This window comes from Solimicrobium silvestre (assembly GCF_002976435.1).
In the GTDB taxonomy this organism is placed as follows: Bacteria; Pseudomonadota; Gammaproteobacteria; order Burkholderiales; family Burkholderiaceae_D; genus Solimicrobium; species Solimicrobium silvestre.
The window spans coordinates 1-57,671 of record NZ_PUGF01000014.1; the positions used below are offsets into that span (position 1 = coordinate 1).

Consider the following 57,671-nt stretch of genomic DNA (forward strand, 5'->3'; position numbering starts at 1 on the left):
TCCAAACCAATCATTTTTACGGTAGTATCCATTTCGGACTCCTTCTCTTGATTGTCGCTTGCCAGCCCACCTGGCTCGCTAGGCACATTATGATGCCGTTTTCAGGAGGGTGGAGTCCATTTCATTAACGTGGTTCAAGCGGCTGATCATTCGCAAGACTATCGATGATAGAGAACAACTCATCATCAAGCATGGCGCGGTACTGGCCTTTACTCTCGCGCTTATAGTCACGCTTGAACTGCCCGGTCCATTCAATCGTCCGCATGCAGTGATTTTTTCAGCTCATCAATACTGCTGGCGCGCGGCAGGTTCCCTGCCCGCGCTTCTCGCATCGCTGCGACGGTGGTGGCATTCGGAATTAACGGATCAAATGGCAGCGCATGTTCATACGCAATCTTAGTCAATAAAAGCCTGACCGCATCCGATATGGTCAGTCCCATTGCAGCCAGGACCGCGGCGGCTTCTTCTTTAATAGCTCCGTCAATCCGAGCCTGTACCAGCTGATTTGCCGCCATGATTGCTACTCCCTTAATTTATGTGAATTACATTGTAATGCACATAAATTGAAGCAGCAATGTCACAATCTAAAAAGCCAATCGACAAAGATTGGCTTTTTACTTGATAGTCTAATCGCATGAATGTAATGAGCCCCCACCCCTGTAGATCCTAAGCCACCGCTCTCATATAATACGAAGCGCGCTTACCTGGCGCTAAAAACTCAAAAATCTCTGGTGACAATTGATGAGGGCTAATGGTTTTGGTAATGCTCACGTCCACTTCCTGCTCAAGATCAATCAGAATAGCTTCGTTTTTTGCCGTGGCAGGGTCATAAACCAGCACTGTAGGCTTTAATGGCCGCTTGGTATTGACTGCAACCACCATCCCGATAATCCCGTTGGAAAGCAGCACAATAGTCCCTGGCGGATAAACTCCCAAACAATGCACCAGCGCGGTAAGCGCCTTGCCATCAAACCGGGTGCGCTGTTGCGCATAAATCAATGACAATGATTCGTGCGGAGTGCGCGCTTGCGCTGAATTAATGGGGTTACATATTTCATCATAAGCGTCAGCAACTGCAACAATGCTCGCCAGCGGTGAAAGCTGCTTATCACGTAATTTAGCTGGATAACCAGATCCGTCGATGCGTTCATGGTGCTGCCACACAATCAATACCGCCTCATAAGGCAATTGCAATCTATTGCAAATATCGACGCCTTGTTTGCAATGTTGATGCATCGTCGCAGCTTCCATTGTTGTTAATGGCTCACTTTTTTCTTTAATCCGGCGCGGCGCATCGGTGCAACCTACGTCATGGAACAAGGCACCTAAGCCAATTAATTTAATATCCTCAAGTGAGCGCCCCATTTCTTTCGCCAAAATCATCGACAACACCGCCACATTCAACGCATGTGTGTAGATATCACTGCCATTTTTATGATCGATCATTAAATGGATCGCAATTTCCGATTCCATCAGCGTCGATTCGGCCATTTTGCCCACCATGCTGCCCGCTTGCTCTGCAACTGCGGCCGGATTCGCAAACATGTTTTGCCACATTAGTTTTAATGCCCGCAAAGCGGCGGCAAACTCACGCTCACAAGCAAGAATTTTTTCACCTTGCTGCGCCATGCGGTCGATCAATTGATGTTTTTCTTTGAAGATGGTGCCATCTGGCGCTTCAATAACAGCTTCAGCATAAATAACTGGATCGGCTGCGTTTTTGGCAGCAACAGGAGCCGTCACATTAGGGTCGTTGGCCACCTCAACTGGATAACAATCACTTTTATTTGGTGTATAGCGTATCCGCTGCAAACCCAAGCCGCGAATGGTGTCAATTTGATCTGTTTTTTCTATTTTAAAACTGGAAAATGAAAAAGGATGTTTGGTCCAATTTAAATCCAGATGCACATAGAGCCCAACACAAAGCTGGTCAGGCATGATGTAGCTGTCTCGACGTGGTAAGTTTTGCATTTATTCCTCGCATTTAATGGAATAGCGATTCATTTTTTGCACGAAAACCAAGTTCTATTTTCGTCATGCGCTTCGTCAATATCAGCCATCCTGCGCAGGCAGCTAAGTTTGTATCGCAGAACTTAGTGCATGAAGGTATTTTGCATGGTAGTTCGCCATACTGCTATGCCCTAAATAGGGCATTTTTAAGGGAATTTACAAAATAAAATGGTCGCTTTTACACAATAAATAAAGAAAGAATAAGTAAACAATTATCCAAAAAACCAAGAACGTAACTAAGCGACAAACTTTATTTTTTGGGGTACAAAATTAACTGAGTGCAACGGAACAGAGCAATGGTTTGATCGGTCGCCTTATTTTTGACTATCGCATCCCAAACCTGAGTGGTTTTACCTAAATGCACCGGCTTGGCAACGCAATAAATCACACCTTCGCGCGCGGTTCCTAAATGGTTCGATTTCAATTCAATCGTAGTAAAACCTGTGGCTCCTTCAGGCAAATTCGCCATACAACCATAACCGGACGCGGTATCGGCCAAAGTCACCACACTACCGGCGTGTAAATAGCCATTCGGTGCCAGCAAAAAAGGCTGGATCGGCAACTCAGCGCTAACTTCACCATTTTCTACCGAGGTAATTGAAATTCCCAGATGGGCGGTTAAGGTGCCAACACCAAATTGATTCAGGCTCTCTGAAGTAATATTTATTGACTTGCTCATGATGAAGATCTCTTTCTATTTCGTGAAAAATTTGTACTTATTTACACATTTAAATAAGCTAAAATATGTGCGCATAAAGTCGTTGACGGTTCTTTGGCGAGGCTGTTTTTTTTACTGAGTTTGCTACTTCAGCTGCAGTAAAACACCTCTAAAACGCAGTGACTTTGACAGCGCGGTAATTTTGCCGTGATTTTACCTTAGCAGAAGTTTGTTGGTTATGACAAACTGCCCGCACGTTGAACCTTTATATAAAAAATACCGAGAAAAGTATGTACAAGACCACTAAATTGCTCGCGTTGATATTGTCGTTATCCTTGCTGGTTGCCGGCAATGCTTATAGCAGCCCGACTACCTCATCCAAGCATTCTTCAACCAGCCATTCCACTTCATTTGGTTCATTTGGTTCCAGCAAAAAAGCGCAAACCACGCCTGCAGCAAGTACAGAAAGCACCACAAGCACTTCGAGCACACCTAGCACGCCTAGTGCCGATAAAAGCGTCGGCTTTGGCTCATTTGGTTCTGGTAGTGCAGCGACCGGCACGGGGAAATCAACCTCTGTCCTTTCAAAAAATTTAGATCAGAATCAAGCCCAACAAAATGCATTAACCACATTAGATGCACGCAATGCTCAGCACGCTGGAGTGGCTGGCACAACTACAGGAACAACTGCGCCGCTGGCCAATGGCACTACGCTGCCACCTGCCCAAGGTTATCCAACTCAACCGGTACAAACTGTGGTGTACCGGGACAGCCCAGTTTCCAGCAGTTGGTATTGGTTTGGAATGGGTTCGATGTTTGGACATCATTCCGACACTAATGTGTATGTGAATGGCGCAAATCAGCAAAACGGCCAAGCCGGTTATCCGACCAATACCAATGACCCGAATGGCGTCGCTTATCAAGGACAGCCGCCAAAAAAATCAGGCACATCATGGTTGGTTGTGGCTATCTGGTTAATTATTGGCGCCGCACTAATTGGCTTGGCGTGGTCGTATTTTACGCGCGCCAAAGCACCTGCTAAACCAAGTAACTATTCGTTGTAGAGCTTCACTAAGCTTAGGGTCTATTAACATTCAAGAAGGATTTTTATGAGTTGGAAAGACGCTTTTCAATACGGCAAAGCTGTACTGGCAAATCACGGCGTTGAAGCAGCCAAAGATGCGCCTCGTGCGGATGATGCATTGCCACTCGGTGCTCGCATCGGCGCTTTAATCAAGCTGCAGCAGTCGCCTTTTATTCGTGCTAACGCGAATGGCTCGTTAATTGCCATGCCGGATCAAGCTGAAGCGACAATACGTGCTATCAGCCACGTTAAACTTAACCTGTCCGGACAGCTGTATCGCTACTATTTGTCGCTGGGCGATTCAGACGATGAAGCAGAAATTTTTCTGCAGTTATTTCAAGATGAGCACGGTGCGATTAGTGAGCTCATGTACTGCACTCGGCTGACCCGTTTAATTCCGCAAACGGCCGAAGAGCAAGAAGCGTATACCGGCGAAAGTGGTTTTGGTTTAGGTGAAAAAACTTACGCCATCTGGAAGGAACAATTAGCGGATTTAGGTTATAGCGAAGCGGAACTCAGCGCGGTTTTTGGAGATGCAGAGAACGTGGAATACCGTCGTGATGTAGGTGCCGCTAATGTGGATTTTGTGACGCCATTTAATGGCATCGAAACGCGTATTGATGACACCGCAGGCGAGCACGGATTAAAGCAGGAAATTTATTTTATGCCTTACGTACGGAATTTAGCGGATGGCCTTGAATATTTATTAATTAGTACCGAGATAGTGGAAAGCCAAAACGGCGATTCGGATAAACGCGCCATTCATGTCAACTTTATGATTGGCTTAGCATTAGAAGCAGAACGTGTTGTGATTCAATAAAATTTTTATTTAAAAACTATTTACCACTAAGGGAATATCATGAGCAATACCAGCGGATGGAGTTTGACAGCACGTTTAATTTCTAAACATTTTGGCGTGTTAGGCGATAAATTATCAGAAACCATCGCCAATTTTGACCCGGAAACAGCAACCGAAGCGGACCGTGATCGCTTGCAGGGCACATTGCGTGAAACAGCGCAAAAATTAGCCGCGGCACGCGCTTCTTTTGATAAAGAACATTCCGATGTTGTGAATCTGCAAAACCTGATCGCCACCGATTCAAAAGCCACTGAAACATTAATGGCGCGCCTGCAAGCCGGCACCATTAGCGAAGCTACCGTGACTTTGTTTTGCGATGAATTGGAAGCCAATAAAGCTAAATTACCGACTGAACAGCAACAAGAAATCGACGCTAAATCTTACGCTGACGAGCTGCAACAAATCGTTGACGGCTTATCCAAGCAATTAGCCGACTTCGACAGCGCCGCTAAAAAAGCCATGCAAACATTGGCCTCGGCGCAGGCGCAAAAAGATTTGCAATCGATGCGCATGGAACGTCAAAGCGAGTTGGATGGTTTAAAAGGTTTAGGCGGACAATCGACTGCATTGAGTGCATTAACAAAACGCGCACAAAGTGTTAGCAATGAAGCTGCCGGGTTAAAAATTGTGGCAGATATTGGTCAAAAACCACTCGACCAAGCCGCCGAAATTGATGCTATTCGTAAATCCGTTGCGCAAGCTGATACCAGTGGAGAATCAGCATTGGATCGTTTGAAACGCTTGTCGGCGCACTAATCGCTTCTACCTGATGTTGAAATAAAGTGGGCACAGTGTGCCCACTTTCCGTATGTGCAGCATATCCACCATAAAATAAAATGAATAAAATTGAGACAAATCCTGTAGTCGCATCAGCGCATGTTGGTCGCGCCTTTGGTGCCATGATATTTAGCATTTTCGGCGCAGTCTGGCTTGCCGCCTGGAGCCTGCAAGCACTCCCAAACAATTATTTTCCGCTCGGGTTAATTGCTATTTGTGCTTTGCTTATTTTCACGCTGGCATATCGGCGTTATCAGCAGTATCTTCCAGAGTCAAAAGCGCTCGCCGAATCACCTGCCAGAAAAAGAATAATGCGCCAATTTAATATTATTAACGCAGCTCAGTGGGTCGCGATCCTCATTATTGTTAATGTACTCAACAACATGGGCTTATCTTCTTGGGCAATTCCAACGGCGATATTTATTATCGGCTTGCATTTTTTACCGCTAACCCACATTTTCCGCAATCCAGCCCATTACGTCACCGGTATGGCAATGTTATTGCTTGCGGTGTTTTATCCGTTATTAATGGTAAATGGTGGGAACAATCCGGCAGGTTGTCTTGGTGCTGGGCTTATTTTATGGGTTAGTGCAGTTTGGGCAGTAACAGCTAACTCAACTATTGCACAAGTCAGATCGGTGCAGTAATACCGACCTGATTTACCTTCAATAATTAAAGTACCCGTTATTTTCTTTGTGCGTCAATATCAGCCAGACATTCCAAACCGCGCTGGCTGATTTGCGTGCCTTCCGGACTACTGCTGATATAGCTTTTTTTACCGAGAAAAGCGGCAACATCAGCGGATAACTGCGCTTGCGGATTACTCTGCACGGCGCGCAAGCCGTCAATACATTGCTTAGCAAACAGTGCTGCATTGCCCTGCTCGGTCAACTCTAACTGACCGTCTTTGCGATAGCTGGCTAATTTAATGCCACATAAACGTTTGGCGTTTCTGTTCACACAGGCAGTTGGCTTAACATTTTTTGATAAACGGCTAATCTGTTCTAGCGCGTCAAATTCATCAATACTTAAATCTTTATTCATGGCAGTTCCTGGTGTTGTGTTGCTGTCTGCATGATGGATTTTTGCATGACAAGAAGCGGGATTATAACTGAACGTGGTTCAATCATTGGTTTGGTTATGACGTGCAAAACTTAAATATTCTGTTTTTGCATGCCGCAATATAAATATTGCAAAATATGAGGGAATATATGAAAAAAGTGTTTTGCTCGAAAAAAGCAGGCTGAACTAGCGAGTTGCCAGCCCATCCTGCCGATTTTCAATCAAACCCTAAAGCCTGATACTTACTTAACAGCCGTAACCACAGAAACGGGAGTGCTTCCCACGGACAGAACTGTAACGGTGGCAGGCAAAGCGCCTGTGGCGGTAAGTTGATATACCGAAATGTTGTTATCGGTACTATTGACCACATAAACGAAAGCGCCGGAAGGATCTACGCTGACTGAAGAAGGGGTATTACCTGTGGTAGCAGTTCCAATGCTGCTTAAGGCACCAGCAGCGCTAATACTGAAAGCTGCGACATTATTACTAGTTGAATTGGCTACATAAGCAATTTTTCCGGATGCAGAAACAGCAATCGATACCGGTGCATTACCGCCACTCGCCACTGTCGTCGCCACGCCTAAAGTGCCAGTTGCCGTAACTGGGTAGCTTGAAATAGTGCCATCAGTTGAATTGGTCACATACACATAAGCACCATTCGGTGCAGCGCTGATAGCGGAAGGCTTATTCCCAGTTGCAGCAACTACGCCAAGACTGGTTAAAACACCGGCGGCATTCACTGAATAACCTGAAATAGTGTTGTCAGTGCCATTCGTTACATACGCATATTCGTTACTAGAATTAGAGATCACAGCAATGCCAGATGGCGCATTTCCGGTGGTAGCTGTACCAGCACTACTTAAAACGCCATTAGCATTAAAGGTGTAACTAACAATGGAATTGCCCGCAGTCACCAAGAGAAACTTACTCAGAGGGTCAACTGCTAGCGCATTTGGCGCATTACTCAACAACACGGCAGGGCCTGCGCTCACCAGTAAGCCCGTAGTCAGGTTGCCTAAGTAAGAAGAAATGCTTTTGTCAGTGGAATTAGCAACAAAGGCAAATCGACCAGTTGGGTCCATCGCAAAAGCAACTGGCGAATTTCCAGTTGTAACTGAAGGGCCTGCGCTGCTTAATGCGCCGTTAGTTGCGTTAATTATGTAAGTTGCCACCGAACTTCCACCGGAACTGGCCACATAAGCAAATTCAGGCGCTACACAAGTCAAGGTAATATTAGTTACATCCGATGAAGCGACCGTTCCGGTTGCATTGGCTAAGGTGCAGCTTTGCGCCGGCAAACTTGGGGAAGTTAACATCGTGACCGAGTAAGTCGAATTACTCGACAATTGGCTAGCGAACGTAAACACGCCATTACCGGTTATTGCCAAATTATCAGCAAGGTTGTCTTGCAAAACAACGCCGCCGCCAACTAGGCCGCTGACAGTCACTTTGATGTTGTAGTTGTTCGTCGTCGACTTGCCTTTACATCCTGCCAATAATAATGTGCCGCAACAAGCCAGTAAAACCAGCAAATTCTTTATGCTTAAATTCATCTTCAACCTTTGGGCTATTGAGTTTCGTTGTGGACAAGAATTTTAGCTGATATTTATGCTGAGCAAACTCTTTTCCTTGTATTTTCCTTGCAATTAAGATGAATTTTTAGCTAGCTACTAAAAATGCTGCTCAACTAACATTTATTGAAATTTAGCACTAGACTGTAAAAAACAACTTGTTCAACTAGCTAGACTGGGCTTATCACCCACCAGTCCTATATTCTCAAACCACCAAATAGCACACAAACTATGGGCTTACGCGGAAAAATGTTTGGTTTGTTCTTGATTGGCTTCGGTCTGATGACGATCATCGTCATGACATTACTTTACAGCAATCTCCTGCACGGCTTCATGGCAATTGAACGCACGCAAGCAACGGAGCAAATGACCCAATTGGCGCGCAATTTGGATAGTGAGCTAGATCGCCTCAATCAAATCAATGGTGATTGGGCCAACTGGGATGACATGGTTAGCTACACACAACAGCCCACCCATGGTTTTATTGAGCATCAGCTCAACTCTGCGGAACTGCAAACGGTAGGGCTAAAATTTATCTTTATTCTAGACAAACAGGACAACATCTTATTTTCGAATGCCACCAACCTGGTGACTGGCGCGATGGAAAGCGCGTCCACCTTTGATCCGATATTAGCCAATATAAAAGTGCGACTTCATCCTGAATCCGCCCCTGATAATGGCCGGACTTGCGGACTAGATAACTCCACGGCAGGCCCGGTGTTAGTTTGCTGGCAGCAAATTCATCAAACCGATCATAGCGGTAAACCAATGGGCTGCCTCGTCGTGGGGCAACTGCTAAACAGTACTATTTTGAAACGGATACAGGATCAAAGCGGCCTTAAGTTTGAATTAATGCCACAAACTATCCGCGCCACTGAACCGCCACATAGTATAAAAGCCAGCATAGAACCAGAAATGCTCGAATTTAGCCAGAGCGCGCCGAACATTTTAAGCGCGCACCTTTATAACATCGTCGGCCAACCTATCCTAATAGCTCGCCTGCAATTTTCCAGAGAGGTCGGCCAGTTAGGTAATGACATCATTTGGAAAGTAATGCGAGTAGTACTGTTGGTGACCGCATTAACTGGCTTAACCTTACTGGCAGGAATACATTTTTTAGTGATACGCCGGTTACGAAAAATGAAAATTGAATTGAACAGTATTTGGCGTAACGGGCGCTGGGCTGGGCGTTTGGATACGCCAAAAAATAAGGATGAATTAAATGAGCTAGCCCATTCCATTAACCGGATGCTAGCGCTGATACGCAAACAAATGGGCATACTGGAATCAATCGCTCACACTGATGCGCTCACCCAAATAGCCAATCGGCGCGCCTTTGATCAACGCATGGCGATTGAAATGTCGCTGCATAAGCGTAACCAGACTCCGCTGTCCCTGCTTTTGATTGATGTCGATTATTTCAAACGTTATAACGACTATTACGGACATCCGGCTGGCGATGAAGTTTTAAAAGAAATCGGCAAACTACTCATCCAGGTAGCATGTCGCCCTTCTGATCTGCCAGCCAGAATCGGCGGCGAAGAATTTGCGGTGATACTCCCAGCCACCGACTTAGCCGGTGCAGGTCATGTCGCAGAAAAAATACGTGTCCATCTGGCTGAGTTAAAACTGGCGCATGCGGACTCCCCTGCATCCGACTACGTCACTATATCCATCGGAGCGACCATTGCTGGCGAAGAAGATCTGGCAAGCTTCATCCAGCGCGCTGATAAAGCTACTTATCAGGCTAAACAGTCGGGGCGGAATAAGATCAATGTATTGCCGGCGGTTTAAGCGAATATAAGCATCTGGTACTTCATTCGCCAGCATCACCCAATGCACGCCACAAATTCCACAACATAAAAAAGCAGCAAGCCATCAACATCCAACACAGCACATACAGCCAACCACCCAGCAGACGGTCGTAGTCCAACAGATTCCAGCGACCTAGAATTTCATTCCAGTCATGTATCCGGTCACCGTTACCAACCAATGGAAGTTCTTGGGCGCGCGCATCGGCCACATAACGGCCTAAGGCATGCAACGATGAGGCTTCCCAGGAAATAGCAAAGCAATAGCCTAACGCCTGATCTTGACGCGCAAAATGCCAAACAAAAACAAGGGGAAAAATAAGCTGGAACAGGCTGCCGCCGTACACCATCATCCGATTACCCAGCAGCATGCCAATAATCGGATGCCCTGCTTCGTGGATGGTGAGCGTAGCCCAGTCTAATAACGGCACCCAACCGGTGTGCATCATTTTGTAGCTCATGAAGACAAGCAGCAGCGCCAAGACAATAATTTCGTGCGACTCTGGCCGCTTTTTCCAATACTTGGCGGTCAGAGTGCTATACAAAACATTAAGAATGGAAGGTGCATTCTTCATGAGTTTCATTCAAAGGTTTAGCTCAATTGCTCCAGACGAATTTTAGTCACACGTCCAAACACCGAGTTCAGCAACTCTATTTTTTCAATCGCCGCCAGCACATTTTTTTCCTGTGTCTGATGCGTCAACATAATGATGTCAGTTTGCTTTTCATTGGCGGTCGGTTCTTTTTGCAGCATCGCATCAATGGAAATTGAGCAATCGGCCAGAATACGTGTTACGTCCGCCAACACCCCAGTCTGATCTGCTACCCGCAAGCGTAAATAATAACTGGTGGTGATTTCCGACATCGGCAAAATCACTTCCTGGCTAATGGAATTGGGCTGAAAAGCTAAATGCGGAACGCGGTGCTCCGGGTCGGCAGTTGCCAGGCGGGTGATGTCAACTAAATCGGCAATCACCGCAGAAGCGGTTGGTTCTGCACCAGCACCTTTGCCGTAATACATGGTGGCGCCAACCGCGTCAGCCTGCACCAAGATCGCATTCATAGCACCTTCTACGTTGGCGATTAAACGTGTGTTAGGAATTAAAGTTGGATGTACGCGCAGCTCAATACCTTTGGCGGTGCGCTTAGCAATACCGAGCAATTTAATACGGTAACCGAGTTGCTCAGCGTAGTTAATATCAATCGCCTGTAACTGGCTAATACCTTCCACATAGGCTTTATCAAACTGCATGGGAATACCAAATGCAATTGCGGCCATGATGGTCGCTTTGTGCGCAGCATCAACGCCTTCAATATCAAAAGTAGGATCAGCTTCGGCATAACCCAATGCTTGCGCCTGTTTGAGTACGGTCGCAAAGTCCAGGCCTTTATCGCGCATTTCAGACAAAATAAAATTGGTCGTGCCATTAATAATGCCAGCCACCCATTCAATCCGGTTGGCAGTTAAGCCTTCGCGCAGCGATTTAATAATAGGAATACCACCCGCCACAGCCGCCTCAAACGCCACCATCACGCCTTTATCTTGCGCCGCTTTAAAAATCTCATTACCGTGAATTGCCAATAACGCTTTATTAGCAGTAACCACATGCTTGCCATTCGCAATCGCCGTCATAACGAGTTGTTTGGTCAGTTCGGTGCCACCGATCACTTCCACCACAATATCAATCTCAGGATTAGTCACCACCAACATACTATCGGTGACAATTTCACACGCGTTACCTATAACCCCACCAATCAAGGCCTGCGCTTTTTCAAGATTGCGCACCGCGACCATGCTAATTTCAATGCCACGACCAGCACGACGCGTAATTTCTTCCTGATTACGCCGCAAAACATTGAAAGTGCCGGCACCAACGGTGCCCAATCCTAATAAGCCTACTTTGATTGGTTTCATAGTGTGATTTGAATCTGTTGTAAAAATGATCTAGCTTTATAACACGAGAAAGACAGCTATCGCCGATACCCTCTTATGCAAAATACTTATTAGCTTATGTAATGTGCCGCACTGATTGAAATCTGTATGTGTTGAAGTTGGGGTTGAAGTTGAAGTTGAATTTGCTTTTGACCTACCCCCACTTCTAGTTCGGCCGGTTTTTCTAAGGAAAAAAGGATCAGAAAGGTTCGTTGTTTGAGCGTAGCGAGTTTCGAACTTTTCCCTTTTTTCCTTAGAAAAACCGGGGTTTCCGAAATAGCGTGGTCGCCTTTTTTGGCCTACCTTTTTTGGCGACGCAAAAAAGGCAGGTAGCTGTCGGGCTACCCCCGACCAACAGGCCTAAAATTCGCCGAGCTAGCAACGAATAAACAACGCCTACTCAATACTATGCCGCCTACGATACCCATCCAAAAACCTCGCAATCCTCCCAATAGCATCCGTCAAATCATCCGAATTAGGCAAAAACACCGCCCGGAAATGATCATGCGAACCCCAATTAAACCCCGTCCCCTGCACAATCAACACTTTTTCCTGATCCAGCAATTGATAAGCAAATTCCTGATCATTAGCAATCGGATACATCAACGGATCAAGTTTAGGAAACATATACAAGGCCGCTTTAGGTTTAACGCAAGTCACCCCAGGAATAGCCGTCAACAACTTATAAGCCAAATCGCGCTGCTTCAATAAGCGCCCGCCATGTCCAACCAACTCCTGAATACTTTGATACCCGCCCAACGCCGTCTGAATCGCAAACTGCCCCGGCGTATTCGCACAAAGACGCATCGACGCCAGCATATTCAGACCTTCAATATAGTCCTTAGCGTGACGTTTTTCACCTGAAACCACCATCCAACCAGCTCTATAACCACATGAACGGTAATTTTTAGATAAACCATTCAACGTCACAAACAACACATCATCCGCTAACGAGGCAATGGAAGTATGACTAGCTTCGTCGTACAACATTTTGTCGTAAATTTCATCGGCAAAAATAATCAGCTGATGAACACGAGCCAGCTCAACAATCTGCTGCAACAACTCGACCGGATAAATCGTACCGGTTGGATTATTAGGATTAATGACAACAATCGCGCGCGTTTGCGGTGTAATTTTACGTTTGATATCCTCGATATCCGGCATCCACTCGGCAGTTTCATCACACAAATAATGCACTGGCGTGCCGCCGGACAAGCTCACCGCAGCCGTCCATAAGGGATAATCCGGCGCAGGCACTAACACTTCATCACCGTCATTAAGCAAGGCACTCATGCCCATGACGATCAATTCTGATGCGCCATTACCAATATAAATATCTTCTATCGTTACGCCTTGAATATGCTTGCTTTGGGCGTAATGCATGATGGCTTTGCGCGGAGCAAACATACCTTTAGAGTCGGTATAACCGGCAGCATGCGGCATATTAAGTATCATGTCGCGCACAATTTCATCGGGCGGATCAAAGTTAAACGCCGCCAAATTACCAATATTCAATTTGATAATTTTATGGCCATCTTCTTCCAATTGGCGGGCGCGCTCAGGTACCGGGCCTCGAATTTCGTAGCAAATATTGTCTAATTTTTTAGATTTTTGTATCAGGCGCACAGCGGTATCCTTTGAAAACTAATGAACTACAGCAATAGTGAAAACAAGCAGCGTAGCACAAAAATGCTGCACGGCATCTATTCAACGAAGCGGTCAATTGTGAACGTGTGATGCCACTAAATCAAGCTTTGTGTCATCGCAAATACCATCTTTCTCTAGAAAAAACGCTACAATGCGTTTTTCTTTGACATCTGCATTGATTCCCCCGTGCAAACCCGAGATGAAGCTACATAATACCCAAAACCAACAATACCAAACCGTTACCGCCTACGATGACCATAGTGTAGAAATTAACGCGATCACGTTTAAACACAGCCTGCTGGTTTTACCCGAATTGCCACCAATCACTTGGCCAGTCAGCAATTTTGCGGCGCTCACTGAAGAGCATTTTCAAACCATTGCGGCACTTCGCCCTGACGTAGTCATTTTGGGCACGGGCATAAAACAGCGCTTTGCGCATCCCAAACTGACTGCCTGCTTAATCAATCAACGCATCGGCGTGGAATCCATGGATAGCCAGGCAGCCTGTCGCACTTACAACATACTGATGACTGAAGGGCGCAAAGTGGCGCTTGCTTTAATCATCGAAGCCAAAGAGGAAAATCCGGCGTAATGAATAACAACACGAACAACAACTCCATTAGATTTCCGATCTGGCTTTGGATTAGCCTGTTTTTATTTTTAGTAATCTGGTTTTACATGCTCGGCGCACGTACTTTAGTGCCAACCGACGAAGGCCGCTACGCAGAAATGGCGCGTGAAATGGTCGCAACCGGCGATTGGATTACCCCACGCTTAAACGCCATCAAGTATTTTGAAAAACCGCCGCTGCAAACTTGGATGAACGCCCTCACCTTTTCCGCCTTCGGTTTGGGTGAATGGCAAGCACGTTTATGGACTGGTTTGTCAGCTTTATTCGGCATATTTTTAGTTGGCTATACCGGCACTCGCATCGCGAATAAGCCGGTAGGTATTACCGCAGCAGCAGTGTTAGGGTCGTCCTTTTGGTGGGCAGGCTTAGGTCACGTGAATTCGCTCGACATGGGCTTGTCCGGGATGATGACCTTAGCGCTATGTGGTCTGCTATTGGCACAACGCGACCAGGCGACTAAAACCGAACAACGCAACGGCATGCTGCTATGTTGGCTAGGGATGGCATTAGCTACGATGTCTAAAGGACCAATGGGTATTATTTTGCCCGGCGCAGTCTTGTTTTTATATACCTTTGCAGCACGCGACTGGCGCATCTGGCAGCGACTGCATTTAGTCAAAGGCTTATTGCTATTTTTTGCCATTACCACGCCTTGGTTTGTACTGGTGTCACGCGACAATCCAGAATTTTTACACTTCTTCTTTATTCACGAACACTGGGAACGCTTCACCAGCAAAGTCCACCACCGTGACGGCCCGTTGTATTACTTTATTCCTCTACTGATTGTCGGCATTTTCCCGTGGCTAGGCCTATTAGTGCAAAGCATGTGGAACGGAACAAAACAGCAAGCAGCGACTTTTCAAGCCGGTAAATTACTGCTGATTTGGGCGCTCTTTATTTTCTTCTTTTTCAGTATTTCCAGCTCAAAACTGCCATCGTATATATTGCCGATCTTCCCGGCCTTGGCATTATTAATCGCCATGCATTTAGAGCGCCCAGCTTATCGCGGCATTGTCATCACCAGCGCCATGCTCAGTTTATTTGGCTTAATCGGCTTAGGTTTCTGGCTCTTTTTTGGACAAATTCCATCGTTAAACAAAAATACTTACGATTTGCCTCTATATATTGCCTACCTGCCTTACATTGCCATTGCTTCCGGGTTAATGCTAATCGGCGGCATCAAAGCCTGGTATTTGGCACGCACTAAACAGCAAGTCGCCATCTGGGTGTTGGCCTGGGCGGGCTTTTTAAGCGGCCAAATTTTAATGATGGGGCACGAACCTTGGGGCCGTTACATTGCAGGCACTGAACATCTGGCTGCAATTCAGGCTGAATTAAAACCGGAAACCAGCATTTATGCGGTTGGCCGCTATGAACAATCTCTGCCATTTTATTTACGTCACACCACTATTTTGGTTGAGCATCCAGACGAAATGGAATTCGGCCTGCAATATGAGCCGCAATTATGGATACCAAAACGTGAAGACTTCGTAAAACAATGGCTGGATCATCAAGCAAATGGCGTTGCTGCACTGGCAATTATCCGTCCGGATATTTACGATGCATTCGTTCAGCAAGGAATACCGATGCGCGTCATTGCGCAAGATCCTCGTCGCGTGATTGTTTCATCAAAACTAAACTAACTCAAAGCGTACAACGCTTTCAAGAATAAATTATTTTTCACAAGGAAATTCCATGAATACCGCAACTACCGCGCCATTTCTTCCATTTTCTCGCCCTAGCATAGATGAAGCCACCATCGCCGAAGTAGCGAACGTGTTGCGCTCCGGCTGGCTCACTTCCGGCCCTAAAGTACAAGCTTTTGAAGCTGCCTTATCTGAGTATTTGGGTGGCCGCATAGTTCGCACTTTCAATTCTGGCACTTGCACCATGGAAATCGCGTTGCGCATTGCAGGAATCGGCGTGGGCGATGAAGTCATTACCACGCCAATTTCTTGGGTTGCGACTGCCAATGTGATTATTGAAGTTGGTGCTACGCCGGTATTTGCCGATATTGATCCCATTACCCGCAATTTAGATTTAGATAAATTAGAAGCCGCAATTACACCACGCACTAAAGCAATTATTCCCGTGTATTTGTCCGGCTTGCCGATGGACATGGATCGCATGTACGCGATTGCTAAAAAATATAATTTACGCGTAATTGAAGACGCCGCCCAAGCATTAGGTTCCCGCTGGAAGGGCAAACCTATCGGCTCTTTTGGGGACTTTGTTTCATTCAGTTTTCAAGCCAATAAAAATCTCACTACCTCCGAAGGCGGCTGTTTGGTAGTAAATACACCGGAAGAAGCGCGCTTGGCAGAGAAATACCGCTTGCAAGGCGTCACCCGCAGCGGCGTTGATGGGATTGATGTGGACGTACTCGGCGGCAAATATAATATGACTGACATCGCCGCCACGCTGGGCTTAGGTCAATTACCCCAGATTGATGCGATTGCGGCACATCGCCGTAGCTTGGCGCAACATTACTTCGCCTGCTTTGGCGCTGATTTTGAAGCAAAGAGCGGCGCGCAATTACCGGTTGCCGATATGGAAAACAGCAATTGGCATTTATTCCAGATTATTTTGCCAAAAACCGTGGTGCGCGCAGACTTCATGAAACAAATGATGGAATTCAATGTAGGCACTGGCTACCATTATTCGCCTATCCATTTATTCACCATGTACCGCGAACGTGGCTTTAAAGAAGGCATGTTCCCGGTTGCCGAACATATCGGCTATCAAACCGTCACATTGCCAATGTTTAATGCAATGCAAAAGGAAGATGTCGAAAGAGCAGTAGCTGCGGTAAAATCTTGTCTTTATTCCGCAAAGTAGTTCTTATCCGCAACTTTGCTGTGCATTAAACCCGGCTGATTGCACTTAGTTAGGCTTTGCCTATACTGAGTGCACAGTCATATATAAAACAATATTGCATTCCATGAAACCAGAACTCTCCGTCGTCATTCCGATTTATAACGAACAAGCGGGTCTTGCGCAGTTATTTGCTCGTCTTTATCCAGCCCTCGACAAGCTCGCTACTGAAGGTGTGAGTTATGAAGTTGTCTTCGTCAACGATGGCAGCCGTGACCAATCCGCCGCTATTTTGTCTGACCAGTTCCGCGCCCGTCCCGATGTAACCAGAGTAGTTTTATTCAACGGCAACTACGGTCAGCACATGGCGATTTTGGCGGGTTTTCAAGCTGTGCGCGGTGAAATTGTAGTGACTTTAGATGCGGACTTACAAAACCCGCCTGAAGAAATTGGCGCGTTAGTCAATAAAATGCGTGAAGGCTATGATTATGTCGGCTCGATCCGCCGCAAACGTCAAGATTCGTTATGGCGCACCTGGGCATCCAAAGCCATGAACAACTTCCGCGAAAGCATTACCCATATCAAAATTACCGATCAAGGCAATATGCTGCGCGCCTATGGGCGCAATGTCATTGACTTAATTAATCAATGCAGCGAAATGAACACCTTTGTTCCTGCCTTGGCGTACACATTTTCACGCAATCCGACTGAGATCATCGTCGAGCATGAAGAACGTGCGGCTGGCGAATCAAAATACTCTATTTACAGCTTGATTCGTCTCAATTTCGATTTAATGACCGGCTTTTCCATCATGCCGTTGCAACTATTTTCCATGCTAGGCATGGCATTGTCAGTCGGTTCAGGTGGGCTTGTAGTACTTCTGTTAATTCGCCGCTTTTTGCTAGGTTCTGAAGCGGAAGGTTTGTTTACCTTATTCGCGATTTCCTTCTTCATGATGGGCGTGATTTTGTTCGGCATTGGTTTATTAGGTGAATACATTGGCCGAATTTACCAACAAGTACGCGGCAGACCTCGCTTTGTAGTGCAAACCATATTGGAACAGAATGACTGACGCCATCCCTACCAATAGCGCTGTAGTTTTTGCCTATCATAGCGTTGGAGTTCATAGCATTAAGGTATTACTTGCACGTGGAGTTAATATTGCCTTAGTTGTGACCCACAATGACAATCCAAATGAAACAATCTGGTTTGACTCCGTGGCGGCTTTATGTGCAGAACACAACATTCCAACCTTATTTGAGCCAGAACCTGAGCCCTTATTTGAAGCAGTCGCCAAGCTTGCACCGGATTTCATTTTCAGCTTTTACTATCGCAACATGCTGCCAGTACCGTTATTGGCATTAGCCAAACGCGGCGCTTACAATTTGCACGGCTCCTTATTACCTAAATACCGTGGCCGCGTGCCCGTTAATTGGGCTGTTTTGCATGGAGCAACCGAAACCGGCGCTACCTTGCATGAAATGGCAGCCAAGCCAGACGCCGGTGCCATCATTGCCCAAACAGCAGTTCCGATCTTGCCAGACGATACTGCGCACGACGTATTTGGCAAACTTACCGTAGCTTCCGAGCAAACATTATGGGATGCCATCCCAAAACTATTGGCCGGAACAGCGCCAAGAATCATTAATGATTTAAGCAAAGGCAGTTACTTTGCTGGCCGCAAACCGGAAGACGGGCGTATTAATTGGCAACAAACTGCACAGCAAGTCTACAATTTGCATCGCGCAGTCGCTCCGCCTTACCCTGGCGCATTTACCGATCAAAACGGGCATCGTTTCATTATTAAACAAGCACGTTTGGCAAATTCCCCTAAAGCAAATTTGCCGCAAGGCTTGTCTGTAGTGGATAATGTCGTTTTTGGCCTATGTGGCGACGGTCGCGCACTAAGAATCAACGAATTACTGTTCAATGGCAGCCTGATTACGGCCAGCCAATTACAACAGTTACTTCTATGACTTGCGCAAAACCGCCCCAGCAGCGTTGCATCCTCCTTGCCGTACTAAAGTACTATCTTCGTCGGTGCGCCTTGCTGGAACAATTTTGCATAAGTCCTAAAGCCCACAACATTTTTAAAATAAAGAGTTTTCCATGAAAAAAGTTCTCATTCTTGGTGTTAATGGTTTCATCGGCCACCACCTTTCCAAACGCATTTTGGAAACCACCGATTGGCACGTGTATGGCATGGACATGCAAACCGATCGCATCGGTGACATTCTGAGCCATGAGCGCATGCACTTTTTTGAAGGCGACATCACCATCAATAAAGACTGGGTTGAATACCACGTCAAAAAATGCGATGTAATTTTGCCTTTGGTTGCGATTGCGACACCATCGACTTACGTTAAAAAACCATTGCGCGTATTTGAATTGGATTTTGAAGCCAATTTGCCTATCGTGCGTTCAGCTGCTAAATACGGTAAACATTTGGTATTCCCTTCGACGTCAGAAGTGTATGGCATGTGCCACGATGACGAATTTGATCCGGAAGAATCTGAATTAGTTTGCGGCCCAATCAACAAACCGCGTTGGATTTACTCCTGCGCCAAGCAGTTGATGGACCGTGTAATTTGGGGCTACGGCATGGAAGATAATTTGAACTTCACCCTGTTCCGTCCATTTAACTGGATCGGCGCTGGACTGGATTCAATTCATACGCCAAAAGAAGGTAGCTCACGCGTTGTGACTCAATTCTTCGGTCATATCGTACGCGGTGAAAATATCTCTTTGGTGGACGGCGGACAGCAAAAACGCGCCTTCACTTATATTGATGACGGTATTGATGCGTTGATGAAAATTATCGCTAATGAAGATGGTATTGCTACCGGCAAGATTTACAACATCGGCAATCCAGACAACAATTTCTCGATCCGCGAATTAGCGACCATGATGTTGGAATTAGCTGCGCAATATCCAGAATATGCAGCGACTGCCAAACAGGTAAAAATCGTTGAAACTACATCAGCGGCTTACTACGGCAAAGGTTATCAGGACGTGCAAAATCGCGTACCGAAGATCACCAATACCAAAGAAGAATTGAAATGGGCTCCGCACACCACCATGCCTGACACGATGCGCAATATTTTTGATGCGTACCGTAGCCAAGTAGCGGAAGCTCGCGCTTTGATGGATTAAGCTTAACGCTTTACAAAATCTGCTGGAATACCTTTAGGTATTCCAGCAGTGCATTATTCTCTTCCGTTGTTAGCACTAACCTTCCCTACCCAACATGCCCACCATTACACTCAAAATTGATGTCGATACTTACCGGGGCAGTCGTGAAGGCACGCCTAATTTAGTGCGCTTGTTAAGTCAACACAAAGCCAATGCCACGTTTTTATTTTCTCTCGGCCCGGACCATACCGGCTGGGCGTTACGGCGTGCTTTTAAACCGGGATTTTTTCAAAAAGTATCACGCACTTCCGTGTTAGAACATTACGGGCTAAAAACCTTAATGTACGGCGTGTTGCTACCCGCGCCTGATATCGGTTTAACTTGCGCAGCACAACTGCGTGCCGTGGCAGAGGCAGGGTTTGAATGCGGCATTCACACTTGGGACCACGTGCTTTGGCAAGATAATGTACGTCAACGTGATGCAGCATGGACTAAGAAGCAAATGCAGCAGTCAGTGGATCGTTTTACCTCCATTTTTGGTGTAGCACCAAAAACCCACGGTGCGGCAGGTTGGCAAATGAATCCACATGCATTCGCCGAACTGGATAATCTGGGTATGGCCTATTCATCCGATGGCCGGGCGCAGTTGCATGAAGATGGCAGCTTGGTTGAGCCACATATCGGCCCCTACCGTTTATCTATTGCAGACAAAACGTTAAATTGCATCCAAATGCCGACCACATTACCGACTTTGGATGAGTTATTAGGCCGAACCATCGATGGCAAAGTGATTGAATTGCACAATATTGCTGAGCATATTTTAAAATTAACAAAACAACCGCGTGATCATGTGTTTACCTTACATGCGGAGCTTGAAGGGCAAAAACTTGCCCCCATATTCGAAAAGTTGCTCATTGGATGGCAAGCGCAAGGTTACCAATGTAGTTCAATGGCAGAATATGCAAGCACTATCGCACCAGCACAGCTACCAAGCCGACCGCTGCACTGGGCTGAATTACCGGGCCGATCAGGCGAGCTAATCATGGCTTGATTTGGTTTTGGGGCGATAACGACAAGCATCTCGAATACATCTACTACCTACAGGAGAACACGGTGACAGTTAGCCCCAACAACAATCTGACCGATTTTTCAGCTGCAATGACCAGCGAAAAAACATTTACCCTCTCTGACTATGCAGGCAAAAATATCGTCCTGTATTTTTACCCTAAAGACAATACGCCAGGTTGCACAACAGAAAGCATCGCTTTCCGTGATTTATATCCTCAGTTTCAAGCTGCCAACACTGAAATTTTTGGCTTAAGTCGGGACAGCCTGCGGTCGCATGAAGGCTTTAAAAGCAAGTTAGATTTACCATTTGAGTTAATTTCCGACCCGGATGAAATCATTTGCACATTGTTTGATGTGATGAAGATGAAAAACATGTACGGCAAGCAAGCTCGAGGCATTGAACGCAGCACTTTTTTAATTGACGGCAATAGTAAATTAGTGAAAGAATGGCGTGCAGTCAAAGTAAATGGGCATGTAGATGATGTTCTGGAGTTTGTGAGTGCCTCTAAATAATTGAAGAACAAAACTACCTATCGAAAGGCCGTACTCGGAACATGTTTTTCATGTTCCGAACGGCTTTTTTTATTTCCATCTGTGTAAATTGAGGTCCTAATGCCACTTCCAAAAATGCCAACTAAACCAGCCGTGATATTGTCTAAAGAAGACTATCCAAAGGCCAGTGCTAAATCGGCAGCTAAATCGGCAACGACACCTGCAGTTAATCAGGTTGCTCAAGTTGCTAACTCTGCCGCTAATTTAGTGAATAAGTCGCGTTCCAAGCCAGCTGTATTAATTAAGCCGGTTGCCAAATTAATGACGGCACATACTGCTCCTCAAGTAGTCGCTAAATCACCCGCGCCCACAGCTAAAACACCCTCTATCGTTAAACCAGCAGTTCTTGAAGTTAAGAGCACAACAACAGCCAAAGCAACAGGAACTCGAGCTAAGTCCGGCACTAGTCGCTCAGCAGATACCGCAGGTAAAACCAAATTATTTGTCCTTGATACCAATGTATTAATGCACGACCCATCCTGTTTGTTCCGCTTTGAAGAACATGACATCTATTTGCCGATGATTACCCTGGAAGAATTAGATAATCATAAAAAAGGCATGTCGGAAGTAGCACGTAATGCACGACAAGTTACCCGTTCTTTAGATGCCTTAGTGGGTGACACCGAGCACGAAGATATCAGCGAAGGAATACCGCTTTCTAAGCTAGGCAACAAAGAAGCCAAAGGCCATTTGCTGTTTCAAACTAAACTGCAACACGTCAACTTGCCGCAAGGACTACCTGTCGGAAAAGCCGACAATCAAATTTTAGCGGTAGTACGTGCGCTTGAAATTGAATACCCGAACCGACCGATTGTATTGGTCTCCAAAGACATCAACATGCGCATCAAAGCGCGTGCATTGGGCTTGCCAGCAGAAGATTACTTCAATGACCATGTCATGGAAGATTCTGACTTGCTTTACACCGGCTTGGTGCAACTGCCCATGGATTTTTGGAATAAACATGGCAAAGGCATGGAGTCCTGGCAAGAAAGTCGCAACGGCGTCAGCAACACGTTTTATCGCGTCACAGGCCCTTTCATTGCCACCCTGTTAGTCAATCAGTTTGTGTATCTGGAGCCGAATAACGGCGAAGCATCGTTTTATGGCCAAGTGCGCCAAATCAATGGCAAAACCGCCGTATTACAAACGTTGCGCGATTTTGGTCATGCCAAGCATAGTGTTTGGGGCGTGACTTCTCGCAACCGAGAACAGAATTTTGCACTGAATTTGTTAATGGATCCAGAATGCGATTTCGTAACGCTGTTAGGTCAGGCCGGAACCGGTAAAACCTTGCTGGCCTTAGCTGCTGGCTTGGCGCAAGTGTTAGAAACCAAAACTTATAACGAAATTATCGTTACCCGCGTAACTGTTCCAGTAGGTGAAGATATTGGTTTCTTGCCGGGTACTGAAGAAGAAAAAATGTCGCCGTGGATGGGTGCATTTGACGACAACTTGGAAGTACTCAACAAATCCGACAACGACGGTGGCGATTGGGGACGTGCAGCAACTCAAGATTTGATCCGTTCAAAAATCAAGATCAAATCACTCAACTTCATGCGTGGCCGTACTTTTGTGAATAAATTCCTCATTATTGATGAAGCACAAAATTTAACTCCTAAACAAGTAAAAACCTTGGTCACACGCGCAGGCCCGGGCACCAAAATTATTTGCTTAGGAAACATCGCCCAAATCGATACGCCATATTTAACCGAGGGTTCCAGCGGGTTAACTTATGTGGTGGACAGATTCAAAGGCTGGGCACACAGCGGGCATATTACGTTGGCGCGTGGTGAGCGTTCACGCTTAGCGGACCATGCTAGTGAAGTGCTGTAATAAGTAGTTAGTTCACTACCTTAAAAAGCGGTCAGATTTATTTCTGGCCGCATTTTTATTTTTAAATCGAACTTATGTAAACTTGCGCCAGTAAAAACTCAAATAAAGACAAATAAAGACAAGGAAATATCTATGAGCAATTCAACAAATACGTCCACCAATACTGGCGGATTAAAACGAGAACTCGGCGAACGGCATATCCGCATGATGGCATTGGGTGCGTGTATTGGCGTCGGGCTTTTTTTAGGTTCAGCAAGAGCAATACAAATGGCAGGGCCAGCCATTATGCTGTCTTATATTTTGGGTGGAATGGCCATTCTTGTCATCATGCGCGCTCTGGGCGAAATGGCAGTACACACACCTGTTGCCGGCTCATTCAGCCGTTATGCTCAAGATTATTTAGGCCCTTTGGCTGGCTATTTAACCGGCTGGAATTACTGGTTTCTCTGGATAGTTACCTGTGTTGCAGAAACGACCGCCGTAGCTATTTACATGGGCTATTGGTTTCCCGATATGCCCCGCTGGATTTGGGCATTAGCCGCATTAGCCAGTATGGGAAGTATCAACCTTATCGCGGTTAAAGCCTTTGGTGAATTTGAATTTTGGTTTGCATTGATTAAAATCGTCACAATTATTGCCATGATTTTTGGCGGTATCGGTGTTATTGCGTTCGGTCTTGGAAATGATGGCGTTGCATTAGGGATTTCAAATTTATGGACCCACGGCGGATTTATGCCGAACGGTTGGCTAGGCGTGTTGATGTCATTGCCCATGGTTATTTTTGCTTATCTTGGCGTTGAAATGATCGGCTTAACGGCTGGCGAAGCAAAAAATCCAGAGAAGACAATTCCTCAAGCCACCAATTCAGTGTTTTGGCGTATTTTGATTTTTTACGTTGGTGCTCTATTTGTCATTTTATCGATTTACCCGTGGAACCAGATTGGCACCCAAGGCAGTCCTTTTGTGATGACCTTTGAGCGACTCGGAATTAAAACTGCGGCAGGAATTATTAATTTTGTCGTGATTACAGCAGCACTTTCCTCATGCAATGGCGGGATTTTTAGCGCAGGAAGAATGCTGTTTAGTTTGGCTCAAAATGGACATGCTCCAGCGAAATTTGCCAATATATCTAAAAATGGCGTGCCACATATCGCTTTAATTTCAACCATTGTCATCTTGCTGTTTGGCGTTTTACTCAACTATTTGATGCCTGAGAAAATTTTTACAATAGTCACTTCCATCGCAACATTCAGTGGAATCTGGACATGGACAATGATTTTATTAGCTCAAATTAAATTTCGTCGCAGCTTATCTGCTGAACAATGTGCGGGCCTCAAATACCGTATGAAGTTATGGCCAATCAGCTCTTACATAACATTAGCATTTTTAGTGTTCGTTACCGTCATGATGGGATATTTTGAAGATACCCGCGTCGCACTCATTGTCGGCCCAGTATTTTTAATTTTGCTGACGATTATCTATAATATTTTTAAATTATCGCCTGAACATCGGGATAACGCACCATCGATAGAGCTGGCAAAGTAAAACTTAAGCCATCGCCTTGATGTTATTCACATAAATAAAAACATCAAGGCATCAGTTTAAAACGCGGCCAGACTTATGTCTGGCCGCGTTTTTTAGTATCCCCGTTTAATTTAATTAAAAATCCCACTCTTATTTATGACGACAATCCGACTCGCTGATTTAGCTGACGCCAGCAATCTCGCCGCTCTTGGCATCCAGGTTTGGTTGCATACCTATGCAACCAGTGGTATTCACCAAGCTATTTCTGATTACGTACTCGCCGAATTTACCGCCGAAAAATTTCAGCAATTGCTGATTGCACCTGACCATATTGTGCTAATTGCAGAAAAAAATGCGCATCTGGTCGGCTATGCGGTGCTAAAGCTGGATGCTAGGTGCAACGATGTATCGCACACCAGTACCGAGCTGGTAACTCTGTATGTACAAGAGCATTTCACCCGTCAAAATATTGGTACAGCTTTATTGTCAGCCTGTGCTGACTACGCGCAACAGAGCACCGGTAGTGCGCTGCTCTGGTTGAGCGTCAATCAAAACAATACCCGCGCCAGCACGTTTTACCATCAGCACGGATTTCGCAAATACGGTGTGACCTATTTTGAAATTGGCAGCGAACGGCATGCTAATGATATTCTGGCAAAACCATCAGCTTCATGATTCCGTTCCAGCAAATAATTTACGCCAGCCTTCAATGATCAATTCACTCAACGCATTCTTATATAGTCAGCCAAAACACAATAGTTAGCATCAACTGATGCTAAAATTAGTGCTCAACATGGAGGGGAAATATGAGAACGACAATCACGCTAGATGACGATTTACTAGCCAGAGCACTTGAGATAAGTGGCAAAACAGAACGAACCGAAGTATTACACGAAGCATTGCGTGCCCTTATTGCACGTGAAGCAGCAAAGAGGCTAGCTCAACTTGCGGGCTCTATGCCGGATGCACAGGATATACCGCGCCGCCGGGAAGAAATGCCATGATACTGGCCGATACATCGATTTGGATTGACCTGTTTCGTGGTACCAACCAATTGCAGCACCTGCTTTTTCGCAATGAAATTTGCATCCACCCTTTTATCATTGGCGAACTTGCCTGCGGCAGTTTACCCGATCGAAAAAATACGCTTCATTTATTGCACGAACTACCATTCGTTCCTGTCGCCAAGCACCATGAAGTGTTATTTTTTATCGAAACGCACAAACTTGCGGCACGTGGCATCGGTTATGTCGACATGCATCTATTAGCATCAACGGCGCTAGATGGTTGCAAACTTCTAAGCAGAGATAAACGGCTACATAGCATCGCACAAGAGCTTAACTTAGCCTATTATCAGGATCATTGATTTAACTCTGAAATCCCTCACGGATTACTGGCCTGGTTCCATTTCATCAAACAATTTACGCCAGCCCTCAATCCCCAATTTATTCAGCGTATCCATATTTTTCTGAAAAATTTCATCCATATCCGGATACGACTCAACCGCACGATCCACACTTTCTTCACGCAGAATATGTAGAGTTGGGTACGGGGAACGGTTAGTGTAATTTTCAATATCTTCCGGCTTGGTGCCAGCGAATTGATAGTCTGGATGGAAGCTGGCAATTTGTAAAACGCCGTCGGCATTGAGCTCTTCCAGCAATGCATCTGCTACATCTAAAAAATCATTAAAATCTAAAAAGTCAGTCAGCACGTTAGGGTGAATTAATAACGTAGTTTCTACTTCAGTTGGATCAGCATCGAGTAAAAATTTAATCTCGCGTAATAATTCGGAATGCAAATCACGCGCACTGGTGGCGTCGCTGACGGCATAACGGACTTGCTGTTTCACATGTACGGCTTTAGCGAACGGGCAGAGGTTTAGGCCGATAACTGCTTTTTCTAACCAGGTTTGCGTAGCAGACAGTATTTCGGGGTGGCTTAGAGATGTCATAGTCACAGTAGGTATAGAGAGAATTTCAAGACCGCCAAGTGTACACTACGATGCGAATGTGACGTAGTGAATATGAAAAATGGAGCCTATTAGGAAGACTAGCAACGCTTATCTCCGTTGTGAAAGCGAGCATAAAATGGTGGGACTCCGTTTTGAAGACGAAATAATTGCAAATAGTAAATTTCAAGATTATGATTCCCCAGAGTAATCGCCACTGGGAAGGAGATCACCATGCTTGAGTCCATAACAATTAGCATCTCAATTCAGCGTAACTGGAAAGATCTCTACGAAGCAATCTGGCGGCCGGAAGATTTTCCTAAATGGGCCTCTGGGCTCACCAAATCACCACTCATTAAAGAAGGCGCAAGCTGGAAAGCGGAAGGCCCCGAGGGACCGATTACGGTCAGGTTTACAGATCACAACGAGTTTGGCGTGATGGATCATTATGTTGATTTAGGTAACGGTACAGAAATCTACGTGCCACTCAGAGTAATCCCAAACAGCGATGGTGCCGATGTACTGCTTACCTTATTCCGGCAAGCGGGCATGTCAAACAGTAAATTTAAAGAAGATGTGGATTGGGTGAAACGCGACTTTCTTACCTTAAAAGCGCTGGTTATGAACTGATTACGCGCTGACTATGCGCTGATTTTGCACTAGCGCAATAAATAATACTTATAACAAGGAGAACAAGCATGGCAACAATATTTAGCAACGCACTTGAACACACCGCGCAGGCAGTCACGAGTTGGGCAGAAAAGTGGTTTCCAGACGCCTATATTTTTGCCGCCTTAGCCGTTGTTGTGGTCGCGGCTGGCGCATGGTTTATGGGTGCGCCGCTCACACAAATAGGCATTGCATTTGGTGATGGTTACTGGAGCTTAATTCCCTTCACCATGCAAATGGCAATGGTGGCTATTTCCGGCTATGTACTTGCCGTCTCGCCCCCTGCCGCCGCCCTCATTGCACGACTCGCCAAACTTCCTCGCAGTGGCCGCTCGGCGGTCGCGTTTGTTGCAATGGTCAGCATAATCGCATCGTTTATTAGCTGGGCAATTAGCCTGATATTTGCCGGCCTATTGGTGCGTGCCTTAGCTCGCCGCACTGATTTACGCATGGACTATCGCGCCGCTGGCGCGGCAGCATATTTAGGACTGGGAGCAACATGGGCTTTAGGTCTCAGCTCATCCGCAGCACAACTGCAAACCAACCCGGCAAGCCTGCCGCCAACTTTGCTGGCAATTACCGGTGTACTACCTTTTTCACAAACCATTTTTTTACCGCAATCGATGCTGCTGGCGTTAATCATCATGCTGGTTTCGATTTGCATTGCGTATTTCTCCGCACCGCGCGACGCCAACGCCAGCACTGCCGATGATCTTGCCGTTAACCTGGATGACACTCCGGAAACCACCGATATCGACCGTCCCGGTGATTGGCTGGAACGTAGTCCATTGCTAACGCTGTTAATAGTGGCATTAGGTGCGCTATGGATATGGCATGAATTCAGCAGCAAGAATCCCCTGATCGCGATTACTAACCTGAACACCTATAATTTTGTATTGCTGCTATTCGGCATGCTGTGTAATTGGCGCCCACAACGTTTTTTACGCGCCGTTACGCAGTCGGTTCCGAGCACCGCTGGAGTGCTGATTCAGTTTCCACTTTATGGCGGCATTGCATTTATATTGACCAAGGCGGGTGCTGCCGATGGACATACCCTATCGCATTATCTCGCGCAATTTTTCGTCACCATTTCCACACACAGTAGCTTCCCTGGCGTGATAGGTATCTACTCAGCCATCCTCGGATTTTTTGTGCCTTCCGGCGGTGGCAAATGGATCATCGAAGCGCCTTATGTCATGCAGGCCGCCATCGATTTAAAGGTACATTTGGGCTGGGCGGTGACGGTATACAACGCAGCGGAAGCACTACCAAATTTGATTAATCCATTCTGGATGTTGCCCTTGCTCGGCATACTCAGGCTCAAGGCACGCGATATTGTCGGCTATACGTTTGTTCAATTTATTGTGCATGTGCCGCTGGTGATTTTCTTGCTGTGGGCCTTGGCAGGAACGCTCAGCTATCTACCGCCGGCAATGCCGTAGCGCGGTCGCACTATAAATAACTTAACCACCAGTCATTGCGTCGCGCCTTTACTGCCGCGACCCATCGGCAAAGTGGGTAAAGACAAACGATAACCAGCAGCCAAACTACGTACACACCAGATAACCCCAAACCAAACTGTTTGGGGTTAAACGGGAAAAAAGTTTTCATCTGAATAAATGTAAAGCCCTGAACCATGCCGATGATGACGGCGATAGAGTGCGCCAAATAAAAATGGGCGACGTAAAAAGTAAAAGGAACTCGCCCGAACATGACTAAGGTATCTTTAAACCACCCTTTGATCTGATCGGCGTAGGCGCAAATAATCGCTGCCGGGCCAAGCGTCATTAACAGGTAATGCAAGCTTGGCGGATATTTGGTGGTATTGAAAAAACTCTCGATCGTTGCGGTGAGGTTTTCCGGCTGATAATGCCATCCATGCGCGTCACCGAATAAATTTATAGCGCGTATCAATACAAATCCTAGCGTCAAGCCAATACCAATTTTCAGTAATTGCGGATTGCGCTTTTCAGGTGCCTGTTTAAATAAAACCGCTGTACCAAAACCTAATAACATCACACCGACCCAAGGCAGTAACGGGTAAAGGAAAAAGAACTGGAACTGCCCCGCGGTTACGCCCATTTGAGTGTGCAACGCAGCCCATAAAGGAAGACTGATGCCATCACTATTTTTCGGCCAAATACCATCAAGAAAATTGTGGCTTAGTACGATGATGGCGCCGATATAAAGGCACCATCGCGCTCCTAAAAACTGCACTCCGGCGAGTATCACCATGCTCGCGCCAATTGCCCAGATCACTTGCATGGCCACAAAAGTGCGTCCACCCATTTGCTCAAGGCCGAATGGTGAAAAAGTGAATGCTGTCGAAATAATAAACACTTCAACAAAGATAAGCCATAAACCGCGCTTCAATAAAAAAATCCCAAGTGAATTGGGATTTTTTCGTGATGTCATTAAACCTGCACTCGTTCCAGCCAGGAAGACGAAAACCGGTGCGCAGAAATGGGTAATCCAGCGCGTAAAGAATAATAATGGCGTTGCATGGGGATCTAGCATCGGATCCTGATGATTCATCATGACAAAATCACGTACATGATCCAGCGCCATAATCAACAAAACCAGGCCGCGCAACATATCGATGGATGTTAAACGGTAACCACGCTGATCTTGTGCGTCATCAATAAGGAATCCATTGGTCATTTTTTGCTTTCTTTATTCTGGCTAATAAAGATTGAAAATGCTGAGACAAGGAAACACCACAGACTCAGCCTAATAACTGAGCCTGTATGCGTTAGTTTCCCAAGTTAAATCAATTTAGTTTTTTTCTTCAGAAGCAATAAAGCGATAAATCACTGCGCCTAAAATGGCACCCATAATCGGTGCAACCCAGAACATCCACAGTTGCGAAACAGCCCAATCGCCTACGTACAACGCAACAGCCGTACTACGCGCAGGGTTGACTGACGTATTGGTCACAGGAATGCTGATAAGGTGAATCAAAGTTAAACCCAAACCGATAGGCAACGGTGCAAAACCAGCTGGAGCGCGTTTATCGGTTGCACCCATGATGATCAGCAGAAACATCATCGTCATCACGACTTCACAAAGAAAAGCAGCTTCCATGGAATATTTGCCAGGTGAATGCTCACCAAAACCATTTGACGCAAAACCACCAGCCACACTAAAACCTGCTTTACCGCTGGCAATTAAGTACAGTACGCCGCCGGCAACTAAACCGCCCAACACTTGGGCAATGATGTAAGGAATAACTTGCTTGGCAGGAAAACGTCCGCCAACCCAAAGTCCAATCGATACGGCAGGATTTAAATGGCAACCAGAAATATGGCCGATCGCATATGCCATCGTCAAAACAGTTAGACCAAACGCCAGTGACACGCCGACAAAGCCGATGCCCAAACCGGGAAATCCTGCGGCTAATACCGCACTGCCACATCCGCCCAGTACCAGCCAAAACGTACCGAAAAATTCTGCTCCGTATTGCTTCATGTTTTCCACCTTTCGAATTAATCGAAATAAATTGTTAATGTCATGGGTATTAATGCCATGCAATTTTGTCACATGGCAATAGTGCGTACAATACATTATTTATTCGGCAAAAACAGCAATGTTGTTGCGATTTAACACTATTTAAAAGACCTGGTCATCTGAGCCAGCAACAAAAAACCGCGCTAAAAAACGCGGTTTTTTGAGTAGCTAAAAACCAAATCAAATCTCTTCGTACAGCGGTAAAGTCAAAAATTCAGCGAAATTATCGGAAGTCGACATTTCTTCGAATATAGTCGCAGCGCGATCATACGTTGCGCCATCACCGACGAGAGCTTTAACTTTGGCTAATTCTTCCGGAATCATTGCACGTACCATCGCATCGGTGACTTTGCGGCCATCATCCAGCACACCTTTGGTGGAACGTATCCATTGCCATACTTGCGAGCGGCTGATTTCTGCGGTTGCAGCATCTTCCATCAAATTATGAATCGGTACGCAACCATTACCAGCCAGCCATGCACCTAAATAATGAATACCGACGTTAATGTTATAGCGCAGGCCGGCTTCAGTAATCGGTGTTTCCGGCTGGAAATTCAGCAAATCTGCCGCGCTGACGTTAATGTCAGGACGTTGTTTATCGATTTGATTGAGCTTGTCACCCAACACTTTCTTAAATTCGCCCATCGCCAAATCTACCAAACCGGGATGCGCTACCCAGCCGCCATCGTAACCATCCGTTGCATCACGGGCTTTGTCAGTACGCACGCCGCCCATCGCAATGTCGTTCTTTTCCGGATCATTTTTAATCGGGATTAGTGCGGCCATTCCGCCGATGGCTGGCGCATTGCGCTTGTGGCAGGTTTTCAACAACAGCAAAGCATAAGCGCGCATAAATGGCGCAGTCATAGTAACTTTGGCGCGATCAGCCAGGCAGAAATCTTTATCGTTTTTGAATTTTTTAATGCAAGAGAAAATGTAATCCCAACGCCCTGCATTCAAGCCGGAACTATGCTCACGCAGTTCGTATAAAATCTCATCCATTTCAAACGCAGCGAGGATAGTTTCAATCAAAACGGTGGCTTTAATTGTGCCTTGTGGCAGGCCCAATTCGTTTTGCGTCATCACAAAAATATCGTTCCACAAGCGCGCTTCCAAATGCGATTCTAATTTCGGCAAATAAAAATACGGGCCAGCACCGCGTGCCAATTGTTCTTTCGCGTTATGCACCATGAACAACGCAAAATCAAAAACCCCACCTGAAATACGACGGCCATCGACTAACACATGTTTTTCATCCAAATGCCAACCGCGTGGACGCACAACCAGAGTCGCGGTCGTTTCATTCAATTTATACGATTTACCGTTTTGTTCCATGCTAATGGTTTTACGTACCGCGTCCCGCATATTCAACTGACCAGTTACCTGGTTATCCCAGTTTGGCGTATTTGAATCTTCAAAGTCGGTCATGTAGCTGTCAGCGCCGGAATTCAAGGCGTTAATCACCATCTTGCGTTCGACCGGGCCGGTAATTTCAACGCGACGGCATTCCAGTGCCTTAGGAATAGGAGCAATTTTCCAGTCACCCGCACGGATATGCGCAGTTTCCGGTAAAAAATCTGGGCGTTCGCCGGCATCCATGCGTGCGGCACGGGCAGTACGCGCAGCCAATAATTCCTGACGCCGTGGCTCGAAAGTGCGAGTAAGCTTGGCGATTAACGCCAGTGCTTCCGGCGTCAAAATCGAAGCGAAGCCTGGTTTAATTTCGCCGATAATTTCCATTCCAGCGGGTAATTGAAGTTGAGTCATTGGTGTTTCTCCCTATTAAAAAACGTTAATGCAAATGCCGACTTAACTCGCAGTATATTAGATACTAAATGAGATGAATACTCACTTTTATCAAATCATCTTTGCGATTAAGTGATAAATCGAGGATGATGTACGTTCTGAATATTTACGTTACCACTTAGCTACTATGGATCAATTCAAACAAATTTCAACTTTTGTTGAAGTCGTTACCAAAGGCAGTCTATCTGCCGCCGCACGTGCCGAAGGTGTTGCACCTTCGCTAATCGGACGTCGTATTGATGCGCTAGAACAACGTTTGGGTGTGAAGTTATTACAGCGCACTACCAGAAAAATCGTGCTGACCAACGAAGGGATGGCATTCTTAGATAATTGCCAGCGAATCTTAGCTGAATTAGAAGAAGCCGAAGCCGCCGTTTCGGAACGCAATGCTAATGCCGTCGGGCAGCTGACTATTTCCGCACCGGCCGGCTTTGGGCGGCAACATGTTGCACCACTGATTCCATCCTTTTTAGCCGAACATCAGCAGGTGAATGTGACATTGAACTTAAATGATCGCGTGGTCGATTTAATTGGCGATGGCGTAGATATTGCAATTCGGATTGCTACATTAAATGATTCCAGCCTGATCGGAGTGAAGCTGGCCGACAACCAACGGGTCGTAGTCGCCTCGCCAGCCTACATTAAACGCCACGGAACTCCACGCACCCTGGCAGATTTGGCACGCCATAATTGTTTAGCGTTTAATAACGATGGCAGTCAGCGCGGCTGGACTTTTCGCCAGCAAGGCAAAAATATCACTCACAAAGTCAGCGGCAATATGGTGTGCAATGACGGTGAAGTTTTACACGACTGGGCTTTGGCAGGTAAAGGTTTAGCGTGGCGTTCGATGTGGGAAGTGGGTGCGGAATTAACCACTGGAAAATTAGTGTCGGTGCTAGACGAATTCGCTGCACCAGATCATGATATTTATGCGGTGTTTGCGCAAAAACGGCATTTACCTTTGCGGATACGTTTATTCGTTGATTTTTTAAAACATGCTTACAGCACGCCTAATTATTGGAACAAAAAATCCTAAAGGAAGTAGAAAGAGGTAAAAAAGAAGCAAAAAAATAACGATAAAGTAAAAAAATAGGCAAAAAAAATCCCCGCGTGTGCGGGGATTTCTCAACAAATTTTAATACCCGGTTAAAAGCCTAAGCTTAGATACCTTGGATATTTGAAGCTTGCTTGCCTTTAGGGCCAGTAGTAACTTCGAAAGAAACACGTTGGTTTTCTTTCAGAGTTTTAAAACCAGCTGACTGGATAGCTGAGAAGTGAGCAAATAAATCTTCGCCGCCTTCGTCTGGAGTAATGAAACCAAAACCTTTAGAATCATTGAACCATTTAACAATACCTGTTGCCATTACAATTTCCTATTTCAGTTAGATGGGCAATCGCCCGTTAGATCGTTTCAACCAAGTAAGAAATGACAGACTGATACTGCACTACTACCTAGAATTTCAACGATGAACAATTATACTGCATAAACACAAACGGCCAACTATTTATGATAAATAATTTTATTTATTGCGTTTAATTACTTAAAAACCACTTTTAACTGCTACAAACGCAACAGTTTTTGTATATTAAGTAATTCCGTACGCAAAGTTTCTGCCGTTTCGCCCGAAAAAGTCAGCTCGGAAGTTTCTTTTGGCGAATTTATTTCTAAACTCGATTGTCCGCCCAGTTGATTCCGAGCGCCATTAATGGTGAAACCTTGTTCATACAGTAATTCACGTATCCGGCGAATTAAAAGAACTTCGTGGTGCTGATAATAACGACGGTTACCGCGACGTTTTACCGGTTTTAATTGCGAAAACTCTTGCTCCCAATAGCGCAATACATGTGCCTTCACTCCGCACAAATCGCTTACCTCACCTATTGTAAAATAACGCTTGGCCGGAATCGCAGGCAAAACAAGAGCATCATCTTTATGCAAAGTCTCACTCATCGCAAAATCCAATTTATCCAATTATTTATTAAACAGAATCACTAGATGCAGATTGACCAGACAATTGGTCAACCATGCTTTTCATTTTTTGACTCGCATGAAAAGTCACTACGCGCCGTGCGGAAATGGGGATTTCCTCACCGGTTTTAGGATTACGTCCAGGACGTTGCGGTTTGTCTCGCAATTGGAAATTTCCAAAACCAGACAGTTTAACCGCTTCACCACGCTCGAGCGCATTGCGAATTTCATCAAAAAAAGTTTCGACCATATCTTTGGCCTCACGCTTATTCAAACCGACTTGTTCAAATAAAAGCTCGGCCAATTCCGCCTTAGTCAACGTCGTGAGTTGTTTAGCGGCCATCATACGTGCTTGAGCTTCTTGCTTGGCCCGATTCAAATTGGCATCTAGTTCTGATTGCGGCTCAGTCAAAGTCTCGTCCTTCATTTGTTGGCGTATTTGTTCCACATCAAGTTCCACTTCAATTTCCAACTCTTTTAAATTGAGCATAGTGCATTCATATTATTCCAGATTTATGAGCGCAACTTAGCATCACAACGTGTTTGCGCGGCGCTTAGTAATGCGGCCATAGCGGCCTCAATAAGCTCCTCCTGCAGAGTAGACTGAGTATCTTGTAAGGTGCATCGGAATGCAAGGCTTTTTTCATTATCCTGCAAACCTTTTCCACGATATTCATCAAATAAAACAATGGCTTGCACACATAGGCACGCTGGATTTAAACGTCGTTCCTGCATAAATACATCAAGCACATCTTGCACTGCAACAGTTTGATTTACCAACAACGCCAAGTCACGCGTGACTGCCTGGAATTTAGGAATTTCCTGATACGCCGGCACGCCAACCGCTTGTAATGCAACGGCGTCCAATTCAAACACGACAGGTGCCAATGGCAAATCGTATTTTTGTTGCAATGCCGGATGCAATTCACCCAACACACCAACCACTTTGCCGTCACATTCAATTTGCGCCGAGCGACCAGGATGCAATGCAGGATGATCAACTTTGCTAAAACGTAGTGTTTTTGGCGCAAATAATGCTTCGATATCCGCTTTCACATCAAAGAAATCAACTTGACGAGTCGCCTGCCCCCACTGCTCTTCCGCTTGTGATCCATACGACAAACCAGCCAATTTTTTAGGCTCGTTAAATCCGGCCACGGTTAAACCGCCATCAAGAACAGTTTCGTCGCGCAAATACACTGGCGCAATTTCAAAAATACGAATCCGGCTTACTTTACGGTTTAAGTTATAGCGTGCATTAGCAACCAGGCTGGCGATCAAATTGGTGCGCATTACACTCATATGACTCGCGATAGGGTTTTGCACCTTGATCGGATTAGCATTATTCGCAAAATCCTGCTCCCAAGCAGCTTCAACAAAACTGTAATTCAGCACTTCCTGATAATCCAGATCAGCAATCTGACGTCGCACTTTAAATAACGAGCGGGTATTTTCAGGCAAAATCCGCATGGCAGATGCAGCTACCGGCGGCAAGGCAGGGATATTTTCAAAACCATACACGCGCGCCACTTCTTCAATCAAATCTTCTTCGATTTCAATATCAAAGCGGTACGATGGCGGCGTCACCAAAAAGCCATCTGGCTCTTGGGTGAACGGTAGCCCTAAGCGTTGGAAGATATCAGCAATTTGAACGTCCGACAACGCAACGCCGATCACTTTAATCGCGCGCGCAGTGCGTAATTTGACTGGCGGGCGAGTTGGCAAATTAATGATTTGATCATCTACTGGACCAACTGATCCGCCGCAAATAGTCACAATTAAACCAGTAATGCGTTCGATGTGTGCAACGGTGCTGGCAAAATCAACGCCGCGCTCAAAGCGATGTGCTGCATCAGTCGAAAAATTAAAGCGGCGAGCACGGCCTTGAATGGCGCTTGGCCACCAAAACGCTGCTTCCAGATAAATATTTTGCGTATCCAACGTGACGGAAGTTGCGTCACCGCCCATGATGCCCGCCAACGATTCCAAAATCGGCGCTTCGCCGGTGGTGGAGATGACGCCTATCCACGGATCCACGTTAACGGTATTCCCGTTTAATAATTTAATCGACTCGCCAGCCTTACCCCAACGTACTTCAATACCGCCGCTGAGTTTATCCAAATCAAATACATGGCTAGGCTGACCTAGTTCCAGCATGACGTAATTAGAAATATCAACCAACGCGGAAATAGGTCGTTGACCAGCACGTTCCAAGCGTTGCTTCATCCAGTCTGGAGTTGGTGCTTTGGCGTTGACACCACGAATCACACGCCCGGAAAAACGGCCGCATAAATCAGGCGCAGATACTTTTACCGGCAAAATTTCAGTCAGTGTTACCGGAACAGCGGTTGCACTTGGGACGTGCAAAGCCGTGCCAGTCAAAGCTGACACTTCACGCGCCACGCCCAATACCGATAAACAATCGGCTTTATTTGGCGTGAGTTTGATGGTGAACTTTAGGTCGTCCAAATCAAGGAAGTCACGAATCGACGCGCCGATTGGCGCATCTTCCGGCAAATCCATCAAGCCGGAATTTTCTTCTGACAATTTTAATTCACGCGCTGAACACAACATTCCCTGCGATTCTACGCCGCGTAACTCGCCGACTTTAATTTCAAACGGTTTCCCATCTGCGCCGGGTGGCAACATTGCGCCCGCTTTGGCACAAGCTACTTTCATGCCGGCGCGCACATTCGGCGCACCACACACGATTGTCAACAATTCGCCAGTACCGACATCAACTTTACATACGTTCAAACGATCCGCATTCGGATGTTTTTCAAGCGAGACGACTTGCGCAACAACGACATGGCTAAATGGCGGTGCGACTGTTTCGGTGTCTTCTACTTCCAAACCTGACATGGTGAGCAAATGTGCTAATGCGTCTGACCCCATGCTTGGGTTGACCATGGTGCGTAACCAATTTTCTGAAAATTGCATAGTTGAATCCGTTATTAGTTAAATTGCTTCAAGAAGCGCAAATCGCCTTCGTAGAACAAACGCAAATCGCTGATCCCGTAACGCAGCATAGTCAAGCGTTCCAAACCGGAGCCGAATGCAAAGCCTATGTATTTCTCAGGATCTAATCCCATGTTGCGCACTACACTCGGGTGTACTTGCCCGGAGCCAGATACTTCTAACCAACGTCCTTTTAATGGGCCACTGCCAAAGGCAATGTCAATTTCTGCCGACGGTTCAGTGAAAGGAAAATACGATGGACGAAACCGCACTTGTAAATCATCGGTTTCAAAAAATGCCTTAACAAAATTAAGGTACACGCCTTTTAAATCAGCGAAACTGATGTCTTCGGCAATCCACAAACCTTCGACCTGATGGAACATCGGCGAATGGGTCGCATCACTATCAACACGATAAGTGCGGCCTGGTGCGATAACTTTAATTGGGGCGGAATTCATGCGTGCATAACGCACTTGCATTGGACTGGTATGAGTACGCAACAACAATGGTTTGCCAGTGCTGTCATTACCTTCAACGTAGAAGGTGTCTTGCATGGAACGCGCCGGATGATTTTCCGGGCTGTTTAGAGCAGTAAAATTGGTCCAGTCGGTTTCAATTTCAGGGCCATCGGCCACATCAAAACCAATCGAGCGGAAAATTTCTTCAACCCGTTCCCAAGTGCGCATCACCGGATGCATACCACCGACGCTACGGCCACGGCCTGGCAAAGTGATGTCGATGGCTTCGGCATTTAAGCGCGCCTGCATTTGAGCGTTCGCGAGTTGGTCGCGGCGCGCTCCTAATAAATTTTCGATTTGGACTTTAATCGCATTGATAATGGCGCCCTGCGCTTTGCGCTCGTCTGGCGACAATTTACCCAAGCCTTTCATGAGCTCAGTGATTTGTCCGGTTTTACCAAGAAATTTTGCCTTGGCATTTTCTAATGCGGCTGCATCTTCGGCGGCAGCAAAGTCGGTGCCAGCCTGAGTTACGAGATTATCTAATGAATTCATGCTGATATTTCCTGCTCTGGCACAAGCCCGACTACCAAGAGGACTTATGCAAAATTGTTTCGGCAAGGCGTGCCGACGCAGATGGTACTTTGGTACAGCAAGGAGAGCACAACGCAGCAGAAGCGATTTGCGTAAGTACTAACCAAAATAAAAAACAGGGCAAAGTATAACCTTTGCCCTGCCTCTTTTACAATGCCGCTAAAAACTAGCGGGACATTGCTAACAACAATTACGCAGCCAAGGTAGCTTTAACTTGATTAACAATCGCAGCAAATGCTGGTTTGTCCATCACAGCCATATCAGCCAAGACCTTACGATCCAGACCGATAGAAGCTTTTTTAAGGCCATTCATGAATACGCTGTATGTCAGGCCGTGTGAACGTGACGCGGCATTGATACGAGTGATCCACAAAGCGCGGAATACGCGTTTTTTGTTACGACGATCGCGGTAAGCATATTGACCAGCGCGCATAACTGCTTGCTTGGCAATACGGTAAACCTTACTACGACGACCACGGTAACCCTTGGCTAAATTTAGAACTTTCTTATGACGGGCACGAGCTGTAACCCCACGTTTTACTCTAGGCATGATAACTCCTTAATATTGAGTATGAGGTTAAGCGTTTGGCATCATGCGCATGACTGATACTACGTCTGCTGCATTAACGTTCGTGATACCGCGCAATTGGCGTTTGTTCTTGGTAGTCTTTTTGGTCAAAATGTGGCGCTTGAAAGCGTGTCCACATTTGATCGTTCCACCTGGACGCACGCGAAAGCGTTTCTTGGCAGAGCTTTTGGTCTTCATTTTTGGCATAACGTTACTGTCTGTTAAGGACAGTTCCAATTTTAACGTGATTGTAGGTGGTAGCGAACTCGCTACACTTTGATGCCCACTCTCACTTATTTAGAACAGTGAAATCGAGTCCACTGTTATTTAATCTGACGTATTGCTACGTCAGACAAATTCCGGATTTACTACTAAATTACTTTTTCTTCTTCGGCGCCAAAACCATTACCATTTGGCGGCCTTCCATCTTCGGAAACTGCTCAACTTGACCGTACGGCTCAAGGTCGCCTTTCAAGCGCTCAAGCATCCGCATTCCGATGTCTTGGTGAGCCATTTCACGACCACGAAAACGCAAAGTGATTTTAGTTTTATCGCCATCATCAAGGAATTTGATCAGATTACGCAACTTAATGTTGTAATCGCCATCATCCGTACCTGGCCTGAACTTCACTTCCTTCACCAAAACAACTTTTTGTTTCAGCTTGGTTTCATGCGCTTTCTTTTGCTCTTGGTATTTAAACTTGCCGTAATCCATCAAGCGACATACTGGCGGCTGCGCGTTAGGTGCAATTTCGACCAAATCCACGCTTGCCTCTTCAGACAAACGAATTGCTTCGGCCAATTTTACGATGCCTAACGGCTCATTTTCAACGCCGGACAGACGTACTTCTAGAGCGGTAATTTCGCCGTTGATGCGATGTGTTGACTTGTCAGTAGCTATTGCAGTTTCCTTTTAATATCAAATAAACAGGCCGTGCTCTGTTGCGAAAGGTTCGATCAGGCTTTTGTGGCGATCTCATGATTGAGACGCTCAACTAAAGCACTAACAGGCATTACACCCAGATCGAGATTACCTCGCGTACGCACGGCCACTGTACTTGCATCCCTTTCCTTATCACCAATAACAATGATGTAAGGCACTTTTTGAACGGAATGCTCGCGTATTTTATAGGTTATTTTCTCATTACGCAAATCAAGGTTTACTCTAAAGCCTTGTTTCTTTAAGCTTTCAGCAACAGATTTGGCATATTCCGCTTGCGAATCGGAAATATTTGTCACCACAACTTGCACCGGTGACAACCACAACGGGAAAGCGCCAGCAAAATTCTCAATCAAAACACCAATAAAACGTTCCATTGAGCCAACAATAGCTCGGTGCAACATAATAGGAATTTTGCGTGAATTATCTTCCGCCACATATTCCGCACCCAAACGTACCGGCATGGAAGGATCAATCTGCACAGTCCCCACCTGCCATGAGCGACCCAAACTATCTTTTAAATGGTATTCAATTTTCGGACCATAAAACGCGCCTTCACCCGGCAATTCTTGCCATGTCAGACCGCAAGCACGTAACGCTGAACGCAATGATTCTTCAGCGCGATCCCAGTCTTCTTCAGTACCGATGCGATTATCTGGACGAGTCGCGATTTTAATGTCGATATTGTGAAAACCAAAATCTGCATACACTTTCATCGCCTGCGGATGGAAAGTCATCACTTCCTGGGCGATTTGCTCTTCAGTACAGAAAATATGACCATCATCCTGAGTAAAGCCGCGCACCCGCATAATGCCGTGTAACGCGCCCGAAGTTTCGTTGCGATGGCATTGACCGAACTCGCCAAAACGCAATGGCAATTCACGATAACTACGCAAGCCAGTATTAAAAATTTGCAAATGACCTGGGCAATTCATCGGCTTTAAGGCGTAATTGCGGTTTTCCGATTCTGTCGCAAACATCGATTCGCGATAGTTTTCCCAATGCCCGGTTTTTTCCCACAGAGTACGATCCAGAATTTGCGGTGTTTTGACCTCCTGATAGCCGCCATCCTGATACACCTGACGCATGTATTGCTCAACCTGCTGCCAGATAGTCCAACCTTTGGCATGCCAGAACACCAGTCCCGGCGCCTCTTCTTGCATGTGAAATAAATCCAAGGCCTTGCCTAATTTACGATGGTCACGTTTTTCAGCTTCCTCCAGCATAAATAAATACGCTTCCTGATCTTCTTTTTTGATCCAGGCAGTGCCGTACACGCGCTGCAACATTTCATTTTTAGAGTCGCCGCGCCAGTAGGCGCCCGCTAACTTCATTAGCTTAAACACCTTCAACTTACCAGTCGATGGTACGTGCGGGCCACGACACAAATCAGTGAAGTTGCCTTCTGTGTAGAGCGATACATCTTGATCGGCCGGAATCGAGGAAATAATCTCCGCCTTATACGCTTCACCGATAGAAGTGAAGTAAGCCACCGCTTCGTCACGCGGCAGCACTTTGCGAGTAATTACTTCGTCCTTTTTAGCCAGTTCTGCCATTTTCTTTTCAATTAAGACTAAATCATCCGGTGTAAATGGACGCTTGTAGGAAAAGTCATAGTAAAAGCCGTTATCAATCACCGGACCGATGGTGACTTGCGCATCAGGATAAAGCTGCTTCACCGCGTAGGCCAATAAATGCGCAGTGGAATGACGAATTACTTCCAGACCTTCTGGATCTTTTTCTGTTACGATCGCCAAATCAGCGTCAGCTTCAATCAAAAACGAGGTATCAACCAGTTGGCCATTAACTTTACCGGCCAAGGCCGCTTTGGCGAGGCCAGCACCAATACTGGCGGCGACTTGCGCAACTGTTACCGGGGCGTCGAATTGACGTTGTGAACCATCAGGAAGTCTGACTGAAACCATCGTATTCTCCAAAAGAAAAATAGTAAGTGGATGAAGCTAAATTTACAAAGAATATTGCGCGTGAAAATGCGCACGAAAAAAAACGCGGACTAGCCGCGCTTTTTCAAAAGAGACAAACGAAAAAGATCCTCGACTAGAGTCGCGTACCAAACAAGGTGGTAGTTCGCGGTGTCATAACCAAGGTGCCTTTCTCGCTCTTAAAGTGAGTTACGTGTTACTGCAAATTTGTGGTGGGCGGTGAGGAATTCGAATCCCCGACCCCTTGGATGTCGACCAAGTATTCTAACCAGCTGAACTAACCGCCCCGAAGAGCCGAGACTATAGCAAAGTTCATGTTGAGCGTAAAGCATTTTTCGCTACTTTTTTATTATTTTTAGGTTCGTAGGGTGGGCACGCTCTTGTGCCCACGCGTTATCGACGGTCAATAATAGGTTCGACACTTTCTCTTTGTTGATCAAATGTTCATCGTGCCCACGCGTAACATTTGATTAACAATACCCTCACACAATCCATTGCTTATTCACGGCTACGCGTGGGCACGGTGAGTCTGTGCCCACCCTACCCCTGTTTTTCGCAAGAATATACCCGATTACTGACGTCGCACATCCTGCACGCCACTCACATCACGCAACACCATTAAGGCTTTTTGCAATTGCGCAGTAGAGCCGATTTCTGCCGTAAACGACATCCGCGCCTGACCTTTAGCACTTTGGGTGCTCACGCCAATCACATTAATTTTTTCGCGTGAAAAAATTTCTGAAATATCGCGTAACAAACCTTGCCTATCTTGCGCCAGAACATAAATATCAACTGGATAAACCGTTTCGCGTCCTGGCTGCCCCCAAGTAGTCAGAATCACCCGTTCCGGTGATTTTTTGCGCATCTCGGTAAAATTTTTACAATTAGCGCGATGGATCGACACGCCTTTGCCGCGCGTCACAAAACCGACGATCACATCCGGCGGCGCAGGTTTGCAGCACTTAGCCAGAAGCGTTAATAAACCGTCAGTACCAACCACTAACACGCCTGACTTCGCGCCTTGAATCACACTTGAGGCGCGGCTTTTATTAATTAATACTTCGTCAGATACCGGCGGTACAACTTCGTCATGCAAAGCATGCTCAACCTGACGCAGGCTAAACTCTTCTTTACCTACCGACAAAAACAGGTCTTCCACTTTATCAAAGCCGCACTTGCGCGCCAGCTCTTCTAAATTCATGACCGTTTTACCTTCGCGCTGCAAGGTTTTCTCAACTTGTGCACGCCCTTTACTCAAGGTTTCTTGCTGATCCAAGGCATTAAACCAAGCGCGGATTTTGGAGCGGGTGCGTGAACCAACTGCATATTCGGGATTTAGCCAATCACGCGATGGGCCGGTCTCCAATCCGATTTTTGCAGTAATAATTTCAACGGTCTGCCCATTTTTAAGCGGAGTATTTAACGGCACCATCACGCCATCTACGCGTGCACCACGGCAGTTATGCCCGACGGATGTATGCAAATGGTAGGCGAAGTCAATCGGCGTAGCGTTATTCGGCAATTCAATAACGCGTGCTTGCGGAGTGAGTACGTAAATACGATCATCCAGCGTGGTTGATTTGAGTTTCTCTACCCACTCGCGCTGTAAATTATCGTCGCCTACTACGGCTTCCGTGATATCGGTTTTCCAGGCTAATAATTGGCGCAACCAGGCAATTTTTTCGTCGTACTCTTGCCCGGCAAAATTCGAACCGCCCTCTTCTTTATAACGCCAATGTGCTGCCACGCCATACTCGGCAAAATGGTGCATGTCTTTGGTGCGAACTTGCACCTCAAAGCCGCGCTTATCGTCAGCAATAACAACGGTATGCAATGATTGGTAGCCATTTGGTTTGGGGCGTGCGATGTAATCATCGAACTCTTCGGGAACTGGAGTCCAGATGTTGTGCACAATGCCTAATACGGTATAGCAGGCCTTGATGTCGTCAACAATAATCCGGAACGCACGCACGTCATTAAGCTCGTCAAAGTCAATGTCTTTGCCGCGCATTTTGTTCCAGATACTAAAAATATGCTTAGGCCGACCAAACACTTCGGCTTTAATACCAACGGCATTCATTTCATGCTGCAAGCGATCTATCGACTTGGCGATAAACTCTTCGCGTTCGGTACGCTTTTCTTCCAGCATTCTGGCAATTTTTGAATACGATTCAGGCTCAATAAAACGGAACGACAGATCTTCCAATTCCCATTTCATTTGCCACACGCCCAAACGGTTAGCCAGCGGCGCGTATAAATCAAACGTTTCACGCGCGTATTGCTTACTGGTTTCATCAAAGCGTTTTTGTTCGGCGAAATAGCGCAAGGTAGTGAGCCTAGAAGCCAGACGCACCAAGACCACCCGCATATCTGACGCCATCGCCAGTAACATTTTGCGCAAGGTTTCCAGCTGTGTGGAAGCCTGCTGCGCGGCGTTTTTATTACGTCCAGGTTCAGGTAGTGCGGCCTGCTGCATCAAGTGCAATGCACTTAAACGCATTAAGCCACGCACACCGCCGACCAAATCAACAATTTCTTTACCAAAACGAGCTTCAATGCCTTCCGCTGCACGAGGGTCAATTTGCGGCAATTCAAACAGCAAGCTGGCAATTCGGGTGTCGGCATCACTGCGCAAGGAACCTAAGGTTGCAGCCACACCGCGCGCAAATTGCAAGGCATTTTGCCCTGTGACCAATTCCACCGCTTCGTAATGGGGAGAGACGAATTCGAGCGCATCAAGCACCCGTTGCGCGTCTTCCGGTGAAAGGCTGGCAACTAGGTTGTCGATGTTTTCGCTGTTGACAGCGGCTATGGAGACCATGGGGCAATTACTCGTTTTAATTACTTACTTATTTAATTACTTAATTACTAGTTTGCGGCTTTTAGCGCTGCCGTAATCACTACTTCAATTAACCAGGCTGGATTCGCAAGAGCTGCCTGCACGGTAGCGCGCGGCGGGGTATTACCTTTAGCGACCCAACCTTCCCAAACTTGATTCATCGCTGCAAAATGTGTCAAATCTGAAAGATAAATCTGGCACATTAAGATGTGTGATTTATCGGTGCCAGCTTCCGCCAACAAGGTATCTATTTGCGCTAAAACGCTGCTGGTTTGTCCAGCGATGTCCAAACTATCATCGGCAGTAACTTGCCCGGCCAAATACACAGTGCGGTTATATACGGCCATTTCCGACATACGCGTACCGACATGGAAGCGCTTAATTTCTTGATTTTGCATTGCAATCCTTGTGAAACCAACTCAATAATAAACCCAACTATTCCAGCAGAAAATCTTTTATTACCGTAATTTGATCAGCATGCACCAAAGTGGGAGCATGTCCTACTTTTTCAAATTCAACCAACTGAGCGCGTGGCCCGCGCTTTGTCATTTGCAGTGCAGTTTCCGGTAATAATAAATCCGATTCGGCGCCACGTAGTAACAGGGTAGGACAGGCAATAGCGTCATAGGCCGCCCACATCATCATCTGCATCGCTTCGGCCAATTCCGGACTGACTGCCTGCATCGACACGGCAAGCTTTAAGTCGTAATGCCGTATCCACATGCCATCTTTATCCTGTCGCAAAACATCCATGCAAAATTTATGCCACTCCTCTTCGGTGTGCTCACCGAAAGTCTGCGAAATTGTACGGATAAACTGGGCAGCTTCATCAAATGTGGCAAACCGCATTGGTTGGCCGATATATTGCGCAATCCGGGTCAGCGCCGAGATATTCAAGACCGGTCCAATATCGTTCAAAATTAATTTTTGAATTGGGTTTTCAGGCAAGGAAGCCAAGCCTATTCCGATCAAACCGCCCATTGAAGTACCGAGAAAGGACAGATTGGGTGGATTAATGCGCGCTAATAATGTCACCATGTCGCAGACATATTGCTGCACCTGATAATGCTGCGGATTACGCAACCAACCCGAACGTCCGCGCCCTACTACATCGGGGCAAATTACCCGAAATTGGCTAGACAATTCGCGTGCCAACGCATCAAAATCATCGGAAACACGGGTAACACCATGCACGCACAACAGCACATTGGGGTTATCAACTTCGCCCCATTCCTTATAGGCCATGCGATGCAAACCATCAGGGGAAATGCATTGTACCGACTCAATCCGAACTTGATCAGATCTGCGTATCATGTTGATCCCTAGGTTATTCCATCCCAAAATCTCTTAGATTCATTGAAGAGATTGTTAGAGCGGACAAATTATAAAAGTAGAAATCTCTACATAAGCAAAAAGTACTGCTTTGTGAATAAAATAATACTCACAGACGTTAAATTGATTGAATAAAAAGTACGATTAAACGACACGAAATAAGAATGAAACCTGAGTGATGCGGAGTTTCCTTGCACCTACTAATACCATCTTAGTACAAGGAAAACTCTCTATTAGCATTAAAACTAACCGATGGACCGCCCCGTTAACTTCAACGGCACACCATCGGCTTTATGCCATTAAACCAGCGCACTTACATCCAGCTTTGCTTCTGTTTTAGTGATAATTTCTTCAACTGAAACACCGGGCGCCAATTCCGCTAATTTTAAGCCGTTAGGTGTAATGTCGATAACGCCTAAATCGGTAATGATCCGATTTACCACGCCGACACCAGTCAACGGCAAATTACAGGAATTTAGAATTTTGTGCGAATCACCTTTGGCGACATGCTCCATGAGCACCACCACGCGGCCAACGCCAGCCACCAAATCCATCGCGCCGCCCATGCCCTTGACCATTTTCCCGGGGATCATCCAATTGGCTAAATCACCAGTTTGACTGACTTGCATTGCGCCCAAAATGGCCAGATTAATTTTCCCGCCGCGTATCATCGCGAAGGAATCGGCAGAACTAAAAATAGATGAGCCAGGCAAGGTTGTAACCGTTTGTTTTCCGGCATTAATTAAGTCAGGGTCAACCTGCTCTTCAGTAGGAAACGGGCCGATGCCCAACAAACCGTTTTCAGATTGCAACCAGACTTCCATGCCCGTTGGAACATGATTAGCCACCATGGTTGGCAAGCCGATACCTAAGTTGACATAAAACCCGTCTTGCAATTCTTGCGCTGCGCGTGCAGCCATTTCATCACGATTCCATGCCATGCTTATTCTCCCGCCTTGGTTGTCGCTGCGACTGTTAATGTACGTTGTTCGATACGTTTTTCCGGTGTGGTGTTGAGCACGATCCGGTGCACATAAATGCCGGGTGTGTGAATTTCATCGGGATCGAGTTCGCCGATTTCCACAATATGCTCGACTTCTGCCACCGTGATTTTACCTGCCATCGCCACATTAGGATTAAAGTTGCGCGCCGTTTTGCGGTACACCAGATTACCGGCTTTATCAGCCTTATAGGCTTTCACCAATGACACATCGGCCACCAATGCACGTTCCATGACATAGTTATGCCCGTCAAATTCGCGGATTTCCTTGCCTTCGGCAACAATCGTTCCTACTCCGGTTTTAGTGAAAAAAGCTGGAATGCCCGCGCCGCCAGCCCGCAATTTTTCAGCCAGCGTGCCTTGCGGAGTAAATTCCAAAGCCAGTTCACCGGCTAAATATTGACGTTCAAATTCTTTGTTTTCACCGACATAAGAAGAGATCATTTTTTTAATTTGGCGCGTAGTTAATAACTGCCCCAATCCAAATCCATCCACGCCGGCATTGTTCGAAATAGCGGTTAAGTTTTGCACACCGGAATCGCGCAAAGCACCGATTAACGCCTCTGGAATACCGCACAGACCAAAGCCACCCACTGCAATAGTCTGACCATCTTTAACAATGTCTTTCAAGGCTGTGTTGGCATCGGGATAAAGTTTATTCATATTGTCTCCTGGCTAATTTTAAGTGTCTGAATGGCGAGCAAAGGCTTGTAGGATAAATTACAAGCCTTGGTGGCGCAATACCGGAACAGCAAGTTTTGAGCCGGATACATGGCTGAATCCGGAATAAATCTGAGATACATTGATCACGCTTGATCACTCAGCATCGGGCTGAGCGGCTGGTGCAGCTTGTTCAAAAGCGGGCAGCAGCATGGCATTTTCATAGATGCGACGCAAAGTTGGATAGTCTTCCATCGGACAGGCAAAACGCGCTGCATTCCAGATTTGCGGAACCACGAAAGCATCGGCCAGACTTGGCTCATCACCGCAGCAATATGTACCCGCTTTTTGCGCAACCAGTTTTTCCAAGGCAGTAAAACCTTGTGCAATCCAATGGTGGTACCAAGCCGTTTTTTGCTCTTCGGTCAGTGCCAGCGGGCCTGTCAGGTATTTGAGAATTCGTAGATTATTCACCGGATGAATGTCACATGCCACCAGATTGCAGACCGAACGCACCCAAGCGCGCTCAAACGCATCGACTGGCAACAATGCCGGCTGCGGATGCAATTCTTCCAGATATTCGCACATTGCCATGGATTGCGTCAAAACTTTACCGTCGTCATCCAAGCTCGGCACTGCACCCATTGGATTCAGGGCCAAGTACGCTGGCGTATGCTGTGCACCACCCTGCTTAACCAGATGCACCGCGTCATAGTCATAAGGAAGTTGTTTTAAATTGAGGACAATACGCACTCGGAACGAGGCTGATGAGCGAAAATAAGAATAGAGTTTCATAATATTATCTATAAATTACATACCTTAGTATGCAAATTGAAAATACGTCATTAGGGTCAATCTTTACCCAGGGATAAACATATACTGCCAAATTTAATGGCCTTCATCGCCCTGAAAGCCATTAGATACGTTAAAAAAATAGGGTAAGCATGGGCGTATACGAAAACAGCGTAAATAGCCTGATTATTATTCAGATTTACGCCTTAATTACGCATCGAATTGCTAATAGAATTGCTAATGATACGCGCCAGTGCAGAGTTGATGCAATAACTTAATAGATTACAACTCTGCGCCCGGCTTGGCTGAATAGCCGTCGGATAAGGTTGTCAGGAATTCGATCAAGTCCTTGATCTCCGCTTCATTTAGTGCAGCAGGTGCACCTTTTTTACGATTAAAAGGTGCAGTAACATGGTCGACATTGTCCTGATATTGCTTGGGTAGATCGTCAAACATCTGCACTTTTCCATGCACTTTGGAATACCATTTTTGCGGTTTGCGGTCACGCTCCACATAAAAATGCATCACCTCATCCAAGTCATGGAAATAGCCGTTATGAAAAAACACTTTACGGGTTACGACATTACGCAAGGTTGGTGTTTTAAACATGCCGCAAAAAAGTGTTTCACGACTCATATCTTTACGATAAGGGCCGCAAATCCCCATATCAAAATAACTGGTGGAACGGTTAGCTGGAATCGCTGGATTACGAGGAACACCGATTGCTTCAAATTCAAAATCGGTAAATTGAGCCGGACTCCCACCCGCGCCTACCGTATCGATATGGCATTTGGCGCAATTACCTTTGCTCGGATCTTTAAATACCCGGTAGCCACGTAACTCAGCGTCGGTAAACGTCGCATTACCAGAAACTACCGCATCAAATTTGCTGGTGTAAGGGTGAAAACTGGCATCTTCCATTTGAAAAGCTTCCAGCGCATTGCCAACTTGTTCCAGCGTTTTATTTACATTGCTAAAAACCTGCTCGCCATAAACCTGTTGAAACTGCTTTGCATAAACAGCGACCTGCACTTTTTGAGCAACACTGGCCGCATCTAGATTAGCCATTTCATTGGCACTCAATAAAGGAATGCTGGCTTGCTCATGCAAGGTACGGATTGCCCCGTCATGGGTAAAGCCACCCGTTGGCCCTTCATCCTCCAAACCTTCCGGACCCGGCAAATAGAAATGGCGAGTAAATAACGGCGTAAAGCTGATATAGCGCAGTGATGGCACCGAACGGGTACCGGCCCGATCCAGCTTTGGCCCACCGAGTTGCACGGCCAGATCATTGATTGGGGCATACGCATGATCAGGGTTATGGCAAGTCGCGCAGGACATCTGTCCTGATGCGGAAAGGGAAATATCAAAGAATAATTTGCGACCTAGTTCTGCTTGCGGGCTTAACGGCACCGATTGATCGGGGTAGCGCACCCAGCTGGCATTTTTTTTAGGGTAAGCCGCAGTTGGAGCTTGTGCATAAGCGGGTGCGGGCAAGACTGAGGAAGGTGCCGATTGAGTTGCTGCAGTTGGTGAAGATTGTTTTTGGCATGCACCGAGCAACATAACTAAAAACAGGCAAAACAACGATTTAAAACAGTTACGCATTTCCAAAACCCATCATAAAAATACTAAGCAAAAACGGAGTAAGTGTTTAACACTTACTCCGTTAATCTTCTTTATTCACTAATTAATTTAACGCAATTAAGAAGAAAACAATCAGAAATTAAACATCGACATTAAATCACCAATTGCCGGCGTGGTATTTGTTGGCTTATACAAGTTAGCCGATGTCGTCACAGGGATTGGATGATTGTCCCGGCTACGTGCTGATAATGGTGGCAACTTCCAGTTACGCTCAATAAATTTCAATACCGATGCATGATCGTGGTAAGTGTGATCAATGTAATTCGTACGGGCATAAGGAGACACAACTAACATTGGAATCCGTGGGCCATCACCAAAAAAGTCCATGTTTTGGATAGCGCCAGTATCAAAGTGACCGCCACCCTCATCCGTTGTAATGATAATCGCGGTATGTGCCCACAAAGTTGGGTTCGCTTTTACTTGAGCGACCAAATTCTGCAAGAACAATTCGTATTTCATTTCAACAGAATAACCAGGATGTCCGCTATCCAAATTCTTCGGCACAACAAAGGACACGGCTGGCAATGTGCTATTTTTAACGTCGTTATAAAAGGTCGTCAAACCCGCCAGACCCGCTTTTAACGATGTCGATGTCATGACATTTTGAGATGCAACCAACGGATCACCGATTGCGTTGTACTGCGCAGATTGAAGTAGCGCATAAACACCTGCACTAGCAGGCAAACCAAGTGCTGTCGCATCTGCTGTCACATCCGCTATTTCACGAGCACCGGTATACCATTTCCACGACACGCCTTTATTCGCCAAAGCTTCAGCAATGGTTGGTACCGTTTGTGGTGGATAGTTGTAATTTTTTGGGCCGATAGGTTGAACATTACCGTTCATGTCGTAACCTGGCGCGTAATTATTCACCAAATAGTATTTACCTGTATCGCAATTGCTTGGCACGTTAACCGCGGTTAATGCCGCTAAAATTGGCGCTACGCCAGGCTGTGTTGAATCAGAACAATTCACATACGAGCCGCCGCTATAACCATCTTGCGTATAAAAGTTAGGCGTACCAGCCATTGGATTTGGATTTTCAATTTGATTCGCGGGCGGTGCAGCAACAGCACCCGCTGTATTGAAATACGGTGAATCGGCGGTCGCAATAGCAAAGAAGTTCGCGCCAGTACCACCTAAAATTGATTGATGGTAGTTATCACTGAGCGCATAACTTTGCGCCAACGATTTCAAGTACGGCACATCACCAGCCTGCATATTCAAGAACGCCATCAACTCACCGCCTTGCGACGGATTAGCAGGTGTAACACCTGATGTATCACCACCCTGGCCAACCGAATCGGCCACCCAGGTAAACATATCCAGCTTGGCATTATTACCACCGGTTTGTTGCCACATCTGGAAGAAGCGATGTACCGGATCCCCTGTAGTAACTCCGATCGGATTAGATGCTGTCACTGCATAAGGTACATATTTAGTCAGCTGGAACGGGCCATTTGCTAAATTAGCAGGAAAATGCGGATCAGGCGTACCACCTAATGTTGCCAACGACGATGTTAATTCACCGATTTGCAATGGTTGCGGCAACGTCGCATAAGCTACTGAGCGAGTTGGATTAATACTGTACGTAGTTTGTGTTGCGCCTTGATTTTGCAGCGCAAGATTAAAATTCGGTCCCGGTGTTCCGTCAGCGTTAATAATTCCTTCAGACAGCAAATTATTCACGGTTTGGCCTTGCGGCGCTGGATAGGTACCAAATACGGCATCAAATGTTTGATTTTCGCCGATGACCACAATCACATTAGTAATTGGTGTCGTCGTGCCGCCGGCATTTAACGCGACTAATGAAGTCACTGCAGTTGTTGGAATACTGCTCGCCAGCGTACCGGTGGCTGGAACATTAATAACAGCACGGTTAGCATCGGTACCGATACTGATCTGACCGGAATGCACCATGAAATGTGCCAATGTGAATAAATTATCCAGTGGATCACTGCTATTTGCCTTGTACACGGTGGTCCCGATAGGGTCAGCGGTTTCAGTAGCAGGAATAGCTAACGCGGTGTATATCGGTTGCAACAAAGTAGTGATCGCCAGCTCTGCATTCGCCACCGTAGTCGGGGTAATCGCCGCCGTAGTTATTTGTGCGCCCGTCGGAGCGGCGCTTGGAATAGCACCCAGTACCCGCGAAGTAATTAAGGAAGTAAGTGGATTAATATTTGCTTGCAACGAACCGGCGAACACACCGGATGGAACGTAGACTGAAGACAATAATGCCGGTGAGCCATCAGCATCATTAAATGGTGTCGTCAATACATAAGGACCAGAACCACCCAGTGCAATCGCGAATTTACCCGTAGCATCGGTCGGCGTCGACTGAATAACATTCCCGCTAGAATCTGTCGCCGTTACAACAACGCCCACCAACGGCGCTCCTGCTGAGGCTATACCATTCACACTTGGTGGAGTTGCTACTGATGATGAACCGCTATGGCAACCCGCGAGAACGACCAGCGCTGAACATGCCAGCGCTAAAGGACTTAATTTCATAATTTCCCTAACTTTATTTTTGGAATAATTTTTATTTCGGAAAACCACCACTTAATTATGCAGTTTCCTGTTTTTAACTTGTGGAGTATGAAGATAACATATGACAAATTTATGACAGCAAAAGAAATAATCGGAAATTAAAGTTATTCCTCTAATTTCCGATTTTCAGCTTAATTTATTTTTTAGAACTATTCAAGGCGCCCTATACAACTACCGGCAATCAAGTGATTTCAGTACGTATAGGACTAGTTAATTACATCGCGGCATTTTGTTGGTAAAAAGCTGCACGCAACCGGTCATATGCCCAGTTATAGATAATCGTGTATGGCAAGAAGAACATCAATAAGCCAATATCCAGCACAAATGCTTCCAATAACGATATATCCGCCCACCATGCGATGAGAGGAACAACAGCGAGTATCAGTCCAGCTTCAAACGAAATGCCGTGCAAGAGCCGAATTTTTGTAGTGCGCTGCCAATGATAACGACGTTCAAAATAATCAAAAATAGCATTAAAAATCATATTCCAGACCATTGCTACCAGAGAAATTATTAACGTTAAGGCACCAGCGTGCACCACTTCCAGCCCCAAACCCCAAACCAATAATGGAACACAAATAATCAGAGCCAATAATTCAAATAAGAAGGCATGGAAGACGCGTTCCAGCCAGTGTTTTCGTGTTGTCATGATGCATACTTTCTATTAATTTAAGAGTAGTGCAGCTATTTTCATTCAACTATACTGATAGTATCAATGTAGTTACCATCGGAAAAATTGATACCATGATTTCACACGAAGCCTTAAATGTGTTTGTTGAAGCAGCCAATTCAGGCTCTTTTTCAGCAGCTGCGCGCAAGCTAGGTAAGCGCCAATCCACCGTCAGCGAAGCAATAGCTAATCTGGAAATTGACCTTGGTGTGTCCCTGTTTGATCGCCGCACACGACGCCCAACATTGACGGCACAGGGACGCAGCATGCTGGTACATGCACAACAAGTTCTGGAGGCTCAGCATCGCTTAAGCATTGCGGCTCGTTTGTTGGTCGGAGGGCAAGAAGCTCAATTGAGTTTTGCGCTATCGGACACCTATCAATCCAATGTCTTTGAAGTCATGCTGAAAAAAATTGAGCAGCGTTTCCCAGATTTACAATTGGAATGCCTGATCGCCGAAGATCATGACGCCGTTGAACTAGTTCAAGAAAACCGGGTGCAACTGGCATTAATTACGGCACAAGCTGAATACCCGCCCGATATCAGTTTCGATACCCTAAGCGATCCGTCTGAAATCGGCCTGTTTGTCAGTGCAGGACATGCACTGACAAACCAATCCACCATCAGCAACGCCATGCTGAGCGCCACAAGGGAGTTGCGCTTAAATACCTTTGCCGACGATGCCTATAGCAAGCGCACCAGTTTGAGCTGGTCGTCATCCAATTACCTGATTTTGCTGGAAATGACAGAACTGGGTTTCGGCTGGGCCAAGCTACCGCGCTGGTTAGTCAAACGCTTTGCCGAAACCAAATTAGTGGAATTACGCACCGGCGGCTGGCCCAGACAAATACCGATGCATGTAATCTGGTCGCGCCAACATAATTTAGGGCCAGCTGCCTGCTGGATGCGTGACAATTTTCTAACAAGCACAGTGGAATTACAAACATAAACAGCGGTACGCATTCAGAGTGTGTGCGTGCTACAATCACACATCAATATCGCTGATCCTTTGCCAGCACCTGCTGTGCTGATGTCTGTGCCGTTTCCGGCTTTAGCCGGCGCCAAGAGATCGCCCCATATCAAGTAAATTAGGACAACATTGTGCCCACATCTACCCGCTTTGCCGTAGCCATTCATATTCTTTCCAATATTGCCATGCATCCCGGGCAAGCTGTGCGCTCCGAGGATATTGCGCGTAGCGTGAATACCAACCCAACCGTGGTGCGCCGTATTCTCAGCACCCTGGCGGATGTCGGATTAACTCATGCACAAATGGGTCAAGGCGGGGGAAACCTACTTGCGAAACCGGCGAATAAGATTACGCTGCTTGATATTTATCAAGCAGTCGAAGAGCCCCAGTTCTTCGCGCTGCACCGCTCCAAGCCTAACCCCGCATGTTATATAGGCCACAATATTACACCTGTGTTGGAAGAGGAATTTGACCGAATCACCAAGGCACTGGAGCACTCGCTCGCAAAGACTACGCTAGCGGACATTGTTAAAAATGTTGAAACATGTGCTGGTTTTCCCTTTGTTCCTAAAAGTCACGGCGACGCTACGAAATCGCTCTAATCCCCCTTAAAATTTATCTTCACATTATTTAATGAAATTTTTTGCTTGCGTTAGTGTGACTGTGTGCGTTACACTAATTCATATTGAACGGGACGCAAATTCAGCTATATTGAAAACGACGATTCTTATTTCGACTCTTATATTTTGTTGTAGCTCCCAGTCCCATTCATGTTTTTTTGTTTTTCACGGTGGTCTGTAATGACCGTGCCGTGTTCATGGAGATTTATGATGACCCGCAAGACACCTATTGAGCGTTACCGCAATATTGGCATCAGCGCCCACATCGACGCTGGCAAGACTACGACTACCGAGCGCATCCTGTTCTACACAGGCGTCAATCACAAAATCGGCGAAGTGCATAACGGCGCCGCAACGATGGATTGGATGGAGCAGGAGCAGGAACGCGGTATCACAATCACCTCGGCCGCCACCACCGCTTTCTGGAAAGGCATGGCGGGTAATCTTGCTGAACATCGCATCAATATTATTGACACGCCGGGCCACGTTGATTTTACGATTGAAGTTGAACGCTCGATGCGCGTGCTGGACGGTGCCGTGATGGTGTACGACGCAGTCGGTGGCGTGCAGCCGCAATCCAGAACCGTTTGGCGTCAAGCAAATAAATATGCCGTGCCGCGCATTGCCTTCGTCAACAAGATGGATCGTGTCGGTGCCGACTTCTTTCGAGTACATCAACAGATCACGGAACATCTGAAGGGCAACGCCGTACCGATCCAGATTCCACTCGGCGCGGAAGACCATTTCCAAGGTGTTATTGACCTGGTAAAGATGCGGGCGATCAGCTGGGATGATGCCAGCCAGGGCGTGCAATTCACGTACGAAGAAATTCCGGCCGAACTGAAGGAGTTGGCGCAGAAGTGGCGCGACCACATGGTTGGAGCCGCAGCAGAAGCGACGCCCGAGCTGACTGAGAAGTACCTAAACGGAGAAACCCTGACCGAAGACGAGATTAAGCAAGCTCTGCGTCTACGCACGATCCGCAATGAGATTGTGCCGATGTTGGCTGGCAGCGCTTTCAAGAACAAGGGTGTACAGGCAATACTGGACGCGGTAGTTGACTACTTGCCGTCACCGGCTGACGTGCCCGCGATAGCCGGTCACGACGAGGACGATAATTTGATCGAACGTCATCCGCTAGACGACGAGCCATTCTCCGCGCTCGCCTTCAAAATTATGAGCGACCCATTCGTGGGACATCTGACTTTTTTCCGCGTCTATTCCGGCGTGGTACATGCTGGCGATACAGTCTATAACCCGACTAAGTCGCAGAAAGAACGCTTGGGCCGCATCTTTCAAATGCATGCCAACGAGCGCAAGGAAGTCAAAGATGTTTATGCTGGCGATATCGCGGCGGCCGTCGGCCTGAAAACCGTCACCACGGGTGACACTCTGAGTGCGCCGGAGCACGTGATCGTACTGGAAAAAATGATCTTTCCTGAGCCGGTGATTTCGCAAGCGGTGGAGCCAAAGACCAAGGTGGATCAGGAGAAGATGGGCGTTGCCCTGAACCGGCTGGCGCAAGAAGATCCTTCATTCCGAGTTCATACAGATCAGGAATCAGGACAAACTATCATCGCAGGCATGGGCGAGTTGCATTTGGAAATATTAGTGGATCGTATGAAGCGCGAATTCGGCGTCGATGCAACGGTAGGCAAACCGCAAGTGGCTTATCGCGAGACGATTCGCAAGCAGGTCTCCGATGTCGAAGGCAAGTTCATCAAGCAATCCGGCGGTAAAGGACAGTACGGCCATGTGGTGCTGAAGCTTGAGCCGATGGAGCCAGGAAAGGGGTACGAATTCGTTGATGCGATCAAGGGCGGCGTAGTACCGCGTGAATTCATTCCAGCCGTAGACAAGGGCATACAGGAAACGCTGCGCTCAGGTGTACTGGCTGGTTATCCGGTAGTGGACGTGCGCGTGTCGCTCACTTTCGGTTCCTACCACGACGTGGACTCGAACGAAAACGCCTTCCGTATGGCTGGCTCGATGGCTTTCAAAGATGGAATGCGGCGTGCCGATCCACAACTACTTGAACCGATGATGCAGGTCGAAGTAGAAACACCCGAAGAGTTCATGGGTAATGCGATGGGCGACTTGACGTCGCGGCGCGGAATGGTGCAAGGAACGGACGAAATCCCAGGCGGTGGCGGCAAGCTGATTAAGGCGCTAGTACCGCTAGCCGAGATGTTCGGCTACTCGACCACCCTGCGTTCATTGTCTCAGGGCAGAGCGACGTACACGATGGAATTTAAGCA

At 46.4% G+C, this 57,671-nt stretch carries 55 protein-coding genes and 1 tRNA gene (1 of these 56 running past the window's edge); 24 read left to right on the forward strand and 32 right to left on the reverse strand.

Features of this window, described 5'->3' with window-relative positions:
• Positions 1-124: 124 nt before the first annotated feature.
• The 4 genes from S2091_RS24065 to S2091_RS14475 form a co-directional block, all read right to left on the reverse strand.
• A complete protein-coding gene (locus S2091_RS24065) occupies positions 125-265 on the reverse strand; it encodes a type II toxin-antitoxin system RelE/ParE family toxin (protein ID WP_165794997.1) in 141 nt (46 codons plus the stop codon).
• The gene (locus S2091_RS14465; protein WP_105532661.1) at positions 252-515 is read right to left on the reverse strand and encodes a type II toxin-antitoxin system RelB/DinJ family antitoxin; all 264 of its coding nucleotides are present in this window, start codon (positions 513-515) and stop codon (positions 252-254) included. The genes S2091_RS24065 and S2091_RS14465 overlap by 14 nt, the downstream gene beginning before the upstream one ends.
• 151 nt (positions 516-666) lie before the next feature.
• Positions 667-1,971: an HD-GYP domain-containing protein gene (locus S2091_RS14470; RefSeq protein ID WP_105532662.1), complete on the reverse strand. Its 1,305-nt coding sequence runs from the start codon at positions 1,969-1,971 to the stop codon at positions 667-669.
• 289 nt (positions 1,972-2,260) lie between these two features.
• Complete coding sequence (locus S2091_RS14475; RefSeq protein ID WP_105532663.1) at positions 2,261-2,689, reverse strand: PaaI family thioesterase; 429 nt, start codon at positions 2,687-2,689, stop codon at positions 2,261-2,263.
• Positions 2,690-2,958: 269 nt separating this feature from the next.
• Here S2091_RS14475 and S2091_RS14480 point away from each other — a divergent pair, with 269 nt between their 5' ends.
• From S2091_RS14480 to S2091_RS14495, 4 genes are all read left to right on the forward strand, one after another.
• On the forward strand, positions 2,959-3,732 hold the full coding sequence (locus S2091_RS14480; RefSeq protein ID WP_105532664.1) for a hypothetical protein: 774 nt from the start codon (positions 2,959-2,961) through the stop codon (positions 3,730-3,732).
• Between the two features lie 45 nt (positions 3,733-3,777).
• The gene (locus tag S2091_RS14485; protein WP_105532665.1) at positions 3,778-4,572 is read left to right on the forward strand and encodes a DUF2491 family protein; all 795 of its coding nucleotides are present in this window, start codon (positions 3,778-3,780) and stop codon (positions 4,570-4,572) included.
• Between the two features lie 39 nt (positions 4,573-4,611).
• Positions 4,612-5,367, forward strand: coding sequence for a hypothetical protein (locus S2091_RS14490; protein WP_105532666.1), 756 nt, complete (start codon positions 4,612-4,614; stop codon positions 5,365-5,367).
• 80 nt (positions 5,368-5,447) lie between these two features.
• On the forward strand, positions 5,448-6,035 hold the full coding sequence (locus S2091_RS14495) for a hypothetical protein (RefSeq protein ID WP_105532667.1): 588 nt from the start codon (positions 5,448-5,450) through the stop codon (positions 6,033-6,035).
• A gap of 37 nt (positions 6,036-6,072) precedes the next feature.
• Here S2091_RS14495 and S2091_RS14500 read toward each other — a convergent pair whose 3' ends face one another.
• Both S2091_RS14500 and S2091_RS14505 read right to left on the reverse strand, forming a co-directional pair.
• A complete protein-coding gene (locus tag S2091_RS14500; protein WP_105532668.1) occupies positions 6,073-6,432 on the reverse strand; it encodes a hypothetical protein in 360 nt (119 codons plus the stop codon).
• A 260-nt stretch (positions 6,433-6,692) separates the two neighbouring features.
• The gene (locus tag S2091_RS14505) at positions 6,693-8,003 is read right to left on the reverse strand and encodes a lactonase family protein (RefSeq protein ID WP_105532669.1); all 1,311 of its coding nucleotides are present in this window, start codon (positions 8,001-8,003) and stop codon (positions 6,693-6,695) included.
• A gap of 249 nt (positions 8,004-8,252) precedes the next feature.
• Between S2091_RS14505 and S2091_RS14510 the strand changes: the two genes are divergently transcribed.
• A complete protein-coding gene (locus S2091_RS14510) occupies positions 8,253-9,815 on the forward strand; it encodes a diguanylate cyclase domain-containing protein (protein WP_105532670.1) in 1,563 nt (520 codons plus the stop codon).
• A 22-nt stretch (positions 9,816-9,837) separates the two neighbouring features.
• On the opposite strand, the gene S2091_RS14515 is transcribed toward S2091_RS14510, so the two are convergent.
• From S2091_RS14515 to S2091_RS14525, 3 genes are all read right to left on the reverse strand, one after another.
• Positions 9,838-10,407: a hypothetical protein gene (locus S2091_RS14515; protein ID WP_105532671.1), complete on the reverse strand. Its 570-nt coding sequence runs from the start codon at positions 10,405-10,407 to the stop codon at positions 9,838-9,840.
• Between the two features lie 17 nt (positions 10,408-10,424).
• A complete protein-coding gene (locus S2091_RS14520) occupies positions 10,425-11,747 on the reverse strand; it encodes a homoserine dehydrogenase (RefSeq protein ID WP_105532672.1) in 1,323 nt (440 codons plus the stop codon).
• Positions 11,748-12,161: 414 nt separating this feature from the next.
• The gene (locus S2091_RS14525; protein ID WP_105532673.1) at positions 12,162-13,391 is read right to left on the reverse strand and encodes a pyridoxal phosphate-dependent aminotransferase; all 1,230 of its coding nucleotides are present in this window, start codon (positions 13,389-13,391) and stop codon (positions 12,162-12,164) included.
• Between the two features lie 220 nt (positions 13,392-13,611).
• On the opposite strand from S2091_RS14525, the gene S2091_RS14530 reads away from it, so the two are divergent.
• The 13 genes from S2091_RS14530 (at position 13,612) to S2091_RS14590 (ending at position 26,332) form a co-directional block, all read left to right on the forward strand.
• A complete protein-coding gene (locus tag S2091_RS14530; RefSeq protein ID WP_105532674.1) occupies positions 13,612-14,004 on the forward strand; it encodes an Mth938-like domain-containing protein in 393 nt (130 codons plus the stop codon).
• The gene (locus S2091_RS14535) at positions 14,004-15,686 is read left to right on the forward strand and encodes a glycosyltransferase family 39 protein (protein ID WP_105532675.1); all 1,683 of its coding nucleotides are present in this window, start codon (positions 14,004-14,006) and stop codon (positions 15,684-15,686) included. Before S2091_RS14530 ends, S2091_RS14535 begins: the two co-directional genes overlap by 1 nt.
• 52 nt (positions 15,687-15,738) lie before the next feature.
• Positions 15,739-16,881 carry a DegT/DnrJ/EryC1/StrS family aminotransferase gene (locus tag S2091_RS14540; protein WP_105532676.1) on the forward strand — a complete coding sequence of 381 codons (1,143 nt, stop codon included), beginning with the start codon at positions 15,739-15,741 and terminating at the stop codon, positions 16,879-16,881.
• A 103-nt stretch (positions 16,882-16,984) separates the two neighbouring features.
• On the forward strand, positions 16,985-17,929 hold the full coding sequence (locus S2091_RS14545; RefSeq protein WP_105532677.1) for a glycosyltransferase: 945 nt from the start codon (positions 16,985-16,987) through the stop codon (positions 17,927-17,929).
• Positions 17,922-18,833: a formyltransferase gene (locus S2091_RS14550; RefSeq protein ID WP_105532678.1), complete on the forward strand. Its 912-nt coding sequence runs from the start codon at positions 17,922-17,924 to the stop codon at positions 18,831-18,833. Before S2091_RS14545 ends, S2091_RS14550 begins: the two co-directional genes overlap by 8 nt.
• Positions 18,834-18,966: 133 nt before the next feature.
• Complete coding sequence (locus S2091_RS14555; RefSeq protein WP_105532679.1) at positions 18,967-20,010, forward strand: bifunctional UDP-4-keto-pentose/UDP-xylose synthase; 1,044 nt, start codon at positions 18,967-18,969, stop codon at positions 20,008-20,010.
• Between the two features lie 94 nt (positions 20,011-20,104).
• The gene (locus S2091_RS14560; protein ID WP_105532680.1) at positions 20,105-21,040 is read left to right on the forward strand and encodes a polysaccharide deacetylase family protein; all 936 of its coding nucleotides are present in this window, start codon (positions 20,105-20,107) and stop codon (positions 21,038-21,040) included.
• Positions 21,041-21,102: 62 nt separating this feature from the next.
• Entirely contained in the window at positions 21,103-21,570 is a 468-nt protein-coding gene (locus S2091_RS14565) for a peroxiredoxin (protein ID WP_279338058.1), read from the forward strand.
• A gap of 99 nt (positions 21,571-21,669) precedes the next feature.
• Positions 21,670-23,442, forward strand: coding sequence for a PhoH family protein (locus S2091_RS14570; protein ID WP_105532681.1), 1,773 nt, complete (start codon positions 21,670-21,672; stop codon positions 23,440-23,442).
• Positions 23,443-23,574: 132 nt separating this feature from the next.
• Positions 23,575-24,987 (forward strand): amino acid permease, encoded by a 1,413-nt coding sequence (locus S2091_RS14575; protein ID WP_105532682.1) that lies wholly within the window; start codon positions 23,575-23,577, stop codon positions 24,985-24,987.
• A 135-nt stretch (positions 24,988-25,122) separates the two neighbouring features.
• Positions 25,123-25,641, forward strand: a complete 519-nt coding sequence (locus S2091_RS14580) for a GNAT family N-acetyltransferase (protein ID WP_105532683.1) — start codon at positions 25,123-25,125, stop codon at positions 25,639-25,641.
• A 131-nt stretch (positions 25,642-25,772) separates the two neighbouring features.
• Positions 25,773-25,970, forward strand: coding sequence for a type II toxin-antitoxin system VapB family antitoxin (locus S2091_RS14585; protein ID WP_105532684.1), 198 nt, complete (start codon positions 25,773-25,775; stop codon positions 25,968-25,970).
• Positions 25,967-26,332, forward strand: coding sequence for a type II toxin-antitoxin system VapC family toxin (locus S2091_RS14590; protein ID WP_105532685.1), 366 nt, complete (start codon positions 25,967-25,969; stop codon positions 26,330-26,332). Before S2091_RS14585 ends, S2091_RS14590 begins: the two co-directional genes overlap by 4 nt.
• Positions 26,333-26,356: 24 nt before the next feature.
• On the opposite strand, the gene S2091_RS14595 is transcribed toward S2091_RS14590, so the two are convergent.
• Complete coding sequence (locus S2091_RS14595; protein WP_105532686.1) at positions 26,357-26,920, reverse strand: DUF1415 domain-containing protein; 564 nt, start codon at positions 26,918-26,920, stop codon at positions 26,357-26,359.
• A gap of 231 nt (positions 26,921-27,151) precedes the next feature.
• Here S2091_RS14595 and S2091_RS14600 point away from each other — a divergent pair, with 231 nt between their 5' ends.
• Together S2091_RS14600 and S2091_RS14605 are read left to right on the forward strand one after the other, a co-directional pair.
• On the forward strand, positions 27,152-27,547 hold the full coding sequence (locus S2091_RS14600; RefSeq protein ID WP_105532687.1) for a polyketide cyclase: 396 nt from the start codon (positions 27,152-27,154) through the stop codon (positions 27,545-27,547).
• A gap of 68 nt (positions 27,548-27,615) precedes the next feature.
• The gene (locus S2091_RS14605) at positions 27,616-29,028 is read left to right on the forward strand and encodes a short-chain fatty acid transporter (RefSeq protein ID WP_105532688.1); all 1,413 of its coding nucleotides are present in this window, start codon (positions 27,616-27,618) and stop codon (positions 29,026-29,028) included.
• A gap of 10 nt (positions 29,029-29,038) precedes the next feature.
• On the opposite strand, the gene S2091_RS14610 is transcribed toward S2091_RS14605, so the two are convergent.
• From S2091_RS14610 to aceB, 3 genes are all read right to left on the reverse strand, one after another.
• Positions 29,039-30,247, reverse strand: a complete 1,209-nt coding sequence (locus S2091_RS14610; RefSeq protein ID WP_105532689.1) for an acetyltransferase domain-containing protein — start codon at positions 30,245-30,247, stop codon at positions 29,039-29,041.
• 114 nt (positions 30,248-30,361) lie between these two features.
• A complete protein-coding gene (gene aqpZ, locus S2091_RS14615; protein WP_423828243.1) occupies positions 30,362-31,150 on the reverse strand; it encodes an aquaporin Z in 789 nt (262 codons plus the stop codon).
• Positions 31,151-31,273: 123 nt separating this feature from the next.
• Positions 31,274-32,860, reverse strand: a complete 1,587-nt coding sequence (aceB, locus tag S2091_RS14620; protein WP_105532690.1) for a malate synthase A — start codon at positions 32,858-32,860, stop codon at positions 31,274-31,276.
• A 166-nt stretch (positions 32,861-33,026) separates the two neighbouring features.
• Between aceB and S2091_RS14625 the strand changes: the two genes are divergently transcribed.
• Positions 33,027-33,935, forward strand: coding sequence for a LysR family transcriptional regulator (locus S2091_RS14625; RefSeq protein WP_105532691.1), 909 nt, complete (start codon positions 33,027-33,029; stop codon positions 33,933-33,935).
• A 124-nt stretch (positions 33,936-34,059) separates the two neighbouring features.
• Here the strand turns inward: S2091_RS14625 and S2091_RS14630 are convergent, their stop codons facing one another.
• From S2091_RS14630 to S2091_RS14720, 19 genes are all read right to left on the reverse strand, one after another.
• The gene (locus S2091_RS14630; RefSeq protein ID WP_105532692.1) at positions 34,060-34,263 is read right to left on the reverse strand and encodes a cold-shock protein; all 204 of its coding nucleotides are present in this window, start codon (positions 34,261-34,263) and stop codon (positions 34,060-34,062) included.
• Between the two features lie 197 nt (positions 34,264-34,460).
• Positions 34,461-34,850, reverse strand: coding sequence for a MerR family transcriptional regulator (locus S2091_RS14635; protein WP_105532693.1), 390 nt, complete (start codon positions 34,848-34,850; stop codon positions 34,461-34,463).
• A 28-nt stretch (positions 34,851-34,878) separates the two neighbouring features.
• Positions 34,879-35,295 carry an integration host factor subunit alpha gene (locus S2091_RS14640; protein ID WP_105532789.1) on the reverse strand — a complete coding sequence of 139 codons (417 nt, stop codon included), beginning with the start codon at positions 35,293-35,295 and terminating at the stop codon, positions 34,879-34,881.
• Positions 35,296-35,381: 86 nt separating this feature from the next.
• Positions 35,382-37,808 (reverse strand): phenylalanine--tRNA ligase subunit beta, encoded by a 2,427-nt coding sequence (gene pheT, locus S2091_RS14645; protein WP_105532694.1) that lies wholly within the window; start codon positions 37,806-37,808, stop codon positions 35,382-35,384.
• Positions 37,809-37,822: 14 nt separating this feature from the next.
• The gene (gene pheS / locus S2091_RS14650; protein WP_105532695.1) at positions 37,823-38,839 is read right to left on the reverse strand and encodes a phenylalanine--tRNA ligase subunit alpha; all 1,017 of its coding nucleotides are present in this window, start codon (positions 38,837-38,839) and stop codon (positions 37,823-37,825) included.
• A gap of 229 nt (positions 38,840-39,068) precedes the next feature.
• Positions 39,069-39,428, reverse strand: coding sequence for a 50S ribosomal protein L20 (rplT, locus tag S2091_RS14655; protein ID WP_105532696.1), 360 nt, complete (start codon positions 39,426-39,428; stop codon positions 39,069-39,071).
• Between the two features lie 27 nt (positions 39,429-39,455).
• Complete coding sequence (gene rpmI / locus S2091_RS14660; RefSeq protein ID WP_105532697.1) at positions 39,456-39,653, reverse strand: 50S ribosomal protein L35; 198 nt, start codon at positions 39,651-39,653, stop codon at positions 39,456-39,458.
• A gap of 169 nt (positions 39,654-39,822) precedes the next feature.
• Positions 39,823-40,347, reverse strand: coding sequence for a translation initiation factor IF-3 (infC, locus tag S2091_RS14665; protein ID WP_105532698.1), 525 nt, complete (start codon positions 40,345-40,347; stop codon positions 39,823-39,825).
• Between the two features lie 56 nt (positions 40,348-40,403).
• Positions 40,404-42,311: a threonine--tRNA ligase gene (gene thrS / locus S2091_RS14670; protein ID WP_105532699.1), complete on the reverse strand. Its 1,908-nt coding sequence runs from the start codon at positions 42,309-42,311 to the stop codon at positions 40,404-40,406.
• A gap of 228 nt (positions 42,312-42,539) precedes the next feature.
• Positions 42,540-42,616 (reverse strand) — tRNA-Val (locus S2091_RS14675).
• A gap of 284 nt (positions 42,617-42,900) precedes the next feature.
• A complete protein-coding gene (locus S2091_RS14680; RefSeq protein ID WP_105532700.1) occupies positions 42,901-45,150 on the reverse strand; it encodes a RelA/SpoT family protein in 2,250 nt (749 codons plus the stop codon).
• A gap of 47 nt (positions 45,151-45,197) precedes the next feature.
• Entirely contained in the window at positions 45,198-45,566 is a 369-nt protein-coding gene (locus S2091_RS14685) for a RidA family protein (protein WP_105532701.1), read from the reverse strand.
• A gap of 37 nt (positions 45,567-45,603) precedes the next feature.
• Complete coding sequence (locus S2091_RS14690) at positions 45,604-46,482, reverse strand: alpha/beta fold hydrolase (RefSeq protein ID WP_243405436.1); 879 nt, start codon at positions 46,480-46,482, stop codon at positions 45,604-45,606.
• Between the two features lie 317 nt (positions 46,483-46,799).
• Complete coding sequence (locus tag S2091_RS14695) at positions 46,800-47,441, reverse strand: CoA transferase subunit B (protein WP_105532702.1); 642 nt, start codon at positions 47,439-47,441, stop codon at positions 46,800-46,802.
• 2 nt (positions 47,442-47,443) lie between these two features.
• On the reverse strand, positions 47,444-48,163 hold the full coding sequence (locus S2091_RS14700) for a CoA transferase subunit A (RefSeq protein WP_105532703.1): 720 nt from the start codon (positions 48,161-48,163) through the stop codon (positions 47,444-47,446).
• 153 nt (positions 48,164-48,316) lie between these two features.
• Entirely contained in the window at positions 48,317-48,955 is a 639-nt protein-coding gene (maiA, locus tag S2091_RS14705) for a maleylacetoacetate isomerase (RefSeq protein WP_105532704.1), read from the reverse strand.
• Between the two features lie 279 nt (positions 48,956-49,234).
• Positions 49,235-50,560: a cytochrome-c peroxidase gene (locus S2091_RS14710; protein WP_105532705.1), complete on the reverse strand. Its 1,326-nt coding sequence runs from the start codon at positions 50,558-50,560 to the stop codon at positions 49,235-49,237.
• A gap of 111 nt (positions 50,561-50,671) precedes the next feature.
• Entirely contained in the window at positions 50,672-53,113 is a 2,442-nt protein-coding gene (locus tag S2091_RS14715) for an alkaline phosphatase family protein (protein WP_105532706.1), read from the reverse strand.
• Between the two features lie 253 nt (positions 53,114-53,366).
• A complete protein-coding gene (locus S2091_RS14720; RefSeq protein ID WP_105532707.1) occupies positions 53,367-53,801 on the reverse strand; it encodes a multidrug/biocide efflux PACE transporter in 435 nt (144 codons plus the stop codon).
• A gap of 95 nt (positions 53,802-53,896) precedes the next feature.
• Between S2091_RS14720 and S2091_RS14725 the strand changes: the two genes are divergently transcribed.
• The 3 genes from S2091_RS14725 to fusA all read left to right on the forward strand — a co-directional run.
• Positions 53,897-54,772, forward strand: coding sequence for a LysR family transcriptional regulator (locus S2091_RS14725; RefSeq protein ID WP_105532708.1), 876 nt, complete (start codon positions 53,897-53,899; stop codon positions 54,770-54,772).
• A 152-nt stretch (positions 54,773-54,924) separates the two neighbouring features.
• Positions 54,925-55,395: an Rrf2 family transcriptional regulator gene (locus tag S2091_RS14730; protein ID WP_105532709.1), complete on the forward strand. Its 471-nt coding sequence runs from the start codon at positions 54,925-54,927 to the stop codon at positions 55,393-55,395.
• Positions 55,396-55,623: 228 nt separating this feature from the next.
• Positions 55,624-57,671 carry the 5' portion of an elongation factor G gene (fusA, locus tag S2091_RS14735; RefSeq protein ID WP_105532710.1) on the forward strand. 64 nt of this gene lie beyond the right edge of the window, so 2,048 of the gene's 2,112 nt are visible here — the first part of the coding sequence; it begins with the start codon at positions 55,624-55,626; its stop codon lies off the right edge, out of view.

What these genes read in the sequence shown, in the direction of transcription:
- S2091_RS24065 (WP_165794997.1), bottom strand. Translation starts at nt 265, where the DNA reads ATGCGGACGATTGAATGGACCGGGCAGTTCAAGCGTGACTATAAGCGC.
- S2091_RS14465 (WP_105532661.1), bottom strand. Translation starts at nt 515, where the DNA reads ATGGCGGCAAATCAGCTGGTACAGGCTCGGATTGACGGAGCTATTAAA.
- S2091_RS14470 (WP_105532662.1), bottom strand. Translation starts at nt 1,971, where the DNA reads ATGCAAAACTTACCACGTCGAGACAGCTACATCATGCCTGACCAGCTT.
- S2091_RS14475 (WP_105532663.1), bottom strand. Translation starts at nt 2,689, where the DNA reads ATGAGCAAGTCAATAAATATTACTTCAGAGAGCCTGAATCAATTTGGT.
- S2091_RS14480 (WP_105532664.1), top strand. Translation starts at nt 2,959, where the DNA reads ATGTACAAGACCACTAAATTGCTCGCGTTGATATTGTCGTTATCCTTG.
- S2091_RS14485 (WP_105532665.1), top strand. Translation starts at nt 3,778, where the DNA reads ATGAGTTGGAAAGACGCTTTTCAATACGGCAAAGCTGTACTGGCAAAT.
- S2091_RS14490 (WP_105532666.1), top strand. Translation starts at nt 4,612, where the DNA reads ATGAGCAATACCAGCGGATGGAGTTTGACAGCACGTTTAATTTCTAAA.
- S2091_RS14495 (WP_105532667.1), top strand. Translation starts at nt 5,448, where the DNA reads ATGAATAAAATTGAGACAAATCCTGTAGTCGCATCAGCGCATGTTGGT.
- S2091_RS14500 (WP_105532668.1), bottom strand. Translation starts at nt 6,432, where the DNA reads ATGAATAAAGATTTAAGTATTGATGAATTTGACGCGCTAGAACAGATT.
- S2091_RS14505 (WP_105532669.1), bottom strand. Translation starts at nt 8,003, where the DNA reads ATGAATTTAAGCATAAAGAATTTGCTGGTTTTACTGGCTTGTTGCGGC.
- S2091_RS14510 (WP_105532670.1), top strand. Translation starts at nt 8,253, where the DNA reads ATGGGCTTACGCGGAAAAATGTTTGGTTTGTTCTTGATTGGCTTCGGT.
- S2091_RS14515 (WP_105532671.1), bottom strand. Translation starts at nt 10,407, where the DNA reads ATGAAGAATGCACCTTCCATTCTTAATGTTTTGTATAGCACTCTGACC.
- S2091_RS14520 (WP_105532672.1), bottom strand. Translation starts at nt 11,747, where the DNA reads ATGAAACCAATCAAAGTAGGCTTATTAGGATTGGGCACCGTTGGTGCC.
- S2091_RS14530 (WP_105532674.1), top strand. Translation starts at nt 13,612, where the DNA reads ATGAAGCTACATAATACCCAAAACCAACAATACCAAACCGTTACCGCC.
- S2091_RS14535 (WP_105532675.1), top strand. Translation starts at nt 14,004, where the DNA reads ATGAATAACAACACGAACAACAACTCCATTAGATTTCCGATCTGGCTT.
- S2091_RS14540 (WP_105532676.1), top strand. Translation starts at nt 15,739, where the DNA reads ATGAATACCGCAACTACCGCGCCATTTCTTCCATTTTCTCGCCCTAGC.
- S2091_RS14545 (WP_105532677.1), top strand. Translation starts at nt 16,985, where the DNA reads ATGAAACCAGAACTCTCCGTCGTCATTCCGATTTATAACGAACAAGCG.
- S2091_RS14550 (WP_105532678.1), top strand. Translation starts at nt 17,922, where the DNA reads ATGACTGACGCCATCCCTACCAATAGCGCTGTAGTTTTTGCCTATCAT.
- S2091_RS14555 (WP_105532679.1), top strand. Translation starts at nt 18,967, where the DNA reads ATGAAAAAAGTTCTCATTCTTGGTGTTAATGGTTTCATCGGCCACCAC.
- S2091_RS14560 (WP_105532680.1), top strand. Translation starts at nt 20,105, where the DNA reads ATGCCCACCATTACACTCAAAATTGATGTCGATACTTACCGGGGCAGT.
- S2091_RS14570 (WP_105532681.1), top strand. Translation starts at nt 21,670, where the DNA reads ATGCCACTTCCAAAAATGCCAACTAAACCAGCCGTGATATTGTCTAAA.
- S2091_RS14575 (WP_105532682.1), top strand. Translation starts at nt 23,575, where the DNA reads ATGAGCAATTCAACAAATACGTCCACCAATACTGGCGGATTAAAACGA.
- S2091_RS14580 (WP_105532683.1), top strand. Translation starts at nt 25,123, where the DNA reads ATGACGACAATCCGACTCGCTGATTTAGCTGACGCCAGCAATCTCGCC.
- S2091_RS14585 (WP_105532684.1), top strand. Translation starts at nt 25,773, where the DNA reads ATGAGAACGACAATCACGCTAGATGACGATTTACTAGCCAGAGCACTT.
- S2091_RS14590 (WP_105532685.1), top strand. Translation starts at nt 25,967, where the DNA reads ATGATACTGGCCGATACATCGATTTGGATTGACCTGTTTCGTGGTACC.
- S2091_RS14595 (WP_105532686.1), bottom strand. Translation starts at nt 26,920, where the DNA reads ATGACATCTCTAAGCCACCCCGAAATACTGTCTGCTACGCAAACCTGG.
- S2091_RS14600 (WP_105532687.1), top strand. Translation starts at nt 27,152, where the DNA reads ATGCTTGAGTCCATAACAATTAGCATCTCAATTCAGCGTAACTGGAAA.
- S2091_RS14605 (WP_105532688.1), top strand. Translation starts at nt 27,616, where the DNA reads ATGGCAACAATATTTAGCAACGCACTTGAACACACCGCGCAGGCAGTC.
- S2091_RS14610 (WP_105532689.1), bottom strand. Translation starts at nt 30,247, where the DNA reads ATGACCAATGGATTCCTTATTGATGACGCACAAGATCAGCGTGGTTAC.
- aqpZ (WP_423828243.1), bottom strand. Translation starts at nt 31,150, where the DNA reads ATGTATTGTACGCACTATTGCCATGTGACAAAATTGCATGGCATTAAT.
- aceB (WP_105532690.1), bottom strand. Translation starts at nt 32,860, where the DNA reads ATGACTCAACTTCAATTACCCGCTGGAATGGAAATTATCGGCGAAATT.
- S2091_RS14625 (WP_105532691.1), top strand. Translation starts at nt 33,027, where the DNA reads ATGGATCAATTCAAACAAATTTCAACTTTTGTTGAAGTCGTTACCAAA.
- S2091_RS14630 (WP_105532692.1), bottom strand. Translation starts at nt 34,263, where the DNA reads ATGGCAACAGGTATTGTTAAATGGTTCAATGATTCTAAAGGTTTTGGT.
- S2091_RS14635 (WP_105532693.1), bottom strand. Translation starts at nt 34,850, where the DNA reads ATGAGTGAGACTTTGCATAAAGATGATGCTCTTGTTTTGCCTGCGATT.
- S2091_RS14640 (WP_105532789.1), bottom strand. Translation starts at nt 35,295, where the DNA reads ATGAAGGACGAGACTTTGACTGAGCCGCAATCAGAACTAGATGCCAAT.
- pheT (WP_105532694.1), bottom strand. Translation starts at nt 37,808, where the DNA reads ATGCAATTTTCAGAAAATTGGTTACGCACCATGGTCAACCCAAGCATG.
- pheS (WP_105532695.1), bottom strand. Translation starts at nt 38,839, where the DNA reads ATGAATTCATTAGATAATCTCGTAACTCAGGCTGGCACCGACTTTGCT.
- rplT (WP_105532696.1), bottom strand. Translation starts at nt 39,428, where the DNA reads ATGCCTAGAGTAAAACGTGGGGTTACAGCTCGTGCCCGTCATAAGAAA.
- rpmI (WP_105532697.1), bottom strand. Translation starts at nt 39,653, where the DNA reads ATGCCAAAAATGAAGACCAAAAGCTCTGCCAAGAAACGCTTTCGCGTG.
- thrS (WP_105532699.1), bottom strand. Translation starts at nt 42,311, where the DNA reads ATGGTTTCAGTCAGACTTCCTGATGGTTCACAACGTCAATTCGACGCC.
- S2091_RS14680 (WP_105532700.1), bottom strand. Translation starts at nt 45,150, where the DNA reads ATGGTCTCCATAGCCGCTGTCAACAGCGAAAACATCGACAACCTAGTT.
- S2091_RS14685 (WP_105532701.1), bottom strand. Translation starts at nt 45,566, where the DNA reads ATGCAAAATCAAGAAATTAAGCGCTTCCATGTCGGTACGCGTATGTCG.
- S2091_RS14690 (WP_243405436.1), bottom strand. Translation starts at nt 46,482, where the DNA reads ATGATACGCAGATCTGATCAAGTTCGGATTGAGTCGGTACAATGCATT.
- S2091_RS14695 (WP_105532702.1), bottom strand. Translation starts at nt 47,441, where the DNA reads ATGGCATGGAATCGTGATGAAATGGCTGCACGCGCAGCGCAAGAATTG.
- S2091_RS14700 (WP_105532703.1), bottom strand. Translation starts at nt 48,163, where the DNA reads ATGAATAAACTTTATCCCGATGCCAACACAGCCTTGAAAGACATTGTT.
- maiA (WP_105532704.1), bottom strand. Translation starts at nt 48,955, where the DNA reads ATGAAACTCTATTCTTATTTTCGCTCATCAGCCTCGTTCCGAGTGCGT.
- S2091_RS14710 (WP_105532705.1), bottom strand. Translation starts at nt 50,560, where the DNA reads ATGCGTAACTGTTTTAAATCGTTGTTTTGCCTGTTTTTAGTTATGTTG.
- S2091_RS14715 (WP_105532706.1), bottom strand. Translation starts at nt 53,113, where the DNA reads ATGAAATTAAGTCCTTTAGCGCTGGCATGTTCAGCGCTGGTCGTTCTC.
- S2091_RS14720 (WP_105532707.1), bottom strand. Translation starts at nt 53,801, where the DNA reads ATGACAACACGAAAACACTGGCTGGAACGCGTCTTCCATGCCTTCTTA.
- S2091_RS14725 (WP_105532708.1), top strand. Translation starts at nt 53,897, where the DNA reads ATGATTTCACACGAAGCCTTAAATGTGTTTGTTGAAGCAGCCAATTCA.